49 protein-coding genes and 6 tRNA genes (1 of these 55 running past the window's edge) are annotated in these 57,671 nt (G+C 57.6%); 27 read left to right on the forward strand and 28 right to left on the reverse strand.

All coding sequences use genetic code 11. The features are described 5' to 3' along the window. From ACZRMH_RS10040 to ACZRMH_RS10050, 3 genes are all read right to left on the reverse strand, one after another. The coding region (locus ACZRMH_RS10040) for a helix-turn-helix domain-containing protein (protein ID WP_464013309.1) at positions 1-252 on the reverse strand (252 nt) is incomplete at its 3' end. A gap of 98 nt (positions 253-350) precedes the next feature. Beyond that, entirely contained in the window at positions 351-905 is a 555-nt protein-coding gene (locus tag ACZRMH_RS10045; protein ID WP_464013310.1) for a hypothetical protein, read from the reverse strand. 467 nt (positions 906-1,372) lie between these two features. Next, positions 1,373-2,956: a peptide chain release factor 3 gene (locus ACZRMH_RS10050; protein ID WP_464013311.1), complete on the reverse strand. Its 1,584-nt coding sequence runs from the start codon at positions 2,954-2,956 to the stop codon at positions 1,373-1,375. Positions 2,957-3,260: 304 nt separating this feature from the next. Between ACZRMH_RS10050 and ACZRMH_RS10055 the strand changes: the two genes are divergently transcribed. From ACZRMH_RS10055 to ACZRMH_RS10070, 4 genes are read left to right on the forward strand one after another with little or no spacing between them, the layout of a single operon-like run. Next, complete coding sequence (locus ACZRMH_RS10055) at positions 3,261-4,010, forward strand: ABC transporter permease (RefSeq protein ID WP_464013427.1); 750 nt, start codon at positions 3,261-3,263, stop codon at positions 4,008-4,010. A 25-nt stretch (positions 4,011-4,035) separates the two neighbouring features. Beyond that, a complete protein-coding gene (locus ACZRMH_RS10060; RefSeq protein ID WP_464013312.1) occupies positions 4,036-4,929 on the forward strand; it encodes a glycine betaine ABC transporter substrate-binding protein in 894 nt (297 codons plus the stop codon). 14 nt (positions 4,930-4,943) lie between these two features. Beyond that, positions 4,944-5,597 carry an ABC transporter permease gene (locus tag ACZRMH_RS10065; protein ID WP_464013313.1) on the forward strand — a complete coding sequence of 218 codons (654 nt, stop codon included), beginning with the start codon at positions 4,944-4,946 and terminating at the stop codon, positions 5,595-5,597. After that, the gene (locus ACZRMH_RS10070) at positions 5,594-6,751 is read left to right on the forward strand and encodes an osmoprotectant ABC transporter ATP-binding protein OsmV (RefSeq protein ID WP_464013314.1); all 1,158 of its coding nucleotides are present in this window, start codon (positions 5,594-5,596) and stop codon (positions 6,749-6,751) included. Before ACZRMH_RS10065 ends, ACZRMH_RS10070 begins: the two co-directional genes overlap by 4 nt. 67 nt (positions 6,752-6,818) lie before the next feature. On the opposite strand, the gene ACZRMH_RS10075 is transcribed toward ACZRMH_RS10070, so the two are convergent. Then, complete coding sequence (locus ACZRMH_RS10075) at positions 6,819-8,912, reverse strand: zinc-dependent metalloprotease family protein (protein WP_464013315.1); 2,094 nt, start codon at positions 8,910-8,912, stop codon at positions 6,819-6,821. Positions 8,913-9,173: 261 nt separating this feature from the next. Between ACZRMH_RS10075 and leuC the strand changes: the two genes are divergently transcribed. Both leuC and leuD read left to right on the forward strand, forming a co-directional pair. Next, positions 9,174-10,595, forward strand: a complete 1,422-nt coding sequence (gene leuC / locus ACZRMH_RS10080; protein ID WP_464013316.1) for a 3-isopropylmalate dehydratase large subunit — start codon at positions 9,174-9,176, stop codon at positions 10,593-10,595. Beyond that, positions 10,592-11,206: a 3-isopropylmalate dehydratase small subunit gene (gene leuD, locus ACZRMH_RS10085; protein WP_464013428.1), complete on the forward strand. Its 615-nt coding sequence runs from the start codon at positions 10,592-10,594 to the stop codon at positions 11,204-11,206. The genes leuC and leuD overlap by 4 nt, the downstream gene beginning before the upstream one ends. Before the next feature lie 312 nt (positions 11,207-11,518). On the opposite strand, the gene ACZRMH_RS10090 is transcribed toward leuD, so the two are convergent. Both ACZRMH_RS10090 and ACZRMH_RS10095 read right to left on the reverse strand, forming a co-directional pair. Next, entirely contained in the window at positions 11,519-14,053 is a 2,535-nt protein-coding gene (locus tag ACZRMH_RS10090) for a PepSY domain-containing protein (RefSeq protein ID WP_464013317.1), read from the reverse strand. 218 nt (positions 14,054-14,271) lie between these two features. Continuing rightward, positions 14,272-16,575, reverse strand: coding sequence for a TonB-dependent receptor (locus ACZRMH_RS10095; RefSeq protein WP_464013318.1), 2,304 nt, complete (start codon positions 16,573-16,575; stop codon positions 14,272-14,274). Positions 16,576-16,793: 218 nt separating this feature from the next. Between ACZRMH_RS10095 and ACZRMH_RS10100 the strand changes: the two genes are divergently transcribed. From ACZRMH_RS10100 to ACZRMH_RS10115, 4 genes are all read left to right on the forward strand, one after another. Continuing rightward, positions 16,794-17,474, forward strand: a complete 681-nt coding sequence (locus ACZRMH_RS10100) for a Fe2+-dependent dioxygenase (protein WP_464013319.1) — start codon at positions 16,794-16,796, stop codon at positions 17,472-17,474. 3 nt (positions 17,475-17,477) lie between these two features. Beyond that, positions 17,478-18,239, forward strand: a complete 762-nt coding sequence (locus tag ACZRMH_RS10105; protein WP_464013320.1) for a tetratricopeptide repeat protein — start codon at positions 17,478-17,480, stop codon at positions 18,237-18,239. A gap of 194 nt (positions 18,240-18,433) precedes the next feature. Beyond that, positions 18,434-19,663: an alpha-xenorhabdolysin family binary toxin subunit A gene (locus tag ACZRMH_RS10110; RefSeq protein WP_464013321.1), complete on the forward strand. Its 1,230-nt coding sequence runs from the start codon at positions 18,434-18,436 to the stop codon at positions 19,661-19,663. 14 nt (positions 19,664-19,677) lie between these two features. Beyond that, positions 19,678-20,691: an alpha-xenorhabdolysin family binary toxin subunit B gene (locus ACZRMH_RS10115; RefSeq protein WP_464013322.1), complete on the forward strand. Its 1,014-nt coding sequence runs from the start codon at positions 19,678-19,680 to the stop codon at positions 20,689-20,691. A 37-nt stretch (positions 20,692-20,728) separates the two neighbouring features. Here ACZRMH_RS10115 and ACZRMH_RS10120 read toward each other — a convergent pair whose 3' ends face one another. After that, on the reverse strand, positions 20,729-21,892 hold the full coding sequence (locus ACZRMH_RS10120; protein WP_464013323.1) for a type III PLP-dependent enzyme: 1,164 nt from the start codon (positions 21,890-21,892) through the stop codon (positions 20,729-20,731). Between the two features lie 403 nt (positions 21,893-22,295). Between ACZRMH_RS10120 and ACZRMH_RS10125 the strand changes: the two genes are divergently transcribed. Continuing rightward, the gene (locus ACZRMH_RS10125) at positions 22,296-23,171 is read left to right on the forward strand and encodes an alpha/beta fold hydrolase (protein WP_464013324.1); all 876 of its coding nucleotides are present in this window, start codon (positions 22,296-22,298) and stop codon (positions 23,169-23,171) included. Positions 23,172-23,210: 39 nt separating this feature from the next. Next, positions 23,211-24,113: a LysR substrate-binding domain-containing protein gene (locus tag ACZRMH_RS10130; RefSeq protein WP_464013325.1), complete on the forward strand. Its 903-nt coding sequence runs from the start codon at positions 23,211-23,213 to the stop codon at positions 24,111-24,113. Positions 24,114-24,190: 77 nt separating this feature from the next. Here ACZRMH_RS10130 and ACZRMH_RS10135 read toward each other — a convergent pair whose 3' ends face one another. The 3 genes from ACZRMH_RS10135 to ptsP are packed head-to-tail and all read right to left on the reverse strand — an operon-like array spanning position 24,191 to position 29,741. Beyond that, complete coding sequence (locus tag ACZRMH_RS10135) at positions 24,191-25,927, reverse strand: PTS fructose-like transporter subunit IIB (protein WP_464013326.1); 1,737 nt, start codon at positions 25,925-25,927, stop codon at positions 24,191-24,193. An 11-nt stretch (positions 25,928-25,938) separates the two neighbouring features. Then, the gene (gene pfkB / locus ACZRMH_RS10140; RefSeq protein WP_464013327.1) at positions 25,939-26,880 is read right to left on the reverse strand and encodes a 1-phosphofructokinase; all 942 of its coding nucleotides are present in this window, start codon (positions 26,878-26,880) and stop codon (positions 25,939-25,941) included. Beyond that, on the reverse strand, positions 26,880-29,741 hold the full coding sequence (gene ptsP, locus ACZRMH_RS10145; RefSeq protein WP_464013328.1) for a phosphoenolpyruvate--protein phosphotransferase: 2,862 nt from the start codon (positions 29,739-29,741) through the stop codon (positions 26,880-26,882). Before ptsP ends, pfkB begins: the two co-directional genes overlap by 1 nt. A gap of 339 nt (positions 29,742-30,080) precedes the next feature. Between ptsP and cra the strand changes: the two genes are divergently transcribed. Beyond that, complete coding sequence (gene cra, locus ACZRMH_RS10150; RefSeq protein WP_464013329.1) at positions 30,081-31,076, forward strand: catabolite repressor/activator; 996 nt, start codon at positions 30,081-30,083, stop codon at positions 31,074-31,076. 2 nt (positions 31,077-31,078) lie between these two features. Then, on the forward strand, positions 31,079-31,861 hold the full coding sequence (locus ACZRMH_RS10155; RefSeq protein WP_464013330.1) for a TatD family hydrolase: 783 nt from the start codon (positions 31,079-31,081) through the stop codon (positions 31,859-31,861). A gap of 107 nt (positions 31,862-31,968) precedes the next feature. On the opposite strand, the gene ampE is transcribed toward ACZRMH_RS10155, so the two are convergent. The 3 genes from ampE to ACZRMH_RS10170 form a co-directional block, all read right to left on the reverse strand. Further along, the gene (gene ampE / locus ACZRMH_RS10160) at positions 31,969-32,805 is read right to left on the reverse strand and encodes a regulatory signaling modulator protein AmpE (RefSeq protein WP_464013331.1); all 837 of its coding nucleotides are present in this window, start codon (positions 32,803-32,805) and stop codon (positions 31,969-31,971) included. Continuing rightward, positions 32,802-33,365, reverse strand: coding sequence for a 1,6-anhydro-N-acetylmuramyl-L-alanine amidase AmpD (ampD, locus tag ACZRMH_RS10165; RefSeq protein ID WP_464013332.1), 564 nt, complete (start codon positions 33,363-33,365; stop codon positions 32,802-32,804). The genes ampE and ampD overlap by 4 nt, the downstream gene beginning before the upstream one ends. 83 nt (positions 33,366-33,448) lie before the next feature. Continuing rightward, positions 33,449-34,876, reverse strand: coding sequence for a DUF1631 family protein (locus tag ACZRMH_RS10170; RefSeq protein WP_464013333.1), 1,428 nt, complete (start codon positions 34,874-34,876; stop codon positions 33,449-33,451). 402 nt (positions 34,877-35,278) lie between these two features. On the opposite strand from ACZRMH_RS10170, the gene nadC reads away from it, so the two are divergent. Continuing rightward, complete coding sequence (gene nadC, locus ACZRMH_RS10175) at positions 35,279-36,127, forward strand: carboxylating nicotinate-nucleotide diphosphorylase (RefSeq protein WP_464013334.1); 849 nt, start codon at positions 35,279-35,281, stop codon at positions 36,125-36,127. Positions 36,128-36,265: 138 nt separating this feature from the next. Here the strand turns inward: nadC and ACZRMH_RS10180 are convergent, their stop codons facing one another. The 3 genes from ACZRMH_RS10180 to ACZRMH_RS10190 all read right to left on the reverse strand — a co-directional run bounded on the left by ACZRMH_RS10180 (position 36,266) and on the right by ACZRMH_RS10190 (position 39,020). Further along, positions 36,266-36,763 (reverse strand): methylated-DNA--[protein]-cysteine S-methyltransferase, encoded by a 498-nt coding sequence (locus ACZRMH_RS10180; RefSeq protein WP_464013335.1) that lies wholly within the window; start codon positions 36,761-36,763, stop codon positions 36,266-36,268. A gap of 2 nt (positions 36,764-36,765) precedes the next feature. Next, positions 36,766-38,256 (reverse strand): AlkA N-terminal domain-containing protein, encoded by a 1,491-nt coding sequence (locus tag ACZRMH_RS10185; protein ID WP_464013336.1) that lies wholly within the window; start codon positions 38,254-38,256, stop codon positions 36,766-36,768. 356 nt (positions 38,257-38,612) lie between these two features. Then, positions 38,613-39,020 (reverse strand): pilin, encoded by a 408-nt coding sequence (locus tag ACZRMH_RS10190; protein WP_464013337.1) that lies wholly within the window; start codon positions 39,018-39,020, stop codon positions 38,613-38,615. A 211-nt stretch (positions 39,021-39,231) separates the two neighbouring features. Here ACZRMH_RS10190 and ACZRMH_RS10195 point away from each other — a divergent pair, with 211 nt between their 5' ends. The 4 genes from ACZRMH_RS10195 to yacG are packed head-to-tail and all read left to right on the forward strand — an operon-like array spanning position 39,232 to position 42,137. Next, on the forward strand, positions 39,232-40,449 hold the full coding sequence (locus ACZRMH_RS10195; protein WP_464013338.1) for a type II secretion system F family protein: 1,218 nt from the start codon (positions 39,232-39,234) through the stop codon (positions 40,447-40,449). Between the two features lie 2 nt (positions 40,450-40,451). Beyond that, entirely contained in the window at positions 40,452-41,312 is an 861-nt protein-coding gene (locus ACZRMH_RS10200) for a prepilin peptidase (RefSeq protein WP_464013339.1), read from the forward strand. 1 nt (position 41,313) lies between these two features. Beyond that, positions 41,314-41,937 carry a dephospho-CoA kinase gene (coaE, locus tag ACZRMH_RS10205; protein ID WP_464013340.1) on the forward strand — a complete coding sequence of 208 codons (624 nt, stop codon included), beginning with the start codon at positions 41,314-41,316 and terminating at the stop codon, positions 41,935-41,937. Then, entirely contained in the window at positions 41,934-42,137 is a 204-nt protein-coding gene (yacG, locus tag ACZRMH_RS10210; RefSeq protein ID WP_464013341.1) for a DNA gyrase inhibitor YacG, read from the forward strand. The genes coaE and yacG overlap by 4 nt, the downstream gene beginning before the upstream one ends. Positions 42,138-42,235: 98 nt before the next feature. Here yacG and ACZRMH_RS10215 read toward each other — a convergent pair whose 3' ends face one another. Further along, positions 42,236-42,925 carry an energy-coupling factor ABC transporter permease gene (locus ACZRMH_RS10215; RefSeq protein WP_464013342.1) on the reverse strand — a complete coding sequence of 230 codons (690 nt, stop codon included), beginning with the start codon at positions 42,923-42,925 and terminating at the stop codon, positions 42,236-42,238. A gap of 109 nt (positions 42,926-43,034) precedes the next feature. Here ACZRMH_RS10215 and ACZRMH_RS10220 point away from each other — a divergent pair, with 109 nt between their 5' ends. The 4 genes from ACZRMH_RS10220 (at position 43,035) to ACZRMH_RS10235 (ending at position 45,784) form a co-directional block, all read left to right on the forward strand. Beyond that, positions 43,035-43,664 (forward strand): DUF1780 domain-containing protein, encoded by a 630-nt coding sequence (locus tag ACZRMH_RS10220; protein WP_464013343.1) that lies wholly within the window; start codon positions 43,035-43,037, stop codon positions 43,662-43,664. Continuing rightward, positions 43,661-44,188 (forward strand): MOSC domain-containing protein, encoded by a 528-nt coding sequence (locus ACZRMH_RS10225; protein WP_464013344.1) that lies wholly within the window; start codon positions 43,661-43,663, stop codon positions 44,186-44,188. Before ACZRMH_RS10220 ends, ACZRMH_RS10225 begins: the two co-directional genes overlap by 4 nt. 54 nt (positions 44,189-44,242) lie before the next feature. Further along, the gene (locus tag ACZRMH_RS10230; RefSeq protein ID WP_088378952.1) at positions 44,243-44,416 is read left to right on the forward strand and encodes a DUF3094 family protein; all 174 of its coding nucleotides are present in this window, start codon (positions 44,243-44,245) and stop codon (positions 44,414-44,416) included. Positions 44,417-44,482: 66 nt separating this feature from the next. Further along, on the forward strand, positions 44,483-45,784 hold the full coding sequence (locus ACZRMH_RS10235) for an NAD(P)/FAD-dependent oxidoreductase (RefSeq protein ID WP_464013345.1): 1,302 nt from the start codon (positions 44,483-44,485) through the stop codon (positions 45,782-45,784). Positions 45,785-45,817: 33 nt separating this feature from the next. Here ACZRMH_RS10235 and ACZRMH_RS10240 read toward each other — a convergent pair whose 3' ends face one another. Further along, positions 45,818-47,215, reverse strand: coding sequence for a glutamate decarboxylase (locus tag ACZRMH_RS10240; RefSeq protein ID WP_464013346.1), 1,398 nt, complete (start codon positions 47,213-47,215; stop codon positions 45,818-45,820). 171 nt (positions 47,216-47,386) lie between these two features. On the opposite strand from ACZRMH_RS10240, the gene glsA reads away from it, so the two are divergent. Then, positions 47,387-48,340, forward strand: coding sequence for a glutaminase A (gene glsA, locus ACZRMH_RS10245; protein WP_464013347.1), 954 nt, complete (start codon positions 47,387-47,389; stop codon positions 48,338-48,340). Positions 48,341-48,355: 15 nt separating this feature from the next. Beyond that, positions 48,356-49,888 (forward strand): amino acid permease, encoded by a 1,533-nt coding sequence (locus ACZRMH_RS10250; RefSeq protein WP_464013348.1) that lies wholly within the window; start codon positions 48,356-48,358, stop codon positions 49,886-49,888. Between the two features lie 164 nt (positions 49,889-50,052). On the opposite strand, the gene ACZRMH_RS10255 is transcribed toward ACZRMH_RS10250, so the two are convergent. The 9 genes from ACZRMH_RS10255 to rluD form a co-directional block, all read right to left on the reverse strand. Beyond that, a tRNA-Lys gene (locus tag ACZRMH_RS10255) sits at positions 50,053-50,128 on the reverse strand. A 16-nt stretch (positions 50,129-50,144) separates the two neighbouring features. Then, positions 50,145-50,220, reverse strand: a tRNA-Asn gene (locus ACZRMH_RS10260). A gap of 119 nt (positions 50,221-50,339) precedes the next feature. Continuing rightward, positions 50,340-50,416, reverse strand: a tRNA-Pro gene (locus ACZRMH_RS10265). A 91-nt stretch (positions 50,417-50,507) separates the two neighbouring features. Beyond that, a tRNA-Lys gene (locus ACZRMH_RS10270) sits at positions 50,508-50,583 on the reverse strand. A gap of 5 nt (positions 50,584-50,588) precedes the next feature. Next, positions 50,589-50,665: transfer RNA gene (locus ACZRMH_RS10275), tRNA-Pro, on the reverse strand. A gap of 9 nt (positions 50,666-50,674) precedes the next feature. After that, positions 50,675-50,750, reverse strand: a tRNA-Asn gene (locus ACZRMH_RS10280). A 306-nt stretch (positions 50,751-51,056) separates the two neighbouring features. Then, entirely contained in the window at positions 51,057-53,624 is a 2,568-nt protein-coding gene (gene clpB, locus ACZRMH_RS10285; protein WP_464013349.1) for an ATP-dependent chaperone ClpB, read from the reverse strand. Positions 53,625-53,744: 120 nt separating this feature from the next. Continuing rightward, entirely contained in the window at positions 53,745-54,479 is a 735-nt protein-coding gene (pgeF, locus tag ACZRMH_RS10290) for a peptidoglycan editing factor PgeF (RefSeq protein ID WP_464013350.1), read from the reverse strand. After that, positions 54,476-55,438 carry a 23S rRNA pseudouridine(1911/1915/1917) synthase RluD gene (rluD, locus tag ACZRMH_RS10295; protein ID WP_464013351.1) on the reverse strand — a complete coding sequence of 321 codons (963 nt, stop codon included), beginning with the start codon at positions 55,436-55,438 and terminating at the stop codon, positions 54,476-54,478. Before rluD ends, pgeF begins: the two co-directional genes overlap by 4 nt. A 148-nt stretch (positions 55,439-55,586) precedes the next feature. On the opposite strand from rluD, the gene ACZRMH_RS10300 reads away from it, so the two are divergent. Next, on the forward strand, positions 55,587-56,600 hold the full coding sequence (locus tag ACZRMH_RS10300; protein ID WP_464013352.1) for an outer membrane protein assembly factor BamD: 1,014 nt from the start codon (positions 55,587-55,589) through the stop codon (positions 56,598-56,600). A 118-nt stretch (positions 56,601-56,718) separates the two neighbouring features. Then, complete coding sequence (locus ACZRMH_RS10305) at positions 56,719-56,949, forward strand: PP0621 family protein (protein WP_464013353.1); 231 nt, start codon at positions 56,719-56,721, stop codon at positions 56,947-56,949. A gap of 120 nt (positions 56,950-57,069) precedes the next feature. Here the strand turns inward: ACZRMH_RS10305 and thiO are convergent, their stop codons facing one another. After that, positions 57,070-57,671, reverse strand: the 3' portion of a protein-coding gene (gene thiO / locus ACZRMH_RS10310) for a glycine oxidase ThiO (RefSeq protein WP_464013354.1). The gene runs 499 nt beyond the window's last position; the window shows 602 of its 1,101 coding nt (coding positions 500-1,101); its start codon lies beyond the right edge, outside the window; the stop codon is at positions 57,070-57,072.

A 57,671-nucleotide genomic window follows, 5' to 3' on the forward strand; every position in this document is an offset into this window, starting at 1 on the left:
GGGCTGCTCAATGGCATAATCCAGCACACATTGCTCGACAGCCTCATCGACACGGTTTTTCAGGTTTGGTTTTCTGCGATCTTTTTGCAGCAGGGCTTCTACTCCACCGTTCGCCTTGGCTTCCTGGTAGCGATAGAAGGTGTCTCGCGACACGCCCATGATTTTGCAGGCCTGTGAAACGTTGCCGAGCTCCTCGGCCAGGTTCAACAAGCCCAACTTGTGCTTAACAATCGGTTGATTTACAACGTTCATGCGGGGCTACTCCTCTTGGGTTGGTGATTGCTCGCACAACCATCAAACCCGGTAGCCCCGTTCTTTTTCAAGAGGGGTGTCAGATCAAGTCGAGACTTCTACACCTTAAGAACTTGACGGGGATTACTGCCGTTAGCGGTGCTAAAAAAATCGTGTATTTTTTGCCGCGCCAACAGAGTCATCAAAAAATAAGGGCTTTGACCATAAAGCCCGTAGATATCAGGTGCGATGGCGCTGGACTGGTGTTGTTTGGACTCAATCAGTTCCAGTGTAACTTTCTGGTCTATTACAGCAGTCTTTGCATCATCAAGGGTTTGAGCCCCCTTAAGGGCCTGCTTTCTTTCTTGCAGCTCACGATCAACATCCGCCATCAGGGTGTTGATCCGCACCTTATAGTCATTATCAATCTCGGCCTGATTGTAAATCTGCTCATTCATGAATTCTGTAATAACATTTGGCTTTGCGACTTCATGAATATTGCTCGGCCCACCCTCCCCTCTGCGTGGCCCTTCATTCAAACCCCAGACCGTATACCCGCCTCCAAACTCAATTCCAGATTGCCATTTCCCTACAACCGGTATTGGCCCCAGCTCGTATGAACCAGGGCCTAATTTTTTATGAGGCCCCAAGTACTTATCTACATCATTTGACATACAACGTCCTCTTTCAGTCTTTAATGCTTACACCACCCTCCAGAACACCGATCAAATATTAGTCCCTACCCTGACAACCAACCAAGCCAACACAGCAACTTCAGAAACGTATTACGCAAACAAAAACAACCCTCTTTGAATATGGAAAGAAATATCCCTTATTTATGTAAAACACCTCCTACATTGTTACAGAGCAACCAGGAGAGCGAAAAACCTTGAAGCCGCTGGAGAAGGAACTAGGCTGCGTCCGACGACGAAGTCGTCGTAAAACTCAACAAACGCGCTTTACCTGAAACACCTGGCTTGAATGGTTTTACGACTGCTTCGCAGCCGGACGTAGCCTCGCACGGCTCGTCAACGACTACAGGGACCTGCCCCTTTCGCCCTGCGGCAGCGACTACAAAATCTGCCCATAAAAAAAGCGAAGCCCCAAGGCTTCGCTTTTTTTCAACCAAACACCTGAGTGCTTAGTGGTGCTCGCGGGTAGCGCGGAATTTCACGTCCGGCCAGCGCTCTTCCATCAACGCCAGGTTGACGCGGGTCGGCGCCAGGTAGGTCAGGTGACCACCGCCATCAATGGCCAGGTTTTCCACCGCCTTGATCTTGAACTCTTCGAGCTTTTTCTTATCGTCGCAATCAATCCAGCGCGCCGAGTACACGGTGATCGGCTCGTAGGAGCATTCCACCTTGTATTCGCCTTTCAAACGGCTGGCAACCACGTCGAACTGCAGCACACCGACAGCGCCGAGGATGATGTCGTTGCTGCGCTCCGGGAAGAACACCTGGGTGGCGCCCTCTTCGGCCAGTTGCTGCAAGCCTTGACGCAGTTGCTTGGATTTCAGCGGGTCACGCAGACGCACGCGACGGAACAGTTCCGGGGCGAAGTGCGGGATACCGGTAAAGCTCAAGCTCTCGCCTTCGGTGAAGGTGTCACCGATCTGGATGGTACCGTGGTTGTGCAAGCCGATGATGTCACCCGCAAACGCCTCTTCGAGCTGTTCACGCTCGGAGGAGAAGAAGGTCAGTGCATCACCGATACGGACGTCTTTGCCGGTACGCGCATGGCGCATTTTCATGCCCTTTTCGTATTTGCCCGAGCAAATACGCATAAAGGCGATGCGGTCACGGTGTTTAGGGTCCATGTTCGCCTGGATCTTGAACACAAAACCGCTGAACTTCTCTTCGGTCGGCTCAACCGTGCGCTCGTTGGCAACACGTGGCAACGGCTCCGGTGCCCAGTTCACAACAGCGTCGAGCACATGATCGACACCAAAGTTGCCCAGTGCCGTACCGAAGAACACCGGAGTCAGCTGGCCATCAAGGAATTCCTGCTGGTTGAATTCATGGCAGGCGCCCTGAACCAGTTCCAGCTGATCGACGAAACGCTGGTACTCGTCACCCAGGTGGGCGCGGGCTTCATCGGAGTCGAGCTTCTCGATGATTTTGGTTTCGGTACGTTCATGGCCGTGACCGGCGGTGTAGACGATGATGTAGTCGTCGGCCAGGTGGTAAACACCCTTGAAGTCACGGTAGCAACCAATCGGCCAGGTGATCGGCGCGGCCTTGATTTTCAGGACCGCTTCGATCTCGTCCAGCAACTCGATCGGGTCGCGAATGTCGCGGTCGAGTTTGTTGATAAAGCTGACAATAGGCGTATCACGCAGACGACAAACGTCCATCAGGGCGATGGTCCGCGGTTCAACACCCTTACCGCCGTCGAGCACCATCAGTGCCGAGTCGACCGCCGTCAATGTGCGGTAGGTGTCTTCCGAGAAGTCTTCGTGGCCCGGGGTGTCGAGCAGGTTGATCATGTGGTCGCGATACGGGAACTGCATGACCGACGTGGTAATCGAAATACCCCGTTGTTTCTCCATTTCCATCCAGTCGGAGGTGGCATGGCGGTCGGACTTTCGCGATTTCACCGTACCGGCGACAGCAATCGCCTTACCCATCAGCAGAAGCTTTTCGGTGATGGTGGTCTTACCCGCATCGGGGTGGGAAATAATGGCGAAAGTGCGGCGTTTCGCGACTTCGGCGGCCTGGTTGGTCATGGGAAATCGCCTGACGATTGATTCAAAAAAGGGCGCGGATTATAGCCCAAATCAGGTACCAACAGCCACCGTTGGTAGCCTTGCTCGTCGGACAAGGGTGGCAATGTGCCGTAAAAAATGTGAACCTTTTAGACAGTGGAGGCGTCCACTCTTCTGATACGACTTACCGTCAGGGGTTGAAATATCAGCAAGTTAGCCTGACGGGGCTGCGCTAATGACAGGTGCTGAAGGCGCTTTTTCGCCACCATCTGTTGCTCTTCGCGAACCCATTGTCGGCAGCCAGGAATGGCCTTGCCACACGACGATGTGTTCGCCGACTAAAAAAAGGAGTCCGTCTGTGGCAAATCGCTATGGAAAAGGGCTTATAGGATGTGCGGTTGTAATCGCGCTCCTGGCCCTGTTGGTCCACTGGATCGGCATCAGCACTATCGAACACTATCAAGATGATTTGTTGTTCTATCTGCAAGCCCACCTGTACCTGGTACTCGCTTCAATGCTCGCCGCCCTCCTTGTAGGGATACCCGCCGGCATTTTCCTCAGCCGACCGAATATGGCCGGACGTGCGGAACGCTTCATGCAAGTCTTCAACATCGGCAACACCGTGCCGCCTCTGGCCGTACTGGCCATTGCCTTGGGGTTTCTGGGGATAGGCAGCGGTCCCGCCATCTTCGCCCTGTTTCTCGCCTCGTTGCTGCCCATTGTGCGCAACACCTATGAAGGCCTGAAAAACGTACAGGGTTCGCTCAAGGAAGCCGCCGTCGGCATCGGCATGACCCCGCGTCAGGTGCTGTGGCGAGTCGAATTGCCCAACGCCGTGCCCATCATCATGGGTGGCGTGCGAGTGGCACTGGCGATCAACGTCGGTACGGCCCCCCTGGCCTTCCTGATCGGCGCCAACAGCCTGGGCAGCCTGATTTTCCCCGGCATCGCCCTTAACAATCAGCCGCAATTGATCCTCGGCGCAGCCTGTACCGCGCTGCTGGCATTGCTGCTCGACGGCCTGGTGATACTGATCAGCCGCCGTTGGTTGGAACGCGGGTTGCGACCTGCATAAGGTCTGGCTGAGCAAAGGAATCCCCATGAAAAAAATTAGCTTTTTACTAGGCTGCGTCCTGCTGTGCGCAGGAATTGTCCAGGCCGCCGAAAAACCCTTGATCCGTATTGGCGCCCGGGTGTTCACCGAGCAAACCCTGCTCGCGGAAATCACCTCGCAGTACCTGAACAGCAAGGGTTACAACGCCCAGGTGACCGGCGGGCTGGGCAGCAGCCTGGCACGTTCGGCCCACGAATCCGGGCAACTGGATATGGTGTGGGAATACACCGGTGTATCGCTGGTGGCCTATAACCACATCACCGACAAACTCGACAGCCAGCAATCCTACGACCGGGTTAAAGAGGTCGATGCAAAAAAAGGACTGATCTGGCTGCACCCGTCCAAGTTCAGCAACACTTACGCCCTGGCCTTGCCGCAGAAAGTGGCTGAGGAATTCCCCGGTATCAACAGCGTCAGCGACCTCAACAAGGCGCTGCGTGACCCGGAGAACAAAAGTGCGCTGGTGGCCCTGGATACTGAGTTTGCCAACCGCTCCGACGGTTTGCTGGGCATGGTCAAGCTCTACGACATGGACCTGACCCGCCGCAATATCCGTCAGATGGACGCGGGCCTGGTCTATACCGCGCTGAAAAACGGCCAAGTGTTTGCCGGGCTGGTCTACACCACCGACGGCCGCTTGAGCGCCTTCAACCTCAAGCTGCTCGACGACGACCTGCATTACTTCCCCGACTACACCGCAGCGCCGGTAGTGAGCAAAGCCTATCTGGACAAGCACCCGGATCTCGAGGGTTTGCTCAAGCCACTGGCAGACCTGTTTGACGACGAAACCATGCGCCAGCTCAACGCCCGGGTCGACGTTGACCACGAAAGCCCGTCCAAAGTCGCCGCAGACTTTCTGCGTCAGCATCCACTGAACTGAGCCGAGGAGAAGACATGGAATTTTTAAACGCCTTTTCCCATATGGACTGGTCGCTAGTCTTACATCTGACCTTGCAACACATCAGCCTGGTCGGCATTGCCGTGATCCTCGCGATCCTGATCGGTGTGCCGCTGGGTGTGTTGATGACCCGCTTCCCGACCCTGGCCGGCCCTCTGCAAGCCAGCGCCACGGTGCTGCTGACCATTCCGTCCATTGCCCTGTTCGGCCTGCTGCTGCCGTTCTACTCCAAGTTCGGCCAGGGCCTTGGCCCGATGCCGGCCATCACCGCCGTGTTCCTGTACTCCCTGCTGCCGATCATGCGCAACACCTTCCTCGCCCTGACCGGCGTGGAGCCGGGTATTCGCGAGGCCGCACGGGGCATTGGCATGACCTTCAGCCAGCGCCTGCGCATGGTTGAATTGCCGATTGCGGTACCGGTGATCCTGGCCGGTGTGCGCACCGCCGTGGTGATGAACATCGGTGTTATGACCATCGCTGCCACCATCGGTGCCGGCGGTCTGGGTGTACTTATTCTTGCTGCAATCAGCCGTAGCGACATGTCGATGCTGATCGTCGGCGCCGTGTTGGTCAGTGTGCTGGCCATCATCGCTGACCTGCTTCTGCAATGGCTGCAACGCTCGCTGACTCCAAAAGGACTGCTCAAATGATCGAACTTCAAAACCTCAGCAAAACTTTCCAAAGCAACGGCAAAGATGTAAAGGCCGTGGACGCGGTAAGCCTGACCGTCAACGAAGGCGAAATCTGCGTGTTCCTTGGGCCTTCGGGTTGCGGCAAAAGCACTACGCTGAAAATGATCAACCGCTTGATCAAGCCCACCTCCGGCAAGATCCTGATCAACGGCGAAGACACCACCGATCTCGACCCGGTCACTCTGCGGCGCAATATCGGTTATGTGATCCAGCAGATCGGTCTGTTTCCGAACATGACCATCGAAGAGAACATCACCGTAGTCCCGCGCCTGCTGGGCTGGGACAAGCAAAAGTGCCATGACCGTGCCCGCGAACTGATGAGCATGATCAAGCTCGAACCCAAGCAGTACCTCAATCGCTACCCGCGCGAACTGTCCGGTGGCCAGCAACAGCGGATCGGGGTGATTCGTGCCCTGGCTGCCGATGCTCCACTGCTGTTGATGGACGAACCCTTTGGCGCGGTCGACCCGATCAACCGCGAGATGATCCAGAATGAATTCTTCGAGATGCAGCGTGCATTGAACAAGACCGTGATCATGGTCAGCCACGATATCGACGAAGCCATCAAGCTGGGCGACAAGATCGCCATCTTCCGTGGCGGCAAGCTGTTGCAGATGGATCACCCGGACACCCTGCTCGCCCACCCGGCCGACGACTTTGTCAGCAACTTCGTGGGCCAGGACAGCACGCTTAAACGCCTGTTGCTGGTCAAGGCTGAAGACGCGGCCGACAACGCGCCGTCGGTCAGCCCGGAAACACCCGTGGCTGAAGCGCTGGAACTGATGGACGAACTCGACCGCCGTTATGTCGTGGTCACCTGCGCCGACAACAAGGCCCTGGGCTATGTGCGTCGTCGCGACCTGCACCGTCAAACTGGCACATGTGGCCAGTACCTGCGCGAGTTCACCGCGACGGCGGCCTCGGAGGAGCATTTGCGCATCCTGCTGTCGCGCATGTACGAGTTCAACCGTTCGTGGTTGCCGGTGATGGATACCGAGCGTGTGTTCCAGGGTGAGGTGACGCAAGAGTCGATCGCTGCATACCTGAGTTCGGGACGCTCGCGAGGAGCCAAGACCAGCATTGTGTCACCTGCGGATATTGCGTTGGCGTGATCAAAGAACAACAAAGCCCGCAGCAAAATTTGCCTGCGGGCTTTGTTGTTACTCACATGTGCGTAAGTTAAGGAATAACACCAGTCACGGGTGATACAGCTTCCATGTGCGCCGACATTACAGGTGCATGCTCACGCCATTGGCGGGCCATGTCGGCAGTTTTGGCGTCTCCACGCGGATGGCCGTCCTCATCAAGAACCAGCGGCGTGGAATAAAAGCTGGTGCTATTGCCACACAAAAACGTGCTACGGCCGCGATTATTTACGATGCGCTCATAACCGAATCGATAGTTTTCGGTGCCTGAGCTGTTGCAATGACTACCGCCAGCGTTATGTCCTATCTCATGGCGAAATGCCGTTGGTTGGACGACCCTGTTGATATTGTATCTGCCCGGAACATAGGCCACCCCTCCTGACGTGCTTCCTGTTGCTGGATAGAAGAAACCCGCAACCACATCGGCGCCATATTGAGTAATGCCCGAACTGAACAGCGTGCCCATTTGTTTAAGCGTGCCTGAGGTAACGCCATAATCCTGGCTGATTATCTGGACCCCAACCAGCCTCAGGCGCACATCAATTTTGGAGTTGCGCAGCCCCAGGTTGGCCGTTTCCATTTGAGCCAGACCAAAGGCATGAGGATCACGGACATAGGCTGCAGAAGACTCGGAGAAACCCGCCAGCACATCGACGATCAGCTTGCCGTCACAGTCATAACTGGCTTGCGAGTTGACACTGGAAGCTCTTGCAGAGACGTGCTCCTGGCTTATTGTGTCTTCACCCATAAAGTCGTCTTGCCCTATGGGTTCCCAGGTTTGCCTACCGTTCGCTCGCCCCTCCAGCACACCCTTATGGTTTGGAGCATTGAGAACAGACACAAACGAACCGTCATCACGAGTGACCACGATCATCTCGCCAACAACATGACCCTTGTCGCTATCCAGCAAATTGGCACTGCGTACTTCGTAGCGTTCATCCTGATGAGTCAACTCAAGTTCCGGCATGCGCACATTGGCCAGCAGCTCAGAGCGCATCACAGCAGAGCGTCCACTCACAAGCCCCCCGACATCAATCGTTCGACGAGCGCTGGTGTCTTGTGGAGCAACCGGTAACATTCTGGTCGCGGCACGTACGGAAGCAGCCGATTTCTGATTTACGTCACACTTGAACGCCTGCAGTTTCCACCACTGGTTTTCCCGCTCGGCCTCAGATGGGTAAGGGGTTTCTGCCAGGCTGGTCGGCCCACTGAACTTGGACTCGTAACGTGCGTTAGCATCCCTACCGAAAATTGCTTTGACACGGGCCGGCTCCCCCAGGTTCTGAGGGTCAGTATAAGTACCCGCATGCGACCCCTTGAAGGTCCAGGATGAGTTATCGGTCCCTACCGCAGGGTAGTACGCGCGATTGACGCCATCGACCTTCGACTCATAGAGCGGGCCATCACTCCCTGAGCGGTGAATAGCCCCTATATAAGATGCATCACTCCAGTACTTTGGATCGACAACAGTACCCGCATGTTTGCCTCGGTAAAGCCAATTAGAATTGTCTTTACCATTTGCAGGAAAAGGAAAGGATGAGGCAATACCATTAAATCTGGCCTCATAAAATAGCCCTGAATCTGAGCGGTGTATGGAACCGACAAAGGCGTATTCATTCCCATTACGCGGCTGGGCATAGGTGCCGGCACCTGAACCACGATTAAACCAGGCGGCGCTATCCGTGCCAACTGGCGGGTAGTATAACCTTTGCGAGTTAGCATTGCCGACAAATCGGGACTCGTAAAAAATCCCGGTGCTTGACCGGTGAATTGAACCAATCACAGCATTCTGTCCCCAGCTAAGCGGGGCTTCAAAAGTGCCTGCAGGTTTCATCCCGCGGTAAAACCACCGGGAATTATCCGTACCGACTTTAGGGTAGTAATAGTTGAATTTGGAAGCACTACCCGTGAACCTTGACTCAAAATATCCACCGTTCTCTGCACGGTGAATATGCCCAGGAACAGTGGCTTCACCCCAGGTTTTCGGATTGAAAAAGCTGCCTCTCGCGTTACTAATTGATTGCGAAGAAACTACCCGCTCTTGCATGGCACTTTCTTTTACAACATCAGCAATAGCGGATGTTACTGACAAGCTTAACGCAGCCGCCAGCATGAATTTCTGTTTCATAAAATCCATCCCTTATTATAAATTCAATACTTATGACATCGGAATACTCCCATCACGTGAGCCGGAACTAATAGTCATAAACACCCACGAAGTTGTAGGAAAGATCAACACACCTGCAGATAGTGCGAGCTGGCTTGCCAGTTCCAACAAGGGCAACTGGATCAAACACGAAACATGTTCCAAGCCATTACTGCATGGCCATTGATGGCTCCCCGCCCTTCCCTATGATGGCTCGCATGCCTATCGCTGCGAGCCATCCCCATGACCAATGCCAGAACCCTCTATGACAAGCACATCGACGCCCACACCGTGTGTGCGCTGGATGATCAGGGGCATGTCTTGCTCTATATCGACCGCCAGGTCATCAACGAATACACCAGCCCCCAGGCATTCAGCGGTTTGCGCGAGGCCGGGCGAGAGGTACGGCGCCCTGAAACAGCCTTGGCGGTGGTTGACCATGTAAACCCCACCGCCCCCCTGCGGGTTGCCGCCATGGCCGATGCTGGCGGGGCACTGCAGGTGTCGTATCTGCAACAGAACTGCGAGAAGTTCGCTATCGAACTGTTCGATGTACTCGACAAGCGCCAGGGCATCGAGCATGTCATCGCCCCCGAGCAAGGTTTTATCCTGCCCGGCATGGTTATCGCTGCCGGAGACAGTCACACCACCACTTACGGCGCATTGGGCGCTTTCGGTTTTGGCATCGGCACTTCGGAAATCGAGCATCTGCTGGCCACCCAGACCCTGGTCTACAAACGCCTGAAAAGCATGCGCGTAACGGTTGAGGGCACGCTGGGCAAGGGGGTGACCTCCAAGGACGTGATCATGGCTCTGATCGGCAAGATCGGTGCCTCTGGCGCAACCGGTTTCGCCATTGAATTTGCCGGTTCAACCATTGCAGCCCTGAGTGTCGAAGCGCGCATGACCATCTGCAATATGGCGGTGGAGGCCGGTGCCCGCGGCGCATTTATGGCGCCCGATGACAAGGTTTATACCTACCTCAAAGACAAACCACGGGCGCCCCAGGGCGAGCAGTGGCACATTGCACTGCTCGCCTGGCGCCAACTGTACAGCGACCCCGACGCACACTTCGATCAGGAGGTGCAATTGGACGCCGCAGCGGTGCAGCCGATGGTCACCTGGGGCACAAGCCCCGATCAGACCGCCGCCATCGGTAGTACCGTGCCAGACCCACAAGCCATCAGCGATCCGATACTGCGTCAGGACATGGATCGCGCCTTGAACTACATGGGCCTGCAAGCGGGCATGCCACTTAATGAAGTGGTAATCAGCCATGCCTTTATCGGCTCCTGCACCAATGCCCGGATCGAAGATTTGCGCGATGCCGCCAGCGTGTTGCGCGGCCAGCGTGTAGCCAGCCATGTACGCGCCATAATTGTTCCGGGCTCGACCCAGGTGCGTGACCAGGCCGAGGCCGAGGGGCTGGCGGCGATCTTTATCGAAGCAGGTTTCGAGTGGCGCCAGTCCGGCTGCTCGATGTGCCTGGCCATGAACGATGACGTACTCGCCCCCGGCGACCGCTGCGCATCCAGTACCAACCGCAATTTCGAAGGCCGCCAGGGTGCGGGGGCACGCACCCATCTGATGAGCCCGGCGATGGTGGTGGCAGCGGCCATCGCCGGTCACCTTATCGACGTTCGCCAACTGCCAGGGGGAATCTGAGCATGCAACCTTTTATAGCTGTCAGCGGCCAGGCTGCGCCGATGCTTGCGGCCAATATCGATACTGACGTGATCATGCCCAAGCAGTTTCTCAAGGGCATCGACCGTAACGGGCTGGATCGCGGGGTATTTTTTGATGTGCGCTTTTTGCCTTCAGGCGAGGCGAACCCGCAGTTTATCCTCAACCAGCCCGCTTGGCAGGGCGCACGCTTTTTGGTCACCGGGCCGAATTTTGGCTGTGGTTCCAGCCGCGAACATGCGGTCTGGGGTTTGAAGCAATTGGGGGTGCGCGCTTTGATCGGCAGCAGCTTTGCCGGGATTTTTTATGACAACTGCCAGCGTAACGGGATGCTGGTGATTACCTTGCCAGAGGCTCAGGTGCAGACACTCGGGAAGATGGTCAACCAGCCTGCGATGGCGCATATCGAGGTCGATTTGCCGACACAACGTATTCGTCTGGCTGATGGTTCGATGATCAGGTTTGAGATCGACGAGTTGCGTAAAAACGCTCTGCTGCTGGGGCTGGACGCCATTGGCAGCACCTTGCTGCGTAGCCAGCAGATTCACGAGTTTGAACGGCGGCATTTACAGGCTAATCCGTGGTTGGTTTAACACCTTGTCAAAAACGCCCAACCCACCCTTTCCCGCAGGGAGAGGGAAAGGGTGGGTGGAGTTTTTGAAATCGCGTGCAGCCAGTTGTAACGCCATGCAGTAAAAAAAGATCACATAAACTGACAGGGATATTGACTACAAAACTTCAAATCGAGTAATTGCCGCACATGCAGTTTCTGTCATAACAGCCATTCACAATCGGTTTGGCATTGGCTGGGGGGCCATGCTTCACTTCCTTGTGAAGGTGGGCGCCGACTTAGGGTCGTTACCGCTTTCGCACGCCGCAGAGCGAATGGTTAAACGATACTGCCGTTAGTACACATCCCGCCGATAACGCCCTTGCTCGATCAGCAACTCCACCGCTTCAGCCCCCAGCAGATCGATCAGCGCTTGATCCACTCCCGCCGCCATCCCCTGCAGGCTGCCGCAGATATAAATCGCAGCGCCATCTGCCAGCCACTGACGCACTTCAGCACCGGCTTCCAGCAAACGGTCCTGCACATAAATCTTCTGTGCCTGGTCCCGCGAAAATGCCAGGTCAAGACGCGCCAGATCACCACTGGCCAACCAGCCTTGCAACTCATCGCGGCAATAAAAATCATGCTCGGCATTACGCTCGCCAAAGAATAGCCAGTTACCCTGCTGACCCTGGGCAATCCGCGCCTTGAGCAAGCTGCGCAGCCCCGCCAGCCCCGTACCGTTACCGAGTAAAATCAGCGGGCAAGGTTCGGTCGGCAGATGGAAACCGCTATTGCGCCGCAGGCGCAGGCTGATGCTCGAGCCAACCGGTGCATGCTCTGTCAGCCAGCCCGAAGCAATCCCCAGGCTGCCATCGGCATGCCGTTCCTGGCGCACGATCAACTCCAGCAAACCGTCCTCAGGAATCGAGGCAATGGAGTACTCGCGCATATTCAGCGGGATCAGTGCATCTACCAGCGCCTGAGCGTGCAGGCCCACCAGATGGCCGCGGTTTTCCGGGAGCTGGCGACCAGCCAGGGCCTGTGCCAGGGTTTCTTGCAAGCCATAGAGCTGCACTCGGGTGTCCGCCGACAACCCCAGCCCCTCCAGGAAGTGTTCAACCGCCCAGCTCGATTGCCTCGGCATGACTTCCACCAGATCACCGGCCTGCCATATGTGGCTGGGGTCTGGTGCGCGCAGGCCCAAGAAGTAAACTCCCGAGCCGCTGCTGCCGGGGTTGAGCAAATCGCGTTGCTGCAAAGCCCAGTTGTTGTAACTCGGTGCCTGCCAGTTGGCGCTTGGCGCACCCCCCGTGAGCTGGCTGAGTTGTTGTTGCCAGTGATGCAGTGCCTGCGGATCGCCACTGTCGACTTGTACCGGCGCGAACAGTGATTGTGCGCCTCGTTCGCTCAACCATTGCTGGACCCGTGTCGCAAAGCCGCAAAAGTGTGGGTATTGGCGATCGCCCAGTGCCAGCACTGAGTACTTGAGGCTGTTCAGTCCCAAAGGCTGACCGAGGACTTTGCGTTCAAAGCCTCGGGCACTGTCGGGAGCTTCGCCGTCGCCAAAGGTACTGACCACAAACAATGCGTTGCTGGCCTGTTGCAGGTCGTTCTCGTCAAGCGTGCCCAATGGCTGGACCCGTACCGGCAAACCGGCTGCCTGCAATTGCCCGGCAGTCTGCCAGGCCAGTTGCTCGGCAAAACCACTCTGGCTGGCAAAGCCGATCAGCCATGATGGCGCATTACTGTCTGCTGCGGTCAAACCCTGGCGAGCCTGTTTGATCTGACGCTTTTTCCGGCGACGGTCCAGGTACAGCAGCCAGCCAGTAATAAAGAACAGCGGCATGGTCAGGCTGGCGATGGTCACCAGAATGCGCCCGGTCAGGCCCCAATAGCTGCCCACATGAAGGGCGTAGATGCTGCCAAGTAACTGCGCCTTGTAGCTTTTGTCTTCGAAACGATCGTGTTTTTTCACCACGCCCGTGGCCGGGTCGAGGCTGATCATGTTGAACGCACGTTCATGGGGCGAGCTGTTGAGCAGATAAAACACCGTGGCCGGCTGCCCTGCAGCAGGTGGCATGCGCACGTTATACATACTCAGGTCAGGCCCGGCGGCTTTCTGGATACTGGCCCAGATCGCATCGTAGTCGGCAACCGGAGCAGGTCCCGCCGGCCCGGGCTTGCCGCGACCGCCTTTACGTTGCTCGCTGTTGGGAGCGTCGGAAAAGAGCTTTTGCAGGCCTTTGTTGTACCACTCGTAAGACCACGACAGCCCGGTCAGTGCCGCCAGCAGATAGAAGATCATGCACCAGGTGCCGGCCACGGAGTGCAGGTCCCAGTTAAAGCTGCGACCTTTTTTCGCCCAGTCCAGGGTCAGCCAGGCGCGCCAGTTCAGCGCCTTGCGCGGCCAGCGCAAGTACAGGCCCGACAGGCAGAAGAAAATCAGCATCAGGGTGCAGGCACCGGTGATCTGGCGCCCGGTCTGGCCCATGGCCAGAAAGCGGTGCAGTTGCAGCATCAGGTCGAAAAAGCCTTGGCCGCTGGCATCGCCCTGATAAGCGCCGGTGTACGGGTCGATATAGCGCAACTGGCCACGACGCTCGCCCGCAGGCGGGGTAAAGAAGATGCGCGCAGCCGTGCCGCTGTCCACGCCCACCCACATCATGGAAACCTGTTTGCCCTCAGTGGCCTCGACTCTGCGTACCAGCTCGGCCGGCGGCAGTACGCCACTGTCGAGTTTCTCGACCTTGAGCACCGAAGGGTTGAGCAAGTTCAGCAGCTCGTCTTGAAACGACACCGTGGCGCCGGTTATCCCCATCAGGGCCAGAACCAGCCCCGCGGTGATGCCGAAAAACCAGTGCAGCTGGAAAAGTGTCTTTTTAAACACAACGACCGCCTTGCTTGCTCAATGGAATGCTTCACGGCGCAGTATGCCGTGTACGTCGTTTTACACACAAAAGCCCCGACCATAAGTGGGCAGGGCTTTGCGTAATTGCAGCGGTGGACTCATGTAGGAGGCTGGCTTGCCAGCGATTGCATCAGCGCGGTCTTATAGTAGGACCGTGTCGTTTGCATCGCAGGCAAGCCTGCTCCCACAGTGATTCATCAGAAGTGGAAGCTGGTGGTCAACAAGGCGGTACGGCCCGCTGCCTGGCTGGCGAAGTGCGCAGCGTAGGCTTTGTCGTAGTAGGTCTTGTCGGTCAGGTTTTGCACGTTCAGTTGCAGATCGATATTTTTGGTCAGTTTGTAACTGGCCATTGCGTCGTAGCGGGTGTAGGACGGCACATAAACGGTGTTGGCCGTGTCGCCGTACACTTCGTCAACATAGAACGCACCGCCGCCGATGGTCAGCTTTGGCATCACTTCATAAGTGGTCCACAGGCTGAAGCTGTTTTTCGGCGTGTTCGGCATTTCATTGCCTTTGTCCGACAGTGCCGTGGCATTTACGCTGCCGTTACGGTTGCCTTTCTTGCCCGGATCAACCAGTTCGCTTTTCAGGTAGCTGTAGCCTGCAAACACTTGCCACTTGTCAGTGATCTTGCCGCTGGCCGACAGCTCCAGGCCGTCAACGCGGGACTCACCGGCGTTTTCGTAGGTGAACGAGTCAGTCAGAACGCGGGTGTTTTTCTTCTCGGTACGGAATACCGCAGCGGTCAGCGACAGGCGATCGTGGAATACATCCCACTTGGTGCCCAGCTCGTAGTTGACGGTTTCTTCCGGCTTCAGGTCGCTGGTGATGGTGCTACCCGCAGCAATCAGGCCGTTACCTTCAACGCCTTCACCGACGATACCGCCTGGTGGGGTAGCCGAGGTCGCATAGGAAGCGTAAACGCTACCGTTATCCAGTGGCTTCCAGACCAAGCCGGTCTGCCAGTTGAAGAAGTGGCTGTCGTTGGAGGCTTTGGTACGACCCGTTGCAGCGTTGGTATTGGCGGTGGTGCTGAATGCGTCGTAACGCAGACCAGCGTTCAACAGCCACTTTGGATCAAGTTCGATGGTGTCGAAAACGTAAGCTGCCTTGGTCACGCCAACGGTGTTGGTGCCGTAGTAGTTGCGGGTTTCGGTACCGGTCCAGACGTCGTTTGGATTCGGGTTGGACAGCGAGGTGCACTGACCGCCGCTATTGCCGACTTTATCCGGGGTGCAGTTCGGGTTGCTGTTCGGGGAAACGGTATAGCTGCTGGCGCGAGTCTCTTCACGGGTAAATTCAACACCGGTGGAGTAGGTGTTCTTGAAGCCCGCCAGTTGGAAGTTACCAAACAGATCGGTCTGGTTGGTGGTGGTTTCGGTAGTCGAAACACGGGTGTTGGCGCGACGCCATACGGTGCCGAACTGGTTGACGTTGTGCTGGCTGTCGTCCGGCTGGGTCAGGATGTAGTCCTGGCCGGTGTTGCCGTGACGGAAGGTGTTTTTCAGGGTCATCGCATCGTTGAAGTCATGCTCAAACGAGATGGTGCTGATATCCACACGGGTCTTGCGGAAGTCTCGGTCTTTCAAACCGTAGAAGTTTTTGCTGTCGCCACCATCGTCCGGTTTGTCGTGTGCGTGAACAGCGGTTTTGGAGCTGTTGCTGTAACCATACGGAATGCCCGAGTCCGGCAGGTCGTTGCTTTCCAGGTGGTAGTAGCTGAGGTTCAGGCGGTTTTCAGTGCCCAGGCCGAAGGTCAGCGACGGGGCAACGCCCCAACGGTCGTAGTTGACCGACTCTCGGCCCGCAACATTCTGTTCATGGCTCATCAAGTTCAAACGGAACGCTGCGGTGTCGAGGAACTGACGGTTAACATCCACGGTGTAGCGGCGGGTCTGGTCGGAGCCGTAAGTAAAGCCACCATTGAGGAAGTCACCCAGTTTCGGCGTCTTGCTCACCATGTTGATGCTGCCGCCTGCCGAACCGCGACCACCAAAGGAGGAGTTCGGGCCTTTGCTGACTTCGATCGACTCGACGTCGAAAATTTCGCGGGTCTGGCCGCCGGCATCACGTACGCCGTCAAGGTACATGTCACCTTGTGCGTCAAAGCCGCGAATAAATGGACGGTCGCCCTGCGGGTTGCCGCCTTCGCCTGCACCGAAAGTTATGCCGGGTACGGTACGCAGTGCGTCTTGCAGCGAAGTGGCGGCAGTGTCTTGCAGCACTTGTTGCGGAATAACGGTGACAGAGCGCGGGGTATCGACCAGCGGCGCTGTGTATTTCTGGGAGCTGGCCTTCTCAACCTGATACGACTTTTGCTCTTGCTGCTCGCCCGTAACAGTAGTCGCGCCAAGGGAAATGCTGTTGCCCTGTGCTTTGCTCTCGGTGCTTTCAGCGGCCTGAGCCATATGGGCTGCAGAGGTAGCAGTGATAGCTACGCCGATGGCCGAAGCCAGCAAACGCGGTGAGCTGACGGGTATTTTTAATTGTTGGCGCGACATTTGAAGATCCCTTCCCCCAGAATTTGAGCCGCGAAATATATGGCAAACAATTCTGACTATCAATTGAGAGGGATTACTATTTGCGCTGAATTTACATTCTTTACAATTTGCCTTTACGGTTTTTTCACACTTGTTCGTCTACAGGCGGCTTAACAGGGTTTTACACATTCAATAAGAATCAATACCATTGCCATCCCTTTGCTATCAGGTATGGCGTCATGTTGCTGCATATCCCCGGCTTGTTTTCCCGTGAAGAGGTGCAGCGCATTCGTGAGGCGCTGGAGCAGACCCAATGGGCTGATGGCAAAATCACTGCTGGCTTTCAGTCGGCCAAGGCCAAGCACAATCTGCAACTGCCCGAAGACCATCCGCTGGCCAAGGAAATCGGCGCGGCGATGATAGATCGGCTGTGGAAAAACCCGCTGTATATGTCAGCCGCGTTACCGCACAAGGTCTTCCCGCCGTTGGTGAACTGCTACACCGGTGGTGGCAGTTTCGATTTTCATATCGATAATGCCGTGCGCCAGCCCAAGGGCAGCCCCGAGCGCGTGCGTACGGATCTGTCGGCCACCGTGTTTTTCAGCGATCCCGAGGACTACGACGGCGGCGAGTTGGTGATTCAGGACACCTACGGTGTACAGCAGGTCAAACTGCCTGCAGGCGATATGGTGCTGTACCCCGGTACCAGCTTGCACAAGGTCAATGCCGTCACTCGTGGTGCCCGCTTTGCGTCATTTTTCTGGACTCAAAGCCTGGTCCGCGAAGACAGCCAGCGCACCTTGCTGTTTGAAATGGATGGCGCCATCCAGCAACTGACCCGCGATGTGCCTGACCATCCTTCCCTGATCCAGCTCACCGGCACTTATCACAACCTGTTGCGTCGCTGGGCCGAGGTCTGAGCCATGAGTTTTCAATTACGCCGCGAAGAAGTGCTCGATGGTGATCAACTCAGTGCCATGCTGGCTGAAAACCCGGCCAAGGCTGCCCAGGCCATTTTGATGGCGGCCAAGGAAGGAATCGTCGACGGCCAGGCCTTGCTGGGGCAGATTCTGCTCGACGGCCAGGGCATTGAACGTGATCCGGTGCTGGCCAAACGTTGGTTTCAGATTGCGGCCAATGCCGGTCACCTGATGGCCCGCAATATGCTCGGGCGCTGCTGGGAGCATGGCTGGGGCGGGCCTGTCGATTGCACCCTGGCCAGCCTGGAATATCGGCAAGCGGCAGAAGCGGGGCTGGATTGGGCGCTCTACAATTACGCCAACTTGCTGGCCACCGGTCGCGGTGTGGCACAAGACCAGAGTTCGGCATTCAAGCTGTACTGGGTGGCGGCACAGGCAGGTCATGCCAAGTCGATGAACCTGGTGGGCCGCTACCTCGAAGAGGGTGTGCATTGCCCTGTGGATAAACAGGCCGCATGTGCCTGGTACGAGCGCTCGGCCCTTGGCGGCGATTTTCGCGGCCAGTTCAGCCATGCCTCGGTGTTGGTTGAAGCCGGAGATATCGATGAGGCCTTGAGCTGGTTTGAGCGTGCATTGGCAGGCGGCAATCTGAACTTTCTGCGGGTAAGCCTGGCGGCCTTGCTTGAAGCCAGGGAGCCTCGTGTGCGCGCCTTGAGCGAGTCCTGGCAAGCACGGCTCAATACCTTGCAGGGCAGCAGCCTCTGATTTGAATGACGCTGCTGCGGGCATTGCTCGTACGCGGCGAGAAAGGTTATCGGTGCTCTTTATGGAACACCCGAGTAACGATTCATTATCTATTTTATCCTTGTCTTACACCCTGCCGGGTCATGCTGTCGTTGATTAAAACCCTTTAAAGATCAATCCTGCTTTAACAGGATAATTATTTAAAGGGATTTGATATGCAGGCTAATAATATCGTGCTCAATGAAAGTATCGACGAGGCTCGATCGCTGGAGGAAATGACGGCTTTGGAAGCGGCTGTCTATTTGCCATCACAGTATATTAAAGTGCTGGCGGGCAAAAGTGATGTTGCTGTTTCCAAGGATGATTTGGGTTTTATTATTCGGCGCAGTGATATCCACAGTGTTCGAGCTTATGTACGTGAATCACGAACACTGCCAGTGGATTACAATAAAATTGTCGACTGGTTCGGTGCCAATACGGTGAATATACAAGGGCTTGGGCCCGCCAGTATTCAGTCGTTTCACCAGCGTGTTGTGCAGCACGCTGGAACATGGCCGGCACTGGAGCGTGATACAAAAGAACTCAGTCGGCAACTGAACCGTTTTTCAGACAGTTTTATTACAACGGCCAACGGTATCATTGAGCTGATTAGCAGGGTGGAATTTGAGCGATTTATCACGGGCACGCTAGATGATTTGAGCCAGGAAGAAGAGGCGGCGCTTAAGAAAATCACGTTAAATACAACAGAGCTTAGAGCGGTGCGTATTGTCCGGGATTACGTGTTGCTGATCAAAAAAGACACAGAGTCCTATATCAGTAAAACCTATGCAGTAGCCGCATTGGCGGCCGAATTTGAGCGCGTGCTATCGGACGAGCTGATTCACGAAGTCAACAGCAAGCTGGATGCTTATGCGAAGGCGGGCCTGTCCAGGGAACGTGAGGCGTTGACCGCGCGTATTAAAGAGCTGGACAGCGAAATCGAGCAGTTGATCAGGGACTACAAGTCTCAAGTGCTATACGGCCATTCGGGGATTTTCCTGGGGCCTGTCGGGCTGGCTATTACCGGCGGGATATTTGGTGTGAAGGCCGAAGCCACCCGAGCCCGCAAAAACAAGCTGATTGCCGAGCGCGATATTGCAAGACAGGGCAACAAGGAACAAGAACGGCTGGCCCTGGCCCTGGATGCCACGCAACAGCGCTTTACCGATTTACGCAGCCGCATGCTCGGTGCTGAACAGGGTGCCAAGCAGTTGGCGCAGGTCTGGGGTTACATTGCCAAGTATCTGGACGAGGCCGCATTCGAACTGGAGGGTGTGGATAACCTTGCCCGGCTGCACAAGTTCAAACTCGATTTCTCGCAGCTGTTAAATCCCTGGACGCGGGTCAAGGATTACAGCGTGCAGATATCCAATGCGTTTAATGAAATGATTGATGAGCGTCTGTAAAAGGGACTGAAAACATGAATAGGGAGATTGACGTGATGGGTTATGAAAGTCCTGATATGTCAGGTGTAATGGCCGGGTTGAAAAAATTCAACGCTGTGGCCATTAATCGTGAGTACGAATTTATTCCATCGTTACAGGAACGTTTGAATCTGGCGGCCAGCTGCTTGAGTAGTAGTGCACGGCTTATTACCGATAAAGTGCGTAAACTTGAAGTGATCGTGGATAATGCCGGGTTTGATGAATTGCTGGAACAATGGATTGCTATTCAAGCGCATGCTGAACTGGCTGCAGATATCAAAGCGTCGGCGATAACTGTGTTGAACGACACCCGTGCTCAGCGGGTAAACCGTATTCTCAGTGCTGTACACACGGCGAAAGAACAAGTTGAGCAGCGGGCTGCGGAAGGTGAAGGGCTCAACCTTGAGCATTACTCTGATCCTTTGTTGGCTTATGACGTGGCAAGGCTGACTGAACTGGAACAACAAGCCATAAGCCTGCAGTTGGAAGAGGATCGGTTGCGTGCAGACAAACAGGCGATAGAGGCCGCTGTAACTGTTCTGCAGTCGCGAACCTGGCTGGATCATATAAGAGACTTGCTGCCCACGGCCGAACAAATCCAGACGCTGGTAGCGACTGCTTTGGTGGGCAAGGCAGAGGCGGATATCGTCACGGCTGCCATTGAGCGTGTCACGCAGTATCTGGGCTTCTTTGATGGTGGGTATCGATTGTTTTCGTTGGCTCAGGCACGCAACAAGATAACCGACAAGTTATTTGACTTGAGAACGCTCAAATATAAAAACCAGACTGATGTCCGAGCACTGAAAGAGCGTTCAGAAAAAATCAGGCGCCACGCCGAACTGGTAGAGGCACGGGCCTACTGGGTCGACAACATGAGGTTGGTGGCCAGGGGGATGGCGGTATTTTCAGCCAGGGTTAACCCTACGGCGCAAGTGAATGAGGCTTCGATGCAGAACGCATCGGCAGAGCTTGCAGGGTTTCAGCAATTTTTGCGCAGGATCAGCCGCTAGGCAATGGCCCCCGCACGATTGTGCGGGGGCCATGGGCTTACAGGTAGAACGACTTCAGTGGCGGGAAGCCGTTGAACTCAACAGCACTGTAGCTGGTGGTATAGGCACCGGTCGACAGCCAGTACAGGCGATCACCGATGGCCAGGTTCAGTGGCAGGCCGTACTTGTAGTTTTCGTACATGATGTCGGCGCTGTCGCAGGTTGGGCCTGCGATAACCACTTCTTCCATCTCGCCTTTCTTCTCGGTCCAGATCGGGAACTTGATGGCTTCGTCCATGGTTTCGATCAGGCCGGAGAATTTGCCCACGTCGGTGTACACCCAGCGCTCGACGGCAGTGCGGGATTTACGCGCGACCAGAACCACTTCACTGACCAGAATACCGGCGTTGGCAATCAGCGAACGGCCTGGCTCCAGAATGATTTCTGGCAGGTCGTCGCCGAAATCTTCCTTCAAGAAACGGATGATTTCTTCGGCGTAGGTTTCCAGGCTATTGGTACGGGTGATGTAGTTGGCCGGGAAGCCACCGCCCATGTTGATCAGCTTGAGGACGATGCCGTCTTCTTCTTTCAGGCGCTCGAAGATCACTTTGACCTTGGCGATTGCCGCGTCCCACACGCTGATATCGCGCTGCTGGGAACCCACGTGGAACGAGATGCCGTAGGGCACCAGGCCCAGGTCACGGGCCAGGATCAGCAGGTCCATGGCCATATCGGTCTGGCAGCCGAATTTGCGCGACAAAGGCCAGTCAGCCGTGGTCGAGCCTTCGGTCAGGATACGTACGTAGATTTTCGAGCCCGGTGCTGCCTTGGCAATATTGCGCAGATCGGCTTCGGAGTCGGTGGAAAACAGGCGCACGCCCTTGTCGTAGAAGTAGCGAATGTCCTTGGATTTCTTGATGGTGTTGCCGTAGCTGATGCGATCCGGGCCAACGCCTTGAGCCATCACCTTGTCCAGTTCGTAGATCGAGGCGATGTCGAAGTTCGAACCCTTGTCGCGCAGCAAGTCGATGATTTCGACGGCCGGGTTGGCTTTGACGGCGTAGTACACCTTGGCAAATTCGAAGCCTGCACGCAGGTCATCGTAAGCTTTGCTGATCATGGCGGTGTCGATCACCACGAACGGGGTTTCCTGGGTGTCAGCGAAGGCCTTCATTTTGTTGAAGGTATCGCGCGCGTAATAGTCTTCGACCTGAATCGACATGCTGGGGGACTCCTGTGGCAAACGTAAAAAATAAATGGGTGCAGCTGAACATCCTCCGTATCCCCACTTTGGTTCGCCTACTTCCCAAGGCATGTCCGCCGAAAGCAAATAAGGTAAATGGACCTTGCTGTCTCGTCGTCAGTACTTGAGCCGGATGGATCGTTTCCAGCATGGATGTTCGGCGCGAACTTTAGGGCGTGAGTGCGTTGAGATCAACTAAAAATGTCGCGTTTTTGTACGCGTTCGTCGTGGGCTCTCTTACAGCTATTTAAGTAACCGACCTTGATGACGTTGTGATGTTCCCCTGTCAGTCCACACTTCATGAACGCGGCGGCCACGCTTAGCCCCTTGCTGGCGAATCCTGGCGCTCTAGCATGGGCTGATTATTAACAGGAGCCACCTTATGTTCGCCGGGTTTCATACAGAAAAACGTCAGGTCAATGGCGTGCAGATTGCCTGCCGTATCGGCGGCAGCGGGCCGGGGTTGCTGTTGATTCACGGTCATCCGCAAACCCACGTGATCTGGCACAAGATCGCAGAACAACTGACCCGGTTTTTCACCGTGGTTGCGGCGGATTTGCGTGGTTATGGGGACAGTGAAAAACCGCCAGCCGTGGCCGGGCATGCCAACTACAGCAAGCGGGAAATGGCCCGTGACTCGCTGGAGTTGATGCGCAGCCTGGGTTTTGAGCAATTTTCGGTACTGGCCCATGACCGCGGTGCCCGTGTGGCTCATCGCCTGGCGTTGGACCACGGGCATGCGGTCACCCGTCTGGTGTTGCTGGATATCGCGCCGACCCTGGCGATGTATGCACAAACCAACGAGGCCTTTGCCCGGGCGTACTGGCACTGGTTTTTCCTGATTCGCCCGGCGCCTTTGCCGGAAAGCCTGATTGAGGCAAATCCTGAGCAGTACCTGCGCAGCGTGATGGGCAGTCGCAGTGCGGGCATGCAGCCGTTTACTGCTCAGGCTGTGGCTGAGTATGTGCGCTGCATCCACTTGCCGGGGGCAGCGCGGGGGATTTGCGAGGACTATCGCGCCAGTGCAGGGATTGATCTTGAACATGACCGGGCTGATCTGGAAGCCGGTCACTATCTGACCTTGCCAGTGCTGGTACTTTGGGGCGCCGAAGGTACGGTGGGGCGTTGTTTCGACCCGCTGGCCGAATGGCAGAAAGTGGCCCTCGATGTGCGAGGGCAGGCCTTGCCGTGCGGGCACTACATAGCCGAAGAGGTGCCTGAGCTGTTACTTGGCAAGGTGCTGGCTTTTCTGCGCTGAGCTATTCTGTGCGCTCTTGCCGCCAGGCCGCCCATGACCATGCCCGTGAAAAAAGATTCTGCGCCGTTACCTGAAGACCTGCGGGTCTTCCTTACGGTTGTGCGCAAGCGCGGCTTTGCTGCCGCCGCAGAAGAGCTGGGGGTGTCCCCGGCGTATGTAAGCAAGCGCATCCAGATACTCGAAACCACCCTCGGTAGCCGCTTGCTGCATCGCACCAGCCGTCGCGTCGCCCTGACTGATGATGGCGAGCGTGTGCAGCGCTGGGCGGTACGTATTCTTGATGATGTGCAGCAACTACATGACGAGCTGTCCGACGCTCACTCAGCACCTCGTGGCCGCTTGCATGTATGCAGCTCATTCGGCTTTGGCCGCAACCATGTGGCGCCTGCCATTTCGTTGCTGGCGCGCCAGTACCCCGAGCTGGAGATTCGTCTGGATGTATTTGACCGGGTGGTGGATATCGTCCACGAGGGGTTTGATCTGGAAATTCGCGTGGGCGATGACGTGCCTGGCCAGCATATTGGTCGCCGGCTGGTGACTAACAATAGGGTGTTGTGCGCTGCTCCCGATTATCTCGAACGGCGCGGCGTACCTCACAGGCTGGAGGATCTGGGGCAGCATGATTGCCTGGTGCTCAAGGAGCGCGACAACGCCTTTGGCATGTGGCAACTGCAGGGGCCGGAGGGCGAAGCCAGTGTACGGGTCAGCGGGCCATTGTCATCCAATAGCGGCGAAATAGTGCTGCAATGGGCGCTGGAGGGTCATGGCGTTTTGCTGCGTTCAATGTGGGAGGTCAAACCCCTGCTACAGCAAGGACGGCTAGTGCAGGTGTTGGCTGATTACCGGCAAAGCGCCGATGTTTGGGCGGTGTATCCGACGCGCCTGGCCAACTCCGGCAAACTGCGGGTCTGTGTGGAGTTTTTGCAGGCGCATTTAGGTTGAGGGTGAGAGCAAAAGCGCCCTCCCCCAACCCTCTCCCTGTATGGCCCGGGGCAGGGAGCGGGCTGTGGTGAGGGGCTTTAAGCCTTGGCCACCTCAAGCTCAATTTCCATAGCCTCAGGCCGCTTGATCACTGCATACACCACCGCCGTCACCAGGCTACCCGCCACAATCGCCAGCAAATACAGCAGCGCATGGTTGATCGCATTCGGGATCAACATCACAAACAAACCGCCATGCGGTGCCATCAGCTTGCAGCCAAAGTACATCGACAATGCACCTGTCAACGCGCCCCCCAGAATGCTCGCCGGAATAACCCGCAACGGATCCTTGGCTGCAAACGGGATAGCGCCTTCCGAAATAAAGCACAGCCCCAGCACCAGCGCCGCTTTACCGGCTTCACGTTCAGTCTGGGCAAACTTGCGCCGCGCCAGGAAGGTGGCAATACCCAATCCGATCGGTGGCACCATACCCGCTGCCATCGTCGCCGCCATCGGTGCATAACTCTGCGAAGCCAGCAGCCCCACCGAAAACGCATACGCCGCCTTGTTGATCGGCCCGCCCAGATCGACACACATCATGCCGCCCAGCAACACGCCCAGCAGGATGGCGTTGGTGGTACCCATGCTGTCGAGGAAATGGGTCAAACCCTCAAGCATCCCGGCAACCGGCTTGCCCACCACATAGATCATCACCAGCCCGGTAAACAGGCTGGCGAACAACGGGATGATCAGGATCGGCTTCAACGCTTCCAGGCTTTGCGGCAAACGCGCATAGCGATTGATCGCCTTGGCACAGTAACCCGCGATAAAACCGGCAATGATCCCGCCGATAAAACCGGCACCCAAGGTACTCGCCAACAAGCCACCAATCATCCCCGGCGCCAGGCCAGGACGGTCGGCAATCGAGTAGGCGATATAGCCCGCCAGCAACGGCACCATCAGTTTGAACGCCGCGTCGCCACCGATCTGCATCAGGGCCGCCGCCAGGGTTCCCGGCTCTTTATAGGCAGTAATGCCAAACACAAAGGACAACGCGATCAGCAAACCGCCCGCCACCACCATCGGCAGCATAAACGACACGCCGGTCAACAGGTGCTTGTAGATCCCGGTCTTTTCCTGCTTGGCAGCTGCCCCGCCAGCAGAGGCGGCGCTTTCTTGCTTGCCTTCACTCAAGGCCTTGTTCAGCGTGGCTTCGGCCTGTTTGAGAGCGATGCCGGTGCCGCAACGGTAAATCTTCTTGCCGGCAAAACGCTCGGTAGGCACTTCGATATCGGCTGCCAGCAGCACCACATCCGCTGCGCTGATGGCCTCGGCACTCAACGGATTGCGCGCTCCCACCGAACCCTGGGTTTCCACCTGCAATTCGTAGCCCAAACGCTTGGCCGCTTGCTGCAAGGCTTCGGCCGCCATAAAGGTGTGCGCCACGCCAGTCGGGCAAGCGGTGACGGCAACGATTTTAGGCGCCTGTTTTACGCTCTCGACCTGAGCTGATGACGCAGGGGCAACATAGACTTCAGCCTCTTGAACCCCGCGCTGCAATACCGCTTCAACATCTTGCAGGGCCTGGGCCGGGGTGCTCTGAAAGACCCGTTTGCCGATAAAGCGCTGCATATCCAACGGCGTGCTGCTGACCAACAATACCCACTCAGCTTCATCGATCGTGGCCGCCGACAGCTGGCGCTCCGGGCGCTTGGGGTCGTGCACTTCAACGCTGGTACTCCAGCCCTGACGCTGCGCCGCAGCATCGAGCAAACGGGCGCACAGCACGCTGGTCACCATGCCGTTGGGGCAGCCCGTCACAATGGCTAATTTCATGTGTATCCCTCTTATTCTTCTGTCAGGGGGCGAACGCGTACGCCACTTTCGAGCGTCGCCAGGTGCGCCGCATCGCTGATACCAAAACCGATTTGAGTGACCGCCATGGCCGCAATGGCGGTGGCTGTGCGCAGGGTCTGTTCGGGGCTATGGCCGCTGAGCAAGCCGTGGACCATGCCCGCCAGCAGTGAGTCACCCGCGCCCACCGTGCTGGCGACGCTGACCTTGGGCGGCAATGCCTGCAAGGCCGGTGCGCGACTGAACCAGTTAACCCCGTCAGCACCGTGGGAAATCACCACATGCTCGACACCTTGCGCCTGCAAGCGGCTGGCCGCGGCGATCTGGGCTTCAAGGCTGCTGATATCACAGGCCAATGCGTCACTGAGTTCTTCGGTATTGGGTTTGATCAGCCACGGGCCAGCCGCCAGCCCTTGTTTCAAGGCCTCGCCACTGGTGTCCAGAATCACTTTCAGGCCCTGGGCCTTCAAACGCAGCACCAGATCGTGCAGCCACTGCGGGCTTACGCCACCTGGCAAGCTGCCAGCGACGACCACTGCGTCATGGCCAGGAGCAATGCGTTGCAGCGTATCGAGCAAGGCTTGCTGCGCCTCAGTACTGACTTGCGGCCCGGCCCCGTTAAGGTCGGTAATGCGCCCATCGTCTTCAGCAAGCTTGATATTGCTGCGGGTTTCACCCGGCACGCGGATAAAGGCATCGACAAAACCACGGCGCTTGAACAACGCCTCGAATGCCTGCGGGTTGTCTTCACCCAAAAAGCCGCTCACGGTCAGTGTGTGGCCAAGGTCCGCCAACACCTGCGCGACGTTGACGCCCTTGCCTGCAGCATGGGTCAGCATCATCGGGCTGCGATTGACTTCACCCGGCTCCAGATGCCCGAGGCGCACGGTCAAATCCAGCGCCGGGTTGGGGGTAATGGTCAGAATCCGGGCCATCAGAGCGCCTCCACCAGCGCACGAACTTCATCCGGGCTGCCAACGCTCAGTGCTTCGGCGGCCAGGGTTTTCAGGCGGTCCATACTCAATTCGCGAACCCGTGCCTTGACCTCGGGGATGCTGCGCGCCGAAACGCTCAGTTCATCCACACCCAGGCCCACCAAGACCGGTACCGCCAGCGGGTCGGCCGCCAGCTCGCCACACACGCCAACCCACTTGCCATGGGCATGGGCGGCACGCACGGTGATATCGATCAGTTGCAGCACCGCCGGGTGCAGACCGTCGGCCTGGGCCGACAAGGTCGGATGGCCACGGTCGATAGCCAGGGTGTACTGGGTCAGGTCATTGGTACCGACGCTGAAAAAGTCCACTTCCTTGGCCAGTACTGGCGCCAGCAAGGCAGCGGACGGGACTTCGATCATGATCCCCAGTTGCAGATCCGCCACCGGAATTTCCAGGCGCAGACGCTCGGTCATGTCACGAGCAGCCCGCCACTCCGCCACGCTGCCGACCATCGGGAACATGATGCGCAGCGGGCGGTTGTCCGCCGAACGCAGCAGCGCGCGCAGCTGGCTTTCCATGACCTTCGGGCGCTGCAAGGTAAGACGGATACCGCGCACGCCCAAAAACGGGTTTTCTTCTTTCTCGATCGGCCAGTACGGCAGCGGTTTGTCGCCGCCCACGTCCAGGGTGCGAACCACCAACGGGCGCCCGGCCAGGCCATCGAGTACGCGGCGGTATTCGGCTTCCTGGGTGGCCTCATCCGGGACTTGCGAGTGAGCCATGAAAATCAGCTCGGTGCGCAGCAGGCCAATGCCCTCTGCGCCCTGCTCCACCGCGCTGGCGACGCCTTTGCTTTCGCCGATGTTGGCAAACACTTCAACCGCGTGACCGTCACGGGTGACGGCCAGTTCATGACGTTGAGCGCAGGCAGCCAGCAAACGCTGTTCGCGGCTGTCGCGCTCTTGCGTGGCACGCTGCAAGGCGTCGGCATCCGGTGACACATGCAAGCGCCCGCGCTGACCATCAATCAACAGCTCCGTGCCCGGCGCCAGCAGCAACACCGACTCGCCAGCACCAACCAGGGCCGGAATACCCAGCGCACGGGCAACGATGGCACTGTGCGCCGTAGCGCCGCCACGGGCGGTCAGAATCCCCGCGACCCGCGCAGGATCAAGGCGCGCCACATCCGAGGGGCCTACTTCATCCATCACCAGCACATAAGGCTGGTCAGGTTCGGCCGGGGTTTCGACGCCACACAACTGGGCCAGCACGCGGCGGCCAATATCCCGCAAATCGGCGGCACGCTCGGCCAGCAGCGCATCCTGCAAGGACTCCTGCTGACGCGCGGCGGCTTCGATCACCGACATCCACGCCGCTTCTGCGCTCTCACCCTGCTTGAGACGCGAATCGACTTCCTCGGTCAGTTCCGGGTCGTCGAGCATTTCCTGGTGGGTGATGAAAATTTCCCGAATGGCCTGGGACTGGCTACGCGAAATCAGCCCTTCGATGTCCTTGCGCACCTCGCCCAAGGCCTTTTGCAGACGCTCGCGTTCAACCACCGACGACTCGCCACGCAGCGGGTAGTCGAAAGTTTGCAGCACTTGAATATGCGCCGGGCCCACGGCAATCCCGGGTGATGCGGCAATCGCCTGCACCACACTGCCTGCTGCAGGGGCGGTGATCAGCGTGGCGATTTCGGCCACGTCCGGCGCTGCCTCAGCCACCGTCGGCAGCGGCTCAACCTCTTCCCCCAGCCCCTCCTCAACCGCAGCCAGCAGCGCGGGCAATGCATCGTTGGCAATGCCCGGCTCGGCGATAAATTCCAGCACCTGACCGCGACGGGCACCCAGGCTCAGCAACTTGCTCAGGCTCTTGGCCGAGACTGCCGAATCCTGGCCATCGACGATTTTGACGCGGATTTCGCCTGCAAAACTTTTCGCCAATTGGGCGAGGACTTTTGCCGGGCGCGCATGCAAACCGTGGGCGTTAGCCAGGGTAATACGCGCACTCGGCCAGTCGGCCGGCAGCTCACCACCCAGCACTTCGAGTACGGCGCGACGGCTGGTAGCACTGCCCAGTTCATGACCGCGACCGGCAATCAGCAGCGCACACAAACGCTCCAGCAAAGCCTGATGAGCTTCACCCAGGCTGGCCAGGCAAAACAGCCCGCTCAGGGGCTGGCCCAGATAACGCATCGGCTTGTCAGGCGTGACAAACGCCAGCCCCGGACGCTTGACGGTTTGTTCGCTGTGCAACCACCACAGGCCATCGCCCAGCGGCAGCGCATCCACTTGTTGCAAAACGGCGGCAAAGCCATTGCTGACGCAATCAGCCTGGCGCAACAAACGGGCGCCGCGCCATACCAGCTCTTCAAAATCATCGGCTGACACGCCCAGGCCGATCATCTGTGCATCCAGCGCCAGCTCTTGCGGTGCGCCCTGCAGCAATTTGAGCAAGGCTTCAGCGGAACTGGCGCGACGCAGGGCTTCACCCAGATCGGTTTCACCCAGGGCGCGGGTCAGCAGTTGCAGCAAACGCAGGTGCTCATCGGACTTGGCCGCGATACCGATGGCCAGGTACACGATCTGACCATCACCCCAGTCCACCCCTTCGGGGAACTGCAGCAAACGCACGCCCGTGGTAAACACCAGCTCACGGGTTTCAGGTGTACCGTGGGGGATGGCGATACCCTGGCCCAAAAAGGTCGAACCCTGAGCCTCACGCGCTTGCAAGCCGCTCAGATAACCTTCAGCCACCAGGCCATCGGCAACCAGTTTATCGGCAAGCAATTGCAGCGCCGCAGATTTGTCCACAGCCGTCTGGCCCATGGAAATCTGCTCTATGGTGAGCTCAAGCATGCGTTCTCCTTTTCCGGTACTCAATGGCACCGGTATTGTTTTGAATAAGTCAGCTTAGGATTGCCCATCCCGGGCTATGTCAGCGGATGCGTGGCAAGCACATCGCTACCGGGACAAGTGCCTTTAAAAACGCCTGCTGAAACGTTTAATCAAGAATACCCGGCACGTTACTGCATAATTGCCCGCGCTTGAAGTCCAACTTGTCGTATTGATTGGCATCAGCGGGCAGATGTCGCAAATAAATCCAGCGCAGCCATGACAGACGATGGTCGGCTGCCTTTATCGGTTAGGATTGGCCAAAATGTCGACATGTACTACAAAAAATAAGGAATTTTCGGCGTGAAGCTCAGTGATATCGCTCATTTGGCAGGTGTTTCTGTAACGACTGCCAGCTATGTCATCAATGGAAAAGCCGAGCAGCAGCGCATCAGCAGCAGCACGGTGGAGCGCGTGCGCGCGGTGGTCGAGGAGCACGGTTTTACTCCCAACCCGCAAGCGGCCGGGCTGCGCAGCCGGCATACGCGTACCTTGGGGTTTATTCTCCCGGACCTGGAAAACCCCAGCTATGCGCGCCTGGCCAAGCAGCTAGAGCAAGGTGCCCGCGCCCGTGGCTATCAATTGCTGATCGCCAGCTCCGACGATGCACCGGACAGCGAGCGCCAGTTGCTCAAACTGTTTCGTGCGCGCCGCTGCGACGCCCTGTTCGTGGCCAGTTGCTTGCCCGCCGACGATGATAGCTACCGCCAGTTACAGGACCTGGGCATGCCGATCATTGCCATTGACCGGACCCTGGAACCCGAGCGTTTTTGTTCGGTGATCAGCGATGACTGCGAAGCCAGCCTGCAATTGACCCGCAGCCTGTTGCAGCCTGTGCCGCGGCAGATTGTATTGATCGGCGCACGCCCCGAGCTGAGCGTCAGCCAGGCCCGTGAGGCTGGCTTCAAACAAGCCGTCGAAGGGTTCAAGGGCGAAGTCCTGATCGAACACGGCACGGCCTTCAGCCGCGAATGCGGACGCCGGATCATCGATGACTTGCTGGCACGCCAGGGGCATTTCCCCGATGCGTTGATCACCACGTCCTACGTGCTGTTGCAAGGGATGTTCGACGCTTTGCTGGAGCACCCGAGCCAGCGGCCACCTGCGCGCCTGGCCACCTTTGGCGACACCCAGTTGCTGGACTTCCTGCCGTTGCCGGTCAACGCCATGGGTCAACAGCACAAGTTGATTGCCGAAAAGGCCCTTAACCTGGCCCTGGCAGCGATTGAAGAGCAATGCTATGAGCCCGGCATTCACGCGATTGCCCGAACCTTTAAACAGCGTATTCCCCAGGCCTGAACATGGGACTGATCGACAGCCATACCCACCTCGACTTCCCGGACTTTGACGCCGACCGCCAGCAGTTGCTGACGCGCAGCAAAGCCTTGGGAGTTGAGCAGATGGTGGTGCTGGGGGTTTATCAGCGCAACTGGCAACGGCTGTGGGACCTGGTGCAAACCGACCATCAGCTGTATGCCGCCTTTGGATTGCATCCGGTATACCTCAATGAGCATCGCCCCGAGCATGTGACTGAACTCGGGCAATGGCTGAGTCGTCTGGCGGCGCATCCACAACTGTGTGCCGTGGGCGAAATCGGTCTGGACTACTTTCTGCCGGAACTCGACCGCGAAGCTCAACAACAGCTGTTTGAAGCACAATTGCAATTGGCCGCCGACTTTCAACTGCCCGCCCTGCTCCATGTACGACGCAGCCATGCACAGGTGATTGCAACGCTGAAGCGCTTCAAGCTACAGCGCGGTGGAATTGTGCATGCGTTTGCAGGGAGTCGTGAGGAAGCTCGCGAGTATATAAAGCTGGGCTTCAAACTGGGCCTTGGCGGCGCCGCCACCTGGCCCCAGGCATTGCGCCTGCGCAAGGTAATTGTCGATTTGCCGCTAGACGCCATCGTGCTGGAAACCGATTCACCCGATATGGCGCCTGCCATGTACCCCAACCAGCGCAACAGCCCGGAGCACCTGCCCGATATTTGCCAGGCACTGGCCGAAGTGATGGGAATCAGCCCCGAGCGATTGGCCGAGGCGACTACGGCCAATGCGCGGGAGTTGTTCGGCTGGAAAGACTGAACAAAACCTGTGGGAGCGGGCTTGCTCGCGATAGCATCACTGCGATTTACCTGACAAACCGCGTCGCTTGCATCGCAGGCAAGCCAGCTCCCACAGGATTGGCGTTGTTACAACAACAACGCCCACACTGCAAAACATGCATACCACAGCACTGCCGCACGCAGCAGCAAGGCCCACAGGGTGTCGAGACTGCTGACGCCTTCAGGCCCGGCCTGCGGTGCAGGAATCTCGGCGGCCGCACAACCGGCCTTGTCGATCAATTGCGCAGCGCTGATATCCCAGCTCAGCAACTCATGCAGCATCACCCGGCTGACTGCCGCGAAGTTGCCCACCAAAGCAAAACTCGCCGCCAGCAAGCGTACCGGCAACCAGTCAAAGGCATGCCGCAATTGCTCGGCACGCTCAACCAGCGCAGGGTTCTGGCTGTGCTCTGCCGCCAGCGCCAGCAAGCGATAGCTCAAGACCACCACCGGCCCCAGCAGGAAATACCAGAAAATCACGGCAAAGAAACTTTGATAGGCCTGCCACAACAAATGGCCCTGCACTTTCTCCAGCAGTTGCTCGCCGCTGTCCGCAGTAATGCTCAGGTCGCGCTCGGCGACATGATTTGCGGCCTGTAAATCACCACGGCGCCAGGCATCACGAAACGGCCCAAGCCCCGCCAGCAAGTCGCCACGCCCCAGGCTGTAAATCACCACCAGCAGGTGTATCGGCAATGCCAGCAGACCATAAGCCACCGGGTGCAGCACCACCAGCAGCAAGGCCAGTACCGCTGCAGGCAGGGCAATCAGGATGATCAATACCCACCAGGGCTTATTGGCCAGTCTGGGGCTGGCTTCAAGTTTGTGCAGCTCGCGCAGCCAGCCACCGTCACGCTGCAGGCGCTGACGCACACCCGAGAACTTCTCGACCAGAATCGCCAGCAGTAACACCACAAAACTCATTGCTTATCTCCTGTGTGCTGCAACGCGCTGCGAAAGCGCATCCAGTCAAAAGCCGGCCCCGGATCTGTCTTGCGCCCCGGGGCCACATCGCAATGGCCGCAGATCCGGGGCCCGGTAATGGCCGGATAAGCCGCCTGCAATTGCCGGGTCAAGTCAGTCAGCGCCTGATATTGCGCATCCGTATAGGGCTGATCATCGGTGCCCTCAAGCTCAATGCCCAGGGAAAAATCATTGCAGGTGTCACGGCCCTCAAAGCTCGAAACCCCTGCATGCCACGCCCGATCAAGACAAGAGACAAACTGGGTGACCGCGCCGTCACGTTCAATCAGAAAATGCGCACTTACCTTCAGGTCAATGATGCCCGCAAAGTAAGGATGTTCTGTGACGTCCAGTTGATTCTGGAAGAACTCCTGCACCTTGCCCGTGCCGAACTGCCCCGGCGGCAAACTGATGTTGTGGATAACCAGCAGAGAGATTTCGTCGCTCGGGCGCGCATTGAAATTGGGCGACGGGCAATGGCGCACACCCTGAAACCAGCCGCTCGCGGGGTCCATCTGCATACAGGCTCCTTCAACAGGCAAAACCAAAGGCCCAGTATGCCGCGATGAACGCACCGATGGGGAGCAATCTGCTTTGTACCCGTTTATTCGCTACCGGACTGGCGCAGACTGTCTATCACCGACTCCAGGGCCCGGTCGATCAGCAGCCGCTCATCCAGCATCAGGATCGTGCCGTTGCGCAGCTGGACGATCAAGTCGGTACGGCTTTTTTCCAGCACCTTGGCCCCGGTCCGGTTAACAAAAACATGCATGCCATCGGGTTCCATAATCGTGATCAGCTTGCAGCGCAGACGCGTGCCATCCTCCTCCTGCAACTCGATCCAGGTACCGATACGCAACTGGCTGACCAACAGCAAGCCCAGATGGCCCTGTTCATCGAGAGCGGGCAATGGCCATGGCTGCACCGGATCGGGCTGTTGGGCCGAGCGCCGACTCGCCTGCTCGGCGTCGCGGGTTCGCTGCTCTAGCAACTCGGCGCGACTGCGCTCGCCACGGGTAAACATCGAAAAGTCGTGCAACAAGGATTCAAGCAACGCCGGGTTATTACCGGCATATCGGGCCAATTGCAGCACCACATGCTCGACTTTGCGATACAGCGGATCGTTGCGGCTATCGGTGCTGGCGTCCCAACCGATGGCAGCATCGGCCATCACGTTGAGCAGGCGCCGGGCCGGGTGGCTGTCACAGCTGAAAAAATTCTGATCGCATTGGGCGATCTGCAGCATTGGTTCACGCAAGAGCGCGAGCAATTTCCTCAACGGTTGCGAGAGATTGCCGTCATCGCTGACGTACTCAAATATAAGCCCTACCAGTTTGCTCGCATCTTCGCTGGCCTCAGGCAGCTCTTGCGCATGGATGCCCACTTTTGCGGCGCAGCACGAAGCCCGGTCGGACAGATCAGGCAGTACGCCCGTGGCGATCAATAGCTGGTTGGCATCGGCGTACAGTTGCCCGGTCTGGTCAAGCAGGTACTTCTCGAACAATCGCATCATGATCAGCTTGACCTTGATGTCCATGCCTTGCTCACGCTTGGCCTGCAAAAAATACTCGCACAACATCGCCGGGCCCAACGGGTTGTTGTGCTCATCCAGCGGCACACAGCTGAGGGTATTGAGGCGCGTGCTCAACTGGCACAAGACCAACTGACTGCGGGTCAGCACCCGCGTCACCATCGCATGGGTCACTTGGGTGCGCTCAAGATCATCGGCCATCAGCGAGAACACTGCTTGCTCCGGAGCAATTCCCTGCAGATTGGGTTGAGTCAGGCGCATAAACGCTTCAAACAAGCGCTCAAGAAAACCACGCTCGATGTTTTTGCGTTTAAGCCGCACATCGCGCATGGCTTCAAAAAAAAGGCTCTGCTCGGTGTTGTTCTGCGCCTTGTCAGCCATTTTGAAGAGAGTGGCGTCGGCGTTCTCGAACAGTACCTGCAAGTTGTTTCTGAGCTGCTGGGCCGCCTTGTCGTGTACCTGCAGCAGGATCACAGGCAGGCGGGCAAGCGGCGAATGCATCGCCAACTCCGTGGCAGTCCCGTGTACAGACCCCACTTTCCCGTCATTTTGCATCCTGGCCTCCCTGAAGGGTCTCTTCGCTTGCCAGTGAACGCGCGTGGTCAGAGCCATTTTTAGACGCTCACAAACAGAAACCGGCGGGCGCTCGAGCACTGGCCGGTTTATCGAATTTAAGGGCAATGGCAGCACGTCAAAGCTATGGCGCCAATCGCAAGGCGGATTATCTTGTAAAAGATGGCGCTTGTACCAGTGGACTCTTCATTTGAGTGATCGAAGGGTGAAATTAATCCTCAAAGTGCCGAAAACAGCACATTGCAGGTATTTGCATGTGACTCTTCGCACACCTTGGGTTCCCCCGTGGCATGCCCCTATAATCGGCGCACTTTGTTTGTGGAGCTCGTTATGCCGAATTTACGCCTGGCCGACCTCACTGCCGAAATTGAAGCCAACGTGCGTCGTGCGTTAGCCGAAGACATTGGCAGCGGCGATATCACTGCACGGCTGATCCCGGCCGAGCGTCTGGCCAAAGCCACGATCATTACCCGTGAAGCGGCTGTCATCAGCGGTACCGCCTGGGTCGACACTGTGTTTCGCCAGCTTGACCCTCGGGTTGCCGTGCATTGGCAAGTGGCCGATGGCGAGCGAGTGAGCCCCAACCAGGTGCTGTTTCACCTTGAAGGGCCAGCCCGCTCGCTGCTCAGCGGCGAACGTAGCGCGCTGAACTTTCTGCAGATGCTGTCAGGCGTTGCTACCCATGCCCAATACCTGGCCGATCAGGTGGCCGACACCCAGGTCAAGCTGCTGGACACCCGCAAAACCCTGCCCGGTCTGCGTATGGCGCAGAAATACGCGGTGACATGCGGGGGTTGCCACAATCACCGGATCGGGCTGTACGACGCTTTTTTGATCAAGGAAAACCATATCGCAGCCTGCGGCGGCATCGCCCAGGCCATCAGCGCTGCGCACAAGATTGCCCCTGGCAAGCCGGTAGAGATCGAAGTCGAAGACCTGGCCGAACTCAAGGAAGCGCTGGCAGCAGGCGCCGATATCATCATGCTCGACGAACTGAGCCTGGATGATATGCGTGAAGCCGTTCGCCTCAATGCGGGCAAAGCCAAGCTGGAAGCCAGCGGCGGCATCAACGAATCGACCTTGCGCCCGATCGCCGAAACCGGCGTGGACTATATCTCCATCGGTGCCATGACCAAGGATGTGAAGGCAGTGGATTTGTCGATGCGCTTGAGCCTCTAAACAGCTCGACTCCCCGCCAGCCTCGGTATCTCCCTGTGGGAGCGGGCTTGCTCGCGATGCAGGCACAACACGGTGTGTCAGGCACTCCGGGTGGATGCCATCACGAGCAAGCCCGCTCCCCCAAGCTCTTTAGCGCGTCTAAGACAACACCAAACCCTGGCATTTCATTTCATGTTCAAGCAGCCATTGCTTGGCCGCCAGGCCGCCGGCGAAACCGGTCAACGTACCATTGCTGCCAATCACCCGGTGGCACGGGATGATGATCGGGATCGGGTTGCGCCCGTTAGCTGCCCCCACTGCGCGGGATGCCTTGGGCCGCTGAATTTGCTGTGAAATCTGGCCGTAACTGGTGGTTACCGCATAGGGAATGGTGGTCAGCGCGTGCCATACCGACTGCTGAAAGTCGGTGCCCTGCGGCTTGAGGAACAGGTCGAACGTCAAACGCTCTCCCGCAAAATACTCCTCCAGCTGACGGCGAACCTCGGCAAGCTTTTGCGCCGAATGCACCCAGCCATCCTGCGGCGCGTGCGCCCGACGCTCCAACTCGAAACGCACTTCGCGCAGCCCTTCATCATCGGCGACCAAAAACAGCGGGCCAATCGGTGATGGCATTTGTTCGTAGTAAATCTGCGTCATGTTCACACCTTGCGTGCAGCCGCCGAGTCGGTAGCGGCGCGCCATAAATACATCACGGAATAGGCCCGCCACGGACGCCAGCTTTCAGCCAGGGCCTGCAGCGCTTTGGTGCTTAGGGGATCACCCTGGGGGTTGGCTTCGCGGCGCAGGATCAGGTCGGCGGCCGGGAAAGCATCGGGGTGTTTAAGTACGCGCATGGCAATGTAATGCGCGGTCCATTCGCCAATGCCGGGCAGTTGCACCCAGCGGCTGATAAAACGCTCCAGAGGTTGCTCAACGGCAAAGTCAACGCGCCCCTCTGTCAGTGCGCGAGCAATCCCCTGGATCGTATTGATCCGTGCCTGGGTAATGCCCATCTGCCCAAGGTCGGCTTGCGCCAGTTGCTCGGGGCCGGGGAACAGCCGATCGAGCCCCGAACCTGCATCAGTTTCAATGGCAATACCATAGCGCTGCACGATACGACTGGCCAGGGTGCGCGCTGCGGCCACGCTGACTTGCTGACCCAACACGGCGCGCACCGCCACTTCAAACCCGTCCCAACCACCGGGCAAGCGCAGTCCCGGATAACGCTCGAGCACTGGCGCCAGCAGCGGGCTGGTGCTCAAGGTTCGGGCAATGGCCAGCGGGTCGGCGTCCAGATCGAACATGCGCCGGATTCGCGTGACCACTCCCAGCATCTGGCTTGGGGCAACATTGCGCAGCTCCAGTTGCAAGGCATGCTGCTCACCCGGCCAGGCACTGACCCGTAGCCAGCCGGGTGCATCGGCACTGCCAAACACCCGCTGATAACTGTGGCCATCGACCTGTTCGACACCGGGCAGGGCCCGGGTCTGCAGAAACCCCAGCAAGGCCGCGAAGTCGTAAGGCGGACGATAGCCCAGGCGCAATACCAGCGCCTTGTCCGCCCGTGCCTTCGGACTGCGCCTGAAGGCACGTGGCTCGGCATGATTGGCTTCGGCAAAAGCCGCATTGAAACGACGCAGGCTGCCAAAACCAGAGGCCATCGCCACTTCAGTGATCGACAGATCGGTTTCGCTCAACAGTTGCTTGGCAAACAGCAGACGCTGGGTGGAATGCACGGCCATCGGCGGTGCCCCCAGGTACTGAACGAACAGGCGACGCAATTGCCGGGCACCAATATTCATGCGCTCGGCCAGCCCCTCCAGCGAGTGCTCGGCCAGATACCCTTCGTTGATAAGCTTCAATGCTCGCGACACCAGATGCTCGCCCTGCAACCAAAGCTGATTACCCGGCGCCAGCTCGGGCCGACAGCGCAAACAGGGGCGAAAGCCCTGGGCCTGAGCTGCTGCCGCGCTGGGGTAATAGACCACGTTTTCAGCTTTGGGCGGGCGGGCCGGGCATACCGGGCGGCAGTAGATCCGGGTACTGAGCACAGCGGTAAAAAACACCCCGTCAAACCGCGCATCGCGGCTCAGGCGAGCGATTTCGCAGGCGGCGGTGCTGGGCGTAGACAGGCTGTTATCTATGTTCATGGGCCGCAGAATAGCACCGCGCTTTTACCGGTTCTCGCCATTTTCGGACGTCAATGTGGGCCGTCAGTCAGGCAAGTCCTGGCCCGCGATTGCACAGCACGATTCCTGCAATGACCTGCAAACCATCTAACACCTTGGACAGACTCGACACCTCTAAACCTGGCCACTGATATTTACAGCAACTGGCGCAGTGACAGCCCTCATCACCGCCTGAGTGCAGCCCCTTGCACGGGCTAATATAAAACTAGCACCACCGGAAAAACCCGGCAATCATCGCAATGTTGTTCACTTAAGCGATTTCTAACTCTGTGGGAGTGGCGTTGCTCTTAAGTGAACAGCATTGCGGCAATCATCGGCTATTTACAGGCACCGTTTTCCAGGCAGTTGCCGTTTTGCGTCCAGGTCAGGGTGCCGCCAGACGTGCTCACATTCGGCACCAACACGCTGACCCAACCGCCTGCAGCCTGAGTCCCCGCCATGGTAATCACACCATCTACGACCGTCATGCCAGCCGCCAGGTTTTCAGTGGCTGCGGCCGGGCCCGGGATGCCATTGGTGCCCGCATCACAGGCCATCAGATCATTGGTCTGGCTGTAACACAGGGCGACGGCCGTCTTGTAGGTGTTGCTGATGGTGTTCACCTCGGCAAAACGGGTCTTCATCACGTGCTCGTGGTAAGCCGGAAATGCAAATGAAGCGATCAGACCAATAATCGCAACCACGATCATCAGTTCGATCAGGGTGAAGCCTTGTTGTTGTTTCACAGGGAGTCTCCAAAAATGGGCACCTGCAGGTGCCGGGCAGTGCTGTGCAGCCAGAAAAGTGCGCACAGGCTATCAAGGTTAGTGGGCCGTTGCTCCACAACTGCATCGCAGACACCTTTGGACACGCTCAAGTGCTCGAACCCAGGCTCAGTGCAACTAGTCTTTGAGACTCACAGCACAGTCGGGCGCACGGCGCTCCAGGGACGCATACATGGCAACACAGGCCGCGAAAAGCAGCGTTTATCAATGGGAAGGCACTGATCTGAACGGGGCTAAAACCCATGGCCAAATCACGGCTGACAGCCACGCAATGATCAGGGTCCTGCTACGCCGCCAAGGTATTACGATTAGTAAAATCCGCCGCCATGCAGATCGCCAGCTCACTGCGGGCAAATCTGTCACGGCGCTGGATATCACCCTCTTCACGCGCCAACTGGCCACCCTGATCAGCGCAGGTATCCCGTTGCTGCAAGCCCTGGAGGCTATCGCCAGCGGTTTTGACAGCCGAGCCATGCGCCAGCAGGTGACGGCGCTCAAACAGGACATCGGCTCAGGGACCAGCCTGACGGCAGCGCTGCGCAAGCAGCCGACCCATTTCGACCCGCTGTTTTGCAGCCTCGTTGAAGCTGGCGAGCTGGCCGGAGCTCTGGACGTAGTGCTGCAACGGCTAGCGAGCTACAGGGAAAAGGCCGCAGCCCTGAAAAATAAAATCAAAAAGGCCATGACCTATCCCGGCGCCGTACTCTTGGTGGCGTTGGGGGTGTGCGCCATTTTGTTGATCAAAGTAGTACCGCAATTCCAGGGCATCTTCCGCTCTTTCGACGCACAACTGCCTGTATTTACCTTGTGGGTGATCGGGCTCTCGGATCTGCTGCAAGGGTATGGACTGTGGCTGCTATTTTTTCCGGGCATTGCCCTTGCCGGCCTTCGCCATCGCTATAAACACTGCACAACCCTGCGCCAGCGCCTGGATCGCTGGCTGCTGAAGTTGCCCCTCGTGGGTAACCTGCTGCACATGTCGGTCATGGCCCGTTTTGCCCGCACGTTGTCGACTACCCTGGCTGCCGGAGTGCCACTGCTGGATGCACTGAATGCTGTAGCCAGCGCCACGGGCAACAGCCTGTACAAGGAAGCAGTACTGCGACTCAGGCAGCAGGTGGCAACGGGTAGCCAGATCCATGTGGCGATGAGCGCTGTCGGGGTTTTCCCTGGCATGGCGATTCAGATGACAGCGATTGGCGAAGAATCCGGCACATTGGACGATATGCTCGACCACGTTGCCGCCTATTATGAAAGCGAGGTCGACACGCTGGTCGATAACCTGACAACGTTGATGGAGCCGATAATCATGGTGGTACTTGGAGTCATGGTTGGCGGGCTGGTCATTGCCATGTATTTGCCGATATTCAACCTGGGCCGAGTGATCTGAGCATGATTGATTTCCTGAGCCGTCATCCGGACGCTTTTATCGCCTGTGCCCTGCTACTCGGCTTGCTGGTGGGCAGTTTTATCAATGTGCTGGTGTGGCGCCTGCCCAAAATGCTTGAACAGGACTGGCAGGCCCAGGCCCGCGAACTGCTGGGTTTACCCGAGCCGGCCAAGGGCCCTGTGTATAACTTGATGCGCCCCCGCTCCCACTGCCCCAACTGCCAGCATTCACTGCGGGCCTGGGAAAACATTCCGCTGCTCAGCTTTCTGTTTTTGCGTGGCAAGTGCTCGCAGTGCAAAACCGCCATCGGCCTGCGCTACCCCCTCACGGAACTGGCCTGTGGGCTGTTGTCGGCTTTTGTCGCCTGGCATTTCGGCTTTGGCGCGCAAGCGGGCTGGATGCTTCTGCTGCTCTGGGGCTTGCTCGCCATTTGCCTGATCGATGCCGAGCACCAAATCGTACCCGATGTGCTGGTTTTTCCTTTGCTCTGGCTGGGGTTGTTGCTTAACAGCTTCTCCCTGTTCACGACCCTGGGGCAGGCGGTATGGGGCGCGGCGCTGGGCTATGCAAGCCTGTGGTCGGTATTCTGGATTTTCAAACTGATCACCGGCAAGGACGGTATGGGCTACGGCGACTTCAAGCTGCTGGCCTTGATCGGGGCCTGGGGCGGAGTTACGGTTCTACCCCTGACCATCCTCCTGTCTTCGCTGCTGGGGGCCGCTGTAGGGCTGGGACTCCTGGCCTTGCGTCGGGCCAAAACCACGAGTCCGATTCCCTTTGCACCCTATCTGGCAATTGCCGGCTGGATTGCATTGCTCTGGGGTGGTCAAATAACCGGCTTCTATTGGCAGGTTTCGGTTTGACATGATGACACCACCCTCCAAACCCTGGATTCTCGGGCTTACCGGCGGTATCGGCAGTGGCAAAAGTGCCGCTGCCGAGCACTTTGCCGCGCTGGGCATACACGTGGTGGACGCCGATCATGCTGCGCGCTGGGTCGTGGAGCCGGGTCGCCCGGCGCTGGCCAGCATTGCCGGACACTTTGGTGCCAAGGTGCTGCAAGCCGACGGGCAGCTCGATCGCGGCGCCTTGCGCAACCTGATCTTTACCGACCCCGAGCAACGCCGCTGGCTTGAAGCACTGCTGCACCCGCTGATTCGTGAAGAAATAGCGAGCAATCTGGCGCAGGCCCAATCGCCTTACGCCATTCTGGTTTCGCCGCTGCTGATCGAGTCTGGCCAGTACACGACAACCCAGCGTGTGTTGGTGATCGATGCACCGCAAGACTTGCAGATCCAGCGCACGCTATTGCGCGACAACACCAGCGAACAGCAAGTCCAGGCCATTCTCAAGGCACAGGCCAGCCGCGAAGATCGCCTTCGCCACGCTGACGATGTGCTGGTCAATGACAAGGATCTGAAGGCGCTGCAGACTGAAGTCGAGCGCCTGCATCACTTTTATTTAACTTTGCGTGGAGGCCAACCATGACCAAACCTATGACCATCGACTGCCCGACCTGTGGCACAGCCGTGCAATGGGATACCACCAACGCTTTCCGCCCGTTCTGCTCGGACCGCTGCAAACTGATCGACCTGGGTGCCTGGGCCAGCGAAGAACACAAGATTCCGGTCAGCCCGGATGCTGAAGATGATCTGTTTTCCGAGGATTTGAGCGAGCGCTTTCATTAACAGCCAAATCCTGTAGTCGCTGCCGCAGGCTGCGAAGGATTGCGAAGCAAGCCGTTTTTTGAAGGCCCTGCGGTCCTTATCGCAGCCTGCGGCAGCGACTACAGGTTTTCCCCATCATCCTTCCAGGGTGCCGCGAGATAACGGGTGCGGTTGAAAGTCTCAAGCCATTCCGGGCAGAACACCACCAGTGCCGTCACCAGCATCCCGTTGATAAACGCCTCGGGGAAAATGATCAGCCACAGATAGCCGATAAAGTCTTCCAGCCACTCCGGCATCGCAAACAACCCGTCCAGCCACAAAACCCCCAGTACAGTCAGTACACAGAGCAACGCCGCCAACGCTGCGGCAAAAAAACCCGAACAAAAGATATACACAAAGGGATTACGCGGCTGCGCCCGCTCGACCATGCGCGCACACCCTTCGGTCACGGCGATCGGCAACACAATCAGCAACACGCCATTGACGCCCATCGCGGCCAGATCCTGGCGCCCCAGCAGCACCAGCCCGACTTGCGCCACAAGCGCACCGACAAGCGCAAGCGGCCAGTCGAGCAGCAAGGTGACCACCGTCAGGCCAATAAAGTGATAAGACACCCCGCCCTCAAAATCACGGCGTACCAGCCATAGCAAAAACAGCCCGAACACCGTGCCAAACAACAGGTGCTGACGCCGCGTGTCGGCAAACAGCTCAACCCAGGGCGCGCGCCAGATGGCCCATAACACAACGGGTGCATAGATCAGCCAGCCAATCGTCAGCGTTTGTGTGGATAACACCTGTGCACTAATCATCTGTCCTGCCCGACCTTGTCAAAACACACCGCTCAACCCTCCCTGTTGGATGTGCCTGAGTCTACACCCGGACTTTCAGTAACACCTGTTTCAAGGCTAAGCTGCGTGCATGGACGACTCAGATTATTTACGCCTGCTCACCATCCAGGCCGAGCAAGCCAATGCCTTTTTATCCAATGCCCGCAAATGGGAGCGGGAGCGTTGGGTCTGCCAGCGCCTGCTGCAAGGGCTGAACATTCCCTACCACAGCGAAGATTTCCTGCAGGCGAGCCAGGAACCTCCTGACGTGCTGTTTGGCGATGCCCGCTTTGAAGTGTTCTTTGTGCTCGACGAAGGCCGTCGCCTGAACGATGAGTGGCGTGCAGAACTGCAACGCCGCCGCAGCGCCTATTCCCTGAGCCAACTGGTGCGTCGCGAAGCGCGACCCAAACGGATACCGGCGAGCAAGCTGTTGCAACGCCTGGGCCCGACCCTGCACAAAAAAGCCACTAACTACAAAGAACGCGATATCGACCTGGGACAGCTGGATATCATTGCGTTTTCCAGTCTCAAACGCGAAGTACTGGACCTTAACAGTCACTTCCCGCCACCGACCGAATATTTGCGCCAGGGCTGGCGCTCGCTGTCCCTGGTGGGGCCGACCTTTGCCCGTGTGCTGTTTGCCCAACCGGACGCACCGGATTTTCTGCGCAACAACCTCGGGCGCAGCATTATTTTTGATGTAGGCATCAGCCTGTGAGCCCGTTGCAAGAACTTATAGCCGAGGTTGCGCAAACCGGTCGCGTACGCTGGATCGGCGTGCGCCCCGAATCGCGGGCAGACATGCTTGAGCTCGATGCCGTAGAAGCCCGCCGCGAAGCCGGGCTGACCGGCGATCATGCCCGGCCCGGCGCCCGCAATGCACGCCAGGTAACGCTGATACAGTGGGAGCACCTGGCCGTTATCAGCTCGCTGATGGGGCGCCCACAGGATCAACCAATAGTGGCGCAGGATTTGCGGCGCAATCTGGTGATCAGCGGGATTAACCTGTTCAGCCTCAAGGGCAGGCGTTTCAGGATTGGCCAGGCCATTTTCGAAACCACTGGCTGGTGCCAGCCATGTGCCCGGCTGGAGCAGCGTCTGGGCCGTGGGACTTTCCAGGCGGTACGTGGCCACGGCGGAATCACGGCGCGGGTAATCGAAAGCGGGATCATTCGTCTAGACGACGAACTGCGGGTCGAGCCATTGGGCCCGGACGGCTATGCTTCTTTTCATCCCGGTTGATCAATGCTGTAGCTTTTACACACCCTGCAACGTCTATTTGACGAGGCCAAAAATATGCCCAGCCGTCTGAACCCCGATGATCTGAAGCGTGTCGAAGAGTACCTTCAACTGCCACAAAACCAGGTTGAGCGCCGGCCTTTCAGGCCCTGGCTGCTCCTTGCCATCGTGGTGATCGCGGTAATCGGCATGGGCCTTTTGAGCCGCCTCCTGAGTTACCTGGCGCTATGAGCTGCATTGCGCTCGCCCGGGTACGCTCAGGCACAGAATTCTTTTCAAGCCTTGTGAGTGATACCCATGACCCATCGTATTGTTATCGTCGGCGGCGGCGCCGGCGGCCTGGAGTTGGCGACCCGCCTGGGCAAGACTCTGGGCAAGCGCGGCAAGGCCAGCGTCACGCTGGTCGATACCAACCTGACGCATATCTGGAAACCGCTGCTGCATGAAGTCGCGGCCGGTTCACTGAACTCATCGGAAGACGAACTCAACTACGTCGCCCAAGCCAAATGGAATCACTTTCAATTCCAGCTGGGCCGCATGAGTGGACTGGATCGCGAGCTGAAAAAGATTTCATTGTCGGCGACCCTCGACGAAAACGGTCAAGAGCTGGTGCCTGCCCGCGAACTGGGTTACGACACCCTGGTAATTGCCGTGGGCAGTACCACCAATGACTTCGGCACCAAGGGCGCGGCCGAGCATTGCCTGTTCCTCGACACCCGCAAGCAGGCCGAGAAGTTTCATCAGCAACTGCTCAATCATTACCTGCGGGCCCACGCCGGGCAAAGCGATGCGCTCGAACAGATCAGCGTGGCCATTGTCGGCGCAGGCGCTACCGGGGTCGAGCTGGCTGCCGAACTGCACAATGCCGCCCATGAACTGGCAGCCTACGGCCTGGACCGTATCAAGCCGGAAAACATGCATATCACCCTGATCGAAGCGGGTCCACGGGTGCTGCCAGCCCTGCCGGACCGTATCGGCGGGCCTGTGCATAAAACCCTGGAAAAACTCGGGGTGACGGTGCTGACCAACTCTGCAGTGAGCGAAGTCACCGCTGACAGCTTGATCACCAAAGATGGTCAGGTGATTCCAGCAAGCCTGAAGGTCTGGGCCGCGGGGATTCGTGCGCCGGGCTTTCTGCAGGAAATTGCCGGGCTGGAAACCAACCGCATCAACCAGCTAGTGGTACGTCCCACGCTGCAAACCACCCGTGACGACAATATCTTTGCCTTCGGCGATTGTGCGGCCTGCCCGCAACCAGGCACCGACAAGCTGGTGCCGCCACGCGCACAAGCCGCTCACCAGCAAGCGTCGTTGCTGGCCAAATCGCTGAAACTGCGCATTGAAGGCAAAGCACAACTACCAGACTACAAGTACCGCGATTATGGCTCGCTGATTTCTCTGTCGAGCTTTTCGGCTGTGGGTAACTTGATGGGCAGCCTGATGGGCACGGTAATGCTTGAAGGCTGGTTGGCGCGGATGTTTTATATCTCGCTGTATCGCATGCACCAAATGGCGCTGTACGGAACCTTCCGCACCTTGATGCTGATGCTGGGCAGCAGAATCGGACGCGGCACCGAGCCGCGCCTGAAACTGCACTAAAGAGCACTTTTCATCCTGTGGGAGCTCTTGCAATCAACGCCCCGCGTGATTCCCTGCCTCGGCTTCACGGCCTTTAAAGCCGTGGGGCTGATGCTCTTCAAAGAATTGCACTGCCCGCACAAAATCCTGCAGCAGTAATTTGGCCATGTCGATCGACATCCCCTGCTTCACCAGAATCCGCTGCACCACCACGTTCTCGACATTGGCAGGCAAGCTATACGCAGGTACCAGCCAACCACGGGTGCGCAACCGATCAGCCAGGTCATAGAGCGAGTAACCAGGTTGGGCACCGGGCTTCAGACGCCAGGTCAGTGCTGGAATCCCCAACTGTGGATCACCGTTATAGAGCATCTCGAACGGCCCGACCTTGACCAGCTCTTTAGCCAGGAACTGCGCTGTTTCGTAGCAGGCTGAATGAATCCGCTCATAGCCCTCACGCCCCAGGCGCAGGAAGTTGTAGTACTGCGAGATGATTTGCCCAGCCGGGCGTGAAAAGTTCAGGGCGAAAGTCGGCATGTCGCCCCCCAGATAATTCACATGGAACACCAGCCCTTCAGGCAACTCCTTCTCGTCGCGCCAAACCACCCAGCCTGCGCCCAGCGGAGCCAGGCCAAACTTATGCCCGGAGGTGCTGATGGACTTGACCCGCGGCACGCGGAAATCCCAAAGAATATCCGGCGCACAAAACGGTGCCAGCATCGCGCCGCTTGCGCCGTCGACATGCAGATCGACGTTCAGGCCGGTGCTTTTTTGCAGATCATCCAGGGCATCGGACAGGGGCTTTACCGTTTCATACAACCCGGTAAACGTCTGGCCAAAAGTCGGCACCACGACGATGGTATTTTCATCGACCCGCTCCAGCATGTCCTCGGGAGTCATAAACCAATGGCCTTCCGACATCGGCACTTCACGAATTTCTACGTCCCAGTAACGAGCAAATTTGTGCCAGCACACCTGCACCGGCCCACACACCATATTCGGCGTAGCTGTCGGCTTGCCTGCCGCCTTGCGCAGCGCACGCCAGCGCCACAATGCAGCCAGACCACCGAGCATGCAGGCTTCGCTGGAACCCACTGTCGAAGTGCCAATGGTGGTGGCCGCCGCCGGGGAATGCCATAAGTCCGCCAGCATATGAATACAGCGGTTTTCCAGCTCTGCAGACTGCGGGTACTCGTCCTTGTCGATCATGTTCTTGTCGATCGACAGGTCCATCAGCTTGTGAACCTCGTCCTCCTCCCACGTCTGGCAAAAAGTCGCGAGGTTCTGCCGGGAGTTGCCATCCAGATACAACTCATCGTGAACCAGTTGATAAACCTCACCCGGCGCTTGCTCAGCCTCGGGGAACAGCTTGGTCGCAGCGGCATGAGCCAGCGCAGAAGAACCAAACACGGGGTCGACGTCCTTGTTGCGCTTGATACGGTGCAGTGCCATATGAACTCTCCTTGAGTATTGGTCAATCTATGAGCCCGCCCTTGCAACTCTGGCTCAGCTTCGGCCAAGCCAGCATAGACAAGCATTTGAGGTCTGCCGTCCGATTTCCGACCGCCGTGCATTTTCCGATCTATAGTCTCGAATCTTGAAAGTACTCACGGAGCGAGCGCGATGAAGCAAAGACCCACGTCCGTCGACAGCACGGTAAAACAGGCACTGGACCAGGCCCTGCAACGGTTTGCCAACAATCAGCACGGCAAGAATGCCAGCTACATCCCTTACCTGGCCTCAGTGCCATCCCACCTGTACGGCATCAGCATCATGTTCTGCGACGGCACCCATGCGGAGCTAGGCGACACCGATTACGCCTTCGCCATCGAATCAATTTCCAAGGTGTTTACCCTCGCCCATGTGCTCGATGAAGTGGGACCGCAGGCCTTGCGCAGCAAGATCGGTTGCGACCCCACGGGCGAGCCGTTCAATTCGGTGATCGCTCTGGAGCTGCACAAGGGTCGACCGCTCAACCCCTTTGTAAACGCCGGGGCCATGGCCACTGTCAGCCTGCTCGAAGCCAATACGGCGCAAGCCCGCTGGGAGCAGATCCAGGCGACTTACAACGTCTTCGCCGGGCGCGAACTGACGGTCAACGACGAGGTTTATCAATCAGAAGCCAAGACTAATCAGCACAACCGTGGCATTGCCTGGCTGCTGCAGAGTTACGGCTATATGTATGCCGACCCGATGGAAGTATGCGCCGTCTACACCCGCCAATGCTCGGTAGCGATCACCTGCCATGACCTGGTGACAATGGGCGCGACCCTGGCCAACGGTGGTATCAACCCGATCAGCGGGAAACGCGCGGTACAGGCCAAAAACGTGGCCCCCATCCTCGCCGAGATGACCTTGAACGGCCTGTATGACACCACGGGTGACTGGTACTACAAAGTTGGCCTGCCGGGTAAAAGCGGGGTCGGCGGCGGAATTCTGGCTGTGGTGCCGGGCGTATGCGCCATCGCCGCCTTTGCCCCGCCGCTGGATGTGGCCGGTAACAGCGTTCGCGGTCAACTGGCCGCCGAATACCTTAGCCGCACGCTCAATCTGAGCCTGTTGCACGAATTCGCGTAAGGGAGCGGGTTAATTATGGCTACCACCAGCAAAGCAAAAACCTACATGTCCTGGCTGACCATCTGCTTCATGATGGTTGCAGCCGTTGCCAGTATTCGCTCATTGCCCAGCATGGCCGTCTATGGCCTGGGTTCGGTATTTCTCTATATCATCCCGGCACTGCTGTTTTTCATTCCGGTTTCCCTGGTCGCCTCTGAACTGGGTACCGGCTGGAACGGCGGGATTTATGGTTGGGTAAGGCAAGCCTATGGCGACCGCCCGGGCTTTTTCATCATGTGGTTCATGTGGGTGCAAGTGGTGGTCTGGTACCCGATCGTGCTTGGGTTTGGCGCAAGCACCATGGCGTATCTGATCAACCCCGAATTGGCCAAAAGCGGTGTATTTACTGCCGCTGTCATCATCGTCTTGTATTGGTTATCAACATTTGTCGCACTAAACGGGTTGACAGCCCTGTCCAAGCTGACGTCATGGTTCATGCTGCTGGGCACCGCATTGCCCGCCGCGCTGCTGGTTTTGCTCGGCGTGGCCTGGCTGGTGCTGGGGCATAAATCGGCAACCCCATTGACCTGGGATGCCTTGATTCCGGCGATTTTCGACACCCATTCCACAGTCAAATCCGGCTCGCGCAACCTGCACCCGGACTTTTGGCAGGAATTTACCGGTGCCATCACTGGCCTGGTACTGATTGTGAGTAACTTCCTGGCGTTTGCCGGTATCGAAATGAACGCCATTCACGCCAGGGAACTGCGCGACCCGCAAAAAGAAATGCCCCGAGCGATTCTGTTGGCTTTCTTTATGATCTTGCTGGTGTTTATCCCGCCTACCGTGGCCATTTCGCTGGTAGTACCCGCTGACTCGACCAGCCTTACCGCCGGGGTTATTCAGGCTTACGCTGCGTTCTTCCAGGGTTTCGACATGCCTTGGGCAACGCCGATCATGGCCATATTGCTGATTATCGGTGCTCTGGGCGGGGTTCTGGCGTGGACTGCCGGGCCATCTACGGGCCTGCTGTTTGTCGGCAAGGCCGGGATGCTTCCCCCGGTGATGCAGGAAGTGAACAAAAAAGGCGTGCAGAAAAACATTCTGTATTTGCAGGCCGTGATCGTCACCTTGCTGTCGACAATTTACATCTTTCTCGACAACGTATCCGATGCCTTCTGGATGATCAGTGCGATGGCAGCGCTGATGTACCTGATCATTTACGTGTTTATGTTTATGGCTGCCATGAAGCTGCGCAAAACACAGCCCAACGTAAAACGCGGTTATGTGCTCAAGGGGCTGCATGGCTGGTGCTATCTGGGGTTGTTTTCGACCTGCGTGGCGCTGATTTTCGGCTTTATTCCACCGAACAGCTTCAGCAGCATGCCGTTTTTCGAATATGCGGGGATTTTGTTGCTGGGCTTGATCGTGGCTGGCGTGCCGCCGTTTATCTTCTATGCGTTGCGCAAGCCGTCATGGCAGATGGTGCCCAAAGCCGAGTCCGATCAATACTCTGCAGCGCTGCAGGACCTTCAGGACGCGGATGACAAGGCGAAAAGCGCCACCTGAGACTGTAGTCGCTGCCGAGGCACGAAGGCTGCGATGCGAGTTTAGCGCGGAGCCTATTACGTGCCTCGCTGATACCTTCGCAGCCTTCGTGCCTCGGCAGCGACTACAAGACTGCTTTTATACAGGCATAAAAAAAGCGTCCAATGGACGCTTTTTTTATTAAATGGTGGGTCGTGTGGGATTCGAACCTACGACCAATTGGTTAAAAGCCAACTGCTCTACCAACTGAGCTAACGACCCAAAATTGCGTTGAAACTGGCTCCACGACCTGGACTCGAACCAGGGACCCAATGATTAACAGTCATTTGCTCTACCAACTGAGCTATCGCGGAACTACATATTTCAATTAAAACATAAATAAAAAAGCGTCCGTCAGGACGCTCTTTTATGGCCTCTGATGCGACTGGCATCAGCGCCTTATTTTCTACACCCATTACTGCCGGGCAGAAAATGGTCGGGGTAAGGGGATTCGAACTCCTGACATCCTGCTCCCAAAGCAGGCGCGCTACCGGACTGCGCTATACCCCGGTAAAAAAAAGCACCTTCAAGAGGTGCTTCTACGATCAGTGCTTTTGGCCTCTGATCTTAAGATCTAACCCCAGCGAACTGGAGCCAAAAATGGTGGGTCGTGTGGGATTCGAACCTACGACCAATTGGTTAAAAGCCAACTGCTCTACCAACTGAGCTAACGACCCAAAAATGGTCGGGGTAAGGGGATTCGAACTCCTGACATCCTGCTCCCAAAGCAGGCGCGCTACCGGACTGCGCTATACCCCGGCTTGAAAATGGCTCCACGACCTGGACTCGAACCAGGGACCCAATGATTAACAGTCATTTGCTCTACCAACTGAGCTATCGCGGAACTACATATTTCAATTTGTAACGTTGTTGCCTTACTGCTTTGCAACACTCTTCGAGTTCTTCGCATCGCTGCGTTGGCGTCTCTGAGGTCGGCTATTCTACAAGCTTTAAAAGCCTTGTCAACCCTTATTTTTCGTTAGAAGACAATTACTTAGCGCTTCTAGCGGGCTTCTCGGTTTGGGCCAAGTTGCCGTTACGGGTGACTTACTGCGGGGCGCATCTTACAAGCGTTTTCCTTACAGATCAACACTCTAGAAAAAAAAGGCCTCGCAAAGCGAGGCCTCTCTTAAAACACCGGTTTCAAGCCTTAGGCAAAGACGATCTCGTCGTCCTTCACGCTGGCTGTCACGGTGGTGCCTGGCAAGAACTGACCCGACAGAATCAGTTGCGCCAGCGGGTTTTCGATCCAGCGCTGGATCGCACGTTTCAGTGGGCGTGCGCCATAAACCGGGTCGTAACCAACCGCAATCAGCTTGTCCAGAGCATCCTGGTTCAGCTCAAGGCTGAGGTCACGTTCAGCCAGACGGCTACGCAGACGACCCAACTGGATCTCGGCAATGCCGGCAATTTGATCACGGGCCAGAGGCTCGAAGATCACCACTTCGTCGATCCGGTTCACAAACTCCGGACGGAAGTGGGTACTTACCGCATCCATCACCGCTGCGCGCTGCGCTTCGCGATCGCCGACCAGTTCCTGGATCTGTGCAGAACCCAAGTTGGAGGTCATCACGATCACCGTGTTGCGGAAGTCTACGGTGCGACCATGGCTGTCAGTCAGGCGACCGTCTTCCAGCACTTGCAGCAACACGTTGAACACGTCCGGGTGGGCCTTCTCGACCTCATCCAGCAGGATCACCGAGTAAGGCTTGCGCCGTACCGCTTCGGTCAAGTAACCGCCTTCTTCGTAACCCACATAGCCTGGTGGCGCACCAATCAGTCGAGCCACGGAATGTTTCTCCATGAACTCGGACATATCGATCCGCACCATCGCCTCTTCAGTATCAAAGAGGAACTCGGCCAGCGCCTTGCACAACTCGGTTTTACCCACACCGGTCGGGCCGAGGAACATAAACGAGCCACTTGGCCGGTTCGGGTCACTCAGGCCGGCACGGGAGCGGCGCACGGCGTTGGACACAGCCACAACCGCCTCGTCCTGACCGATCACGCGCTCATGCAACAGGCTTTCCATTTTCATCAGCTTGTCGCGTTCGCCTTCGAGCATCTTGGAGACAGGAATACCCGTCCACTTCGATACCACTTCAGCGATTTCCTCTTCGGTCACCTTGCTGCGCAGCAACTGGTTTTCAGTCTTGTTGCTGTGCTCATCGACCATCTGCAGGCTGCGCTCCAGATCAGGAATGATCCCGTACTGCAACTCAGCCATGCGGTTGAGGTTGCCGCCACGGCGAGCCACTTCAAGTTCCTGGCGCGCTTGCTCGATCTTCTGCTGGATCTGGGCGGAGCCCTGTACTTCGGCTTTTTCCGAAGTCCAGATTTCTTCCAGGTCAGAATACTCGCGCTCATGACGCTCGATTTCTTCCTGCAGTTTCTCGAGGCGTTTTTTCGCCGCCTCGTCTTCTTCTTTCTTCAGCGCCTGAGCTTCAACCTTGAGTTGAATCAAACGACGCTCAAGACGGTCCAGCACTTCAGGCTTGGAGTCGATCTCCATGCGAATGCGGCTGGCCGCTTCATCCATCAGGTCAATCGCCTTGTCAGGCAACTGCCGGTCAGTGATGTAGCGATGGCTGAGCTTGACCGCGGCGATAATCGCACCGTCGGTGATCGCCACCTTGTGGTGAACCTCATAGCGCTCTTTCAAGCCACGCAGAATCGCGATGGTGTCTTCTTCGCTAGGCTCGTCCACCAGTACTTTCTGGAAGCGACGCTCAAGCGCTGCGTCCTTCTCGATATATTGGCGATACTCGTTGAGCGTGGTCGCACCGACACAGTGCAACTCACCCCGAGCCAACGCAGGCTTGAGCATATTGCCCGCGTCCATGGCGCCTTCGCCCTTACCGGCACCCACCATGACGTGCAGTTCGTCGATAAACAGGATGACTTGCCCTTCCTGTTTCGACAGCTCGTTAAGCACCGCTTTCAGGCGTTCTTCGAACTCACCGCGGAACTTGGCACCGGCAATCAAGGCACCGATATCCAGCGACAGCAGACGTTTGCCTTTAAGGCCGTCAGGCACTTCACCGTTGATGATCCGTTGCGCTAGACCTTCGGCAATCGCAGTTTTACCCACGCCTGGCTCACCGATCAGCACCGGGTTGTTTTTGGTCCGGCGCTGCAGAACCTGAATGGTGCGACGAATTTCATCGTCACGACCGATCACCGGGTCGAGCTTGCCGTCTTCGGCGCGCTTGGTCAGGTCGATGGTGTACTTGTCCAGCGCCTGACGCGATTCCTCGACATTAGGGTCATTGACCGCTTCGCCGCCGCGCAGGTTGTTGATGGCGTTTTCCAGGGCTTTTTTGCTTACGCCCTGGCCCAGCAACAATTTGCCCAGCTTGCTGTTGTCGTCCATCGCCGCCAGCAATACCACTTCGCTGGTGATGTACTGGTCGCCTTTTTGCTGCGCCAGACGGTCTGCCTGGTTCAACAGACGCGCCAAGTCCTGCGACATGTTTACGTCGCCGGTAGGATTCTGGATTTTTGGCAGCTGATCGAGCTCTTTGGTCAGCTCTTTACGCAGGCTGTTTACATCAAAACCGACTTGCATCAGCAGCGGCTTGATCGAACCGCCCTGCTGTTCCAGCAATGCCTGCATCAAGTGCGCGGGCTCGATGGCCGGATGATCAAGGCCAACGGCCAATGACTGAGCATCGGACAACGCCAATTGCAACTTGCTGGTTAATCTATCTATACGCATTCGTCACCTTCCTTATGAGCAGGCCGGAGGGATGGAAACTCCTGAATGAAGAAACCTGCCAGATACCATAGTAGATGCGGGCGATTACGAGAGTTTCAAGCGTTTGGAAAATGACGCAGATCAGCTGAGCGGTCTTTCGATCCAGATCAGTGATGCGAAGCGGCCAGTGCGAGGACTGCGCCGATAGGAGAAAAAGCGCGGATCGGTCACGGTGCAAAAACCGCCACCGTATACCGCGGTGATGCCAAAGCGGGCCAGACGCAAACGCGCCAGCTCATAGATGTTGGCCATAAAACGCCCATCATTGACGCTGGGTACAAAGGCGCTGACGGCCCCGGGCATGTCAGCAACAAAGACTTCGCGAACTTCAGCGCCCACCTCAAAGGCCGTGGGGCCAATGGCCGGGCCCAGCCACACAAGAACCTCCTGTGGCGCAACATTGAGGCTTTGCGCGGCCGCTTCAAGCACCCCGGCCGCCAGCCCGCGCCAACCGGCATGAGCTGCCGCAACGCGAGTGCCGGCACGATCGCAGAACAACGCAGGCAAGCAATCGGCCGTCATTGCCGTGCAGGCAATCCCGGGGGTTGCTGTCCAGCTGGCGTCGGCTTCGACAATCAGTTCGGGATTGGCAGGTACGACCACAACCCCGTGAACCTGGCTGAGCCAAGCGGGCTGTACATCAAAAATATGGGTAAGGCGCTGGCGGTTATGTGCAACAGCGACAGGGTCGTCGCCTACATGGTCGCCCAGGTTGAAGCTGTCGAACGGCGCCAGACTGACGCCGCCCGCACGGGTGGTCACACAGGCCCTGATGCCTGCCGGCGCAGGCCAGTCAGGAATCAGGAAGGTGTTCACCCGATAAATGCCTCACGGTCTTGCTTGAGCAACGTCAGCAACCAGACAAAATCGTCCGGCAGTGCTGATTCCCAGCTCATGCGCTTACCGGTCGTCGGATGGTCCAGCTCGAGGAAACGGGCATGGAGCGCCTGACGCGGGAAGTTTTTCAGGGATTCGACCATGGTGATGCTGGCAGATGGCGGAATACGGAAGCGACCGCCGTAGGCAGGGTCTCCGACCAACGGGAAGTTGATATGGGACATATGCACACGGATCTGGTGCGTACGACCGGTTTCCAGCTTGACCCGCACATGGGTATGGGAACGGAAGCGCTCCAGCACGCGGTAATGACTTACCGCCTGCTTGCCGCCTTCCATTACCGCCATACGCTGGCGCTGCTGGCCGTGACGACCGATGGGCGCGTCAATCTTGCCCCCGGCGGTGACGACACCGATAACGATGCACTCATAGATACGGCTGACACTGCGGCTCTGCAACTGTGTAACCAGTTGCGTCTGCGCCTGAATGGTCTTGGCGACCACCATCAGACCAGTGGTGTCCTTGTCCAGGCGATGCACGATCCCCGCACGCGGCACATTGATAATGTCCGGTACGTGGTGCAGCAAGGCATTGAGCAAAGTACCGCTGGCATGCCCTGCAGCCGGGTGCACCACCAGGCCCGCAGGCTTGTTGATGACCAGGATGTCATCGTCTTCGTAGACGATATCCAGGGGGATGTCTTCAGCGATCCACTCACCCTGGGCTTCCTGCTCTGCAGTCAGCTCCAGGATGGCACCACCATGCACAATGTCACGGGGGCGTATGACCGCTCCGTCCACAGTCAGGCGGCCGTCTTTGATCCAGGCGGAAAGGCGCGAGCGCGAGTGCTCAGCGAATAATTGTGCGGCGACTTGATCGAGGCGTTGGCCACCCAGTTCGGACGGCACCTCTTCGCGAAGTTGAATTTTCTCGGACATGCTCATCAGGACCGCGCCAAGCCTTTGGTTTCGGCTGCGCGCTTGTGGTTAAATACGGCGTCTTTTGCCCCGAGGCTTTTCACGGGGCGCTCATCATAACAGGACGGACCCGCCCAAGACAGCGGCCGTCATAGGGACGCAAGCCGCCATGCAAGTGAGACACCTGCTGCTGATCGCCATCCTCGCACTGACTGCCGCTTGCTCGTCGACTAAAGAAGTCGTTGACGAAAACCTCAGCGAAGTCGAGCTGTACCAGCAGGCACAGGCCGACCTGGACAACCACAGCTATACCAGTGCTACCGCCAAACTCAAGGCTCTGGAGTCACGCTACCCGTTCGGTCGCTATGCCGACCAGGCCCAGCTTGAACTTATTTACGCCTACTACAAGAACTCCGAACCTGAAGCGGCCAAGTCGGCAGCCGAACGGTTTATCCGCCTGCACCCGCAACATCCCAACGTTGATTACGCCTATTACCTTAAAGGCCTGACCTCGTTTGATCAGGACGTGGGCCTGCTGGCGCGCTTCCTGCCGCTGGACATGAGCAAGCGTGACCCTGGCGCTGCCCGTGACTCCTACAACGAGTTCGCCCAGCTCACCAGCCGCTTCCCCAACAGCCGTTACGCACCTGATGCCAAGCAGCGCATGATTTACCTGCGTAACCTGCTGGCAGCGTATGAAATCCACGTAGCCGATTACTACCTGACTCGTCAGGCTTATGTTGCCGCTGCCAACCGTGGTCGCTATGTAGTCGAGAACTTCCAGGAAACCCCTTCGGTCGGTGACGGCCTGGCGGTGATGGTCGAGTCTTACCAGCGCATGCACCTCGACCAGTTGGCCAACACCAGCCTTGAAGTGCTCAAGGCCAACTACCCGGATCACCCGAGCCTGGTTGACGGTCAGTTTGTGCCGCAGGTTTCCGAGTCGGACAACCGCTCGTGGCTGAGCAAGGCCACTCTTGGCCTGATCGAGTCCAGCACACCACTGCCACCGGGTGAAACCCGCGCAAACATGGATATCCAGAAGCAGTATCAGGATGCCAAGGATGCAATCCCGGCCGAGCTGAAGCCAAAAGATGCTGATGGCAACATCATCGAAGAGCCAGAAGCTGAAGGCAAAAGCCGCTCCTGGTTCAGCTACATGACCCTGGGCCTGTTCGACTGATTGTTCAGCGCCCAAAAAAAGAGCCCTGCGGGGCTCTTTTTTTATGTTTGATTTGCCGCTGTGCGCCTGCCGGGACCTTGGCTAAACTGGGGCATCTTTTCTCGAATAGCGAATAACCATGTTTCGTTTACTGATCTGGGCTGCGTTGATTGCTGCGGGTGTTTGGCTGTGGCGCAAATACAAGGCCAGCCTGGCCGAGACCAAAAAACCGGTCGACCCGGGTGTACAACCCATGGTGCGCTGCGCCCACTGTGGCGTGCACCTGCCCCGTGATCGCGCCCTGAGCCAGCAGCAGGAGTGGTATTGCACCCAGCAGCATCTGGAGCAAGGGCCAAAACCAAGAGGCTAAGCCATCTGTAGTCGCTGCCGCAGGCTGCGAAAAGGCCCGTAGGGCCTTCCGCTGCGCACCCCATCGCAGCCTTCGTTCCTCGTCAGCGACTACAGAAATCTCTCATTTTTTTGTAGCCGCTTAAATCCGCCCTTCTGGCGCATAAGGCGCCGGGTCAATAATCGGCTCACGGCCCAGCAACAGGTCAGCAAACAGCTGACAAGAGGCAGGCGCCAGTACCAGCCCGTTGCGATAATGCCCGCAGTTAAGCCACAACCCGTCAAAACCTGACACCCGCCCAATATACGGAATGCCCTCGGGCGAGCCCGGGCGCAAGCCTGCCCAATGCCCTACCACCTCAGCATCAGCCAATGCCGGGATCAATTCGACCGCCGAAGCCTTGAGGCTCTCAAGCGCCGTCAGGGTCGGGGTTTTGTCAAAACCTTCATGCTCCAGCGTACTGCCTATCAGGATATGGCCGTCGCGACGCGGAATCGCATAACGCCCTTTTGCCAGCACCATGCACGACAAAAAGTCGGACGCGCACTTGTACAGGATCATCTGACCCTTGACCGGCTCCACGGGTAATTCAAGGCCCAGGCTACCCAACAGCTCGCCACTCCAGGCCCCCGCCGACAAAACCACCTCATCGCCGCGAACTTCACCTTGGGCGGTATTCACCCCGGCAATTTTCTCGCCTTCGCGGATAAACCCGAGCACTTCACATTGCTCGTAAATCTTGA

Source organism: Pseudomonas sp. B414 (assembly GCF_055408445.1).

Coding starts and splice junctions, on each gene's coding strand:
- ACZRMH_RS10045 (WP_464013310.1), bottom strand. CDS start 905: ATGTCAAATGATGTAGATAAGTACTTGGGGCCTCATAAAAAATTAGGC.
- ACZRMH_RS10050 (WP_464013311.1), bottom strand. CDS start 2,956: ATGACCAACCAGGCCGCCGAAGTCGCGAAACGCCGCACTTTCGCCATT.
- ACZRMH_RS10055 (WP_464013427.1), top strand. CDS start 3,261: ATGTGTTCGCCGACTAAAAAAAGGAGTCCGTCTGTGGCAAATCGCTAT.
- ACZRMH_RS10060 (WP_464013312.1), top strand. CDS start 4,036: ATGAAAAAAATTAGCTTTTTACTAGGCTGCGTCCTGCTGTGCGCAGGA.
- ACZRMH_RS10065 (WP_464013313.1), top strand. CDS start 4,944: ATGGAATTTTTAAACGCCTTTTCCCATATGGACTGGTCGCTAGTCTTA.
- ACZRMH_RS10070 (WP_464013314.1), top strand. CDS start 5,594: ATGATCGAACTTCAAAACCTCAGCAAAACTTTCCAAAGCAACGGCAAA.
- ACZRMH_RS10075 (WP_464013315.1), bottom strand. CDS start 8,912: ATGAAACAGAAATTCATGCTGGCGGCTGCGTTAAGCTTGTCAGTAACA.
- leuC (WP_464013316.1), top strand. CDS start 9,174: ATGACCAATGCCAGAACCCTCTATGACAAGCACATCGACGCCCACACC.
- ACZRMH_RS10095 (WP_464013318.1), bottom strand. CDS start 16,575: ATGTCGCGCCAACAATTAAAAATACCCGTCAGCTCACCGCGTTTGCTG.
- ACZRMH_RS10100 (WP_464013319.1), top strand. CDS start 16,794: ATGTTGCTGCATATCCCCGGCTTGTTTTCCCGTGAAGAGGTGCAGCGC.
- ACZRMH_RS10105 (WP_464013320.1), top strand. CDS start 17,478: ATGAGTTTTCAATTACGCCGCGAAGAAGTGCTCGATGGTGATCAACTC.
- ACZRMH_RS10110 (WP_464013321.1), top strand. CDS start 18,434: ATGCAGGCTAATAATATCGTGCTCAATGAAAGTATCGACGAGGCTCGA.
- ACZRMH_RS10115 (WP_464013322.1), top strand. CDS start 19,678: ATGAATAGGGAGATTGACGTGATGGGTTATGAAAGTCCTGATATGTCA.
- ACZRMH_RS10120 (WP_464013323.1), bottom strand. CDS start 21,892: ATGTCGATTCAGGTCGAAGACTATTACGCGCGCGATACCTTCAACAAA.
- ACZRMH_RS10125 (WP_464013324.1), top strand. CDS start 22,296: ATGTTCGCCGGGTTTCATACAGAAAAACGTCAGGTCAATGGCGTGCAG.
- ACZRMH_RS10130 (WP_464013325.1), top strand. CDS start 23,211: ATGCCCGTGAAAAAAGATTCTGCGCCGTTACCTGAAGACCTGCGGGTC.
- ACZRMH_RS10135 (WP_464013326.1), bottom strand. CDS start 25,927: ATGAAATTAGCCATTGTGACGGGCTGCCCCAACGGCATGGTGACCAGC.
- pfkB (WP_464013327.1), bottom strand. CDS start 26,880: ATGGCCCGGATTCTGACCATTACCCCCAACCCGGCGCTGGATTTGACC.
- ptsP (WP_464013328.1), bottom strand. CDS start 29,741: ATGCTTGAGCTCACCATAGAGCAGATTTCCATGGGCCAGACGGCTGTG.
- ACZRMH_RS10155 (WP_464013330.1), top strand. CDS start 31,079: ATGGGACTGATCGACAGCCATACCCACCTCGACTTCCCGGACTTTGAC.
- ampE (WP_464013331.1), bottom strand. CDS start 32,805: ATGAGTTTTGTGGTGTTACTGCTGGCGATTCTGGTCGAGAAGTTCTCG.
- ampD (WP_464013332.1), bottom strand. CDS start 33,365: ATGCAGATGGACCCCGCGAGCGGCTGGTTTCAGGGTGTGCGCCATTGC.
- ACZRMH_RS10170 (WP_464013333.1), bottom strand. CDS start 34,876: ATGCATTCGCCGCTTGCCCGCCTGCCTGTGATCCTGCTGCAGGTACAC.
- nadC (WP_464013334.1), top strand. CDS start 35,279: ATGCCGAATTTACGCCTGGCCGACCTCACTGCCGAAATTGAAGCCAAC.
- ACZRMH_RS10180 (WP_464013335.1), bottom strand. CDS start 36,763: ATGACGCAGATTTACTACGAACAAATGCCATCACCGATTGGCCCGCTG.
- ACZRMH_RS10185 (WP_464013336.1), bottom strand. CDS start 38,256: ATGAACATAGATAACAGCCTGTCTACGCCCAGCACCGCCGCCTGCGAA.
- ACZRMH_RS10195 (WP_464013338.1), top strand. CDS start 39,232: ATGGCAACACAGGCCGCGAAAAGCAGCGTTTATCAATGGGAAGGCACT.
- ACZRMH_RS10200 (WP_464013339.1), top strand. CDS start 40,452: ATGATTGATTTCCTGAGCCGTCATCCGGACGCTTTTATCGCCTGTGCC.
- coaE (WP_464013340.1), top strand. CDS start 41,314: ATGATGACACCACCCTCCAAACCCTGGATTCTCGGGCTTACCGGCGGT.
- yacG (WP_464013341.1), top strand. CDS start 41,934: ATGACCAAACCTATGACCATCGACTGCCCGACCTGTGGCACAGCCGTG.
- ACZRMH_RS10215 (WP_464013342.1), bottom strand. CDS start 42,925: ATGATTAGTGCACAGGTGTTATCCACACAAACGCTGACGATTGGCTGG.
- ACZRMH_RS10220 (WP_464013343.1), top strand. CDS start 43,035: ATGGACGACTCAGATTATTTACGCCTGCTCACCATCCAGGCCGAGCAA.
- ACZRMH_RS10230 (WP_088378952.1), top strand. CDS start 44,243: ATGCCCAGCCGTCTGAACCCCGATGATCTGAAGCGTGTCGAAGAGTAC.
- ACZRMH_RS10235 (WP_464013345.1), top strand. CDS start 44,483: ATGACCCATCGTATTGTTATCGTCGGCGGCGGCGCCGGCGGCCTGGAG.
- ACZRMH_RS10240 (WP_464013346.1), bottom strand. CDS start 47,215: ATGGCACTGCACCGTATCAAGCGCAACAAGGACGTCGACCCCGTGTTT.
- glsA (WP_464013347.1), top strand. CDS start 47,387: ATGAAGCAAAGACCCACGTCCGTCGACAGCACGGTAAAACAGGCACTG.
- ACZRMH_RS10250 (WP_464013348.1), top strand. CDS start 48,356: ATGGCTACCACCAGCAAAGCAAAAACCTACATGTCCTGGCTGACCATC.
- clpB (WP_464013349.1), bottom strand. CDS start 53,624: ATGCGTATAGATAGATTAACCAGCAAGTTGCAATTGGCGTTGTCCGAT.
- rluD (WP_464013351.1), bottom strand. CDS start 55,438: ATGTCCGAGAAAATTCAACTTCGCGAAGAGGTGCCGTCCGAACTGGGT.
- ACZRMH_RS10300 (WP_464013352.1), top strand. CDS start 55,587: ATGCAAGTGAGACACCTGCTGCTGATCGCCATCCTCGCACTGACTGCC.
- ACZRMH_RS10305 (WP_464013353.1), top strand. CDS start 56,719: ATGTTTCGTTTACTGATCTGGGCTGCGTTGATTGCTGCGGGTGTTTGG.